The sequence below is a fragment of the Alteromonas stellipolaris genome (genome assembly GCF_001562115.1).
In the GTDB taxonomy this organism is placed as follows: Bacteria; Pseudomonadota; Gammaproteobacteria; order Enterobacterales; family Alteromonadaceae; genus Alteromonas; species Alteromonas stellipolaris.
On sequence record NZ_CP013926.1, the window covers coordinates 3806321 to 3863991 of the forward strand.

Sequence of the window (57671 nt, forward strand, 5' to 3'; positions counted from 1 at the left end):
AAACGCGTTACATCGTTATCAGTTTGTTCAATTAGGTCTGAGGTATTTTCAGATTCCGCGTAACGTGCTGCTACGTAAAGCTTCTCAGGAAGAATGTACTGTTGTGCTTCTAGCGCCCAATACTGCACCGATGAATCGCCTTCAATCACTTGATTTGAATCAAAGGTTGTACCCGCTGGGTCTAACACGCCATCTGTACCAAAGTAAGTAATACCCGCTACCGCGTTACCATCGGAATCGGCAAAGGTGTAATCGTCAGACGCTTTACCCAACATCACAATAACGCTGGTCTGGTCAGACGGTTGGTACGCTAAGTTCAATTGCATAATTGACTGGTTCAAGCCTGGCAGTGCGCCAACATGGGTATCACGCTCACTAGATGCAGAGGCTGAAAAGTTATAGTTCTCACCATCGCCGAAACGATAGTTGGTGGTGGTTACGCCATCAAGGCTTGCTACACCATCTGTGAATACCAGCTGGTCGCCTTGATTAGCTTGAAAAACGTTTAAGCCCGCTTTGAAACCACCTTTAAATTCAAGGGTACCTTGCAATCGATAGTTGTAGCCTCGGTCTTCTTGGAACGCTTCGCCGAAGCTAGACGTAGTCATGTGTCCCGCCACATTGTAGGAACGAAGAATGCCGCTATCGAAGGTTTCGGTGTAGCTTAGTTGAATACCGTTCTCAGCTGTAGCGTAGTCGTTGATACCATTACCAATTAACGCATTACCTTGGTTGTCAGCGCCATCTTGGAATCCTTTAAACTGGAAAGGAGATGCGCCAATATTACCTACTCGCAAGATAAGGCTTGAATTCTCTTTTTCATAACCAGTGAGGCCAAACATATCAAACTCTATGCCGGCGAAGTCTTGGTGGAACGAGAAGTCTCTGTCGCCATTATTACCAAAATCATTTGGCTCTTCAGCAATATCAATATCGGCTGTGATGTTGTCAGTAATTTTAAACTTGAACATCAAGTTTACGCGCAAACGACCAAAACCATCTGACTGAGTCTCATCCTCTGGGCGAAACGCACCGTCTTTCGCTTGAATAGCCTGATAGTTCTGCATGGCTAGAAAATTAACTTGAACACGGCCATCTAGAAACTCATTAGGTTCACTCGGCGGCACATACATTGGCTTAGATTCGCTTAATTCCTGAGCCCCTACAAGTGATGGCGCCATGGCAGCCAAAATTGCCGATGCCAGTACGCTTAACCCTGCAATTTTAGAATTAGGTCGAGAAGTCGCTTGTTGAAGCTGATTATTTTCTAACATGGTGAACCCTCAAGTTTCTATGTTCAGTTTTATAAAGTGATTGGAATTTTCGTCAGACTCTTGTCTGTGCATATTCTCTGTTCGCTATGAGCAAAAACCTTTGGGATGAACTCAAACGGTCACATGCTCAAGATTGGAGCATATGACCACTTTTAAAATTTAACGTCAACAACTTTTTTAACAAATAGTTTTCATTTATATTTCAAGATGAAATAAATACTTTAAATTCAATATAATAAGTAAGCAACATTAAGATTACATTTACAATCAATGTAAACGCTAACAATTAAGTCAAATTAGAAAACAGTCAAAAATTGTTGTTTCAAGTGAAACGCGGGGCGGCAAAACAAAGAGCAAAAGATAACAACGATAGCAATAAACCAAAAAGAATATTAATTTGCTGGTCGCAATATAAGGCAATTTTCGAAGGGGATTTTAGACGCATACAGTTATGCGTTGAACAGTGGGTGAGAGCGTCACCATGCTAGTTTGAGACTCAACTACGTTCTATTCCGGGTTTATGGCGAGTTTTGTGAAGGGTTTTAGACAAGGAAAAAAGGGATAGCAACGAATTGAAGCCTAGCGGGTAACTACTCAAATCAATCTGGAACTGCTGCAATGATCCTATTGCGTCCCGCATCTTTTGCTTTGTATAAGGCTTTATCTGCACGTCTAAATGCATAGACAATATCGGCAGCGTCTTTACATATTGTCCAACCTATACAAGCGCCGATTTTTAAGCCGTTGAGTTGCGCAAGGCTAAGTGCATTGATTTGCTTATGAATATCATTAAGCGTATCGCTAAAATCTTGTTCACTCACGTTTTGTTGAATAATGGCAAACTCTTCACCACCAAATCTACCCGCCATGCATGCCCTATTATTCAAAGGCTGCAGTATATTGGCTATTTCAATCAAAACAGTGTCACCTGCATCATGACCAAAGCTGTCGTTAATATTCTTAAAGTGATCTAGGTCTATCAACGCCACTGCAATGTGATGATGGCTATCCGCCTCAGATGAAAAGCTGGCGTCTACGAATAAGTCGATACTTCTTCGGTTTGGTAAGTTCGTTAACCCATCGTTGGCTGCCAGCTTTCTTAGCATCTCATTTGATGCACTTAATGCTTTTGTACGCTCTTGAATTAATGCTTCAAGCTTCGAGGCTTGCTCGCTTTTTAATAATGCATTGGCCTTTTCGGTATCACGCTCTTTTTGTACAATTTTCACGAAAAGCCGAGACGCTAATATCACCATGAACATACACGTAACCAATACGCCAACCATGAACATGGTGATAGGATCTAATTGAAGCTCGATCTCAAAAAGAGCGATAAGCACGAGTGATAACGTACTTAATACTACAGGGAAAACCGTTACCGCCAGCCACTTGGCCCTGTCTGAGCCATTCATGTGTTCTTTGTAAATCACAAAGCTTGCGAAAATTACGAAAGGAAACAACAAAATAACGGGTAAACGCAGCGCTTCATCTAACCCCATGTAGCGCCATACAAGTAAACCGATAATAGGCAAAATTAACCCGCAGGCGCTGGCAAACCTCAAGCCATAAACCGTCCTATTGGGGCGCTTCAAACTAGAAAAAACGGTCCATCCTGCCGTTAACAAGACGGCGTAAATACTTACGGCATAAGTGATGTCATTTAACTGAGGGGTATTTGGCCATAAAATTTCAAAGGCGTAGCCAAATACCCTAAAAAACCAAAATGATGTAGCGAAGATAAAACCGGCAAAACTCAAAAACGCCATCTTTCTTGTGATAGTAAAAACAACCAAACTAAGAATGGTGAGTATCGACATGGCGCCAAAAAATGTCATATCACGCTGCAGCGAATCGACATACATCTTGTTCACCTTTTCGGGGGTGGCAACAAAGAAGTTGTAGCGCAGTATTTTTCCTTCCATATAACCATAGATTTGTATTTTATCTTTGGCAGGAAGTATGAAGGGGAAATGGTAGTTAGGTACCAGCACTTCTCGGCTGGAAAATGGCAGCGCGTCGCCGGTTATCCATGAGTGGGTGCCATCTGACACGTACAAATGCTCAATCGAAGGGAAAGTAATAGAAAACCAAAGGGGAACAGGCTGATCAAGTGCATTTTCGATGGTAACCCGAAAATGCAAATACTGATGGGTTTCGCGGTTTATTTCACTATCATCGTCTACCCATAATTCGTTACCTACAAGGGTATCACCGTCAGCGACTGCAAATTCCATATGCCCAGTTAAATCGAGTTGTAACGCCTTATCATTAAATAAAGCATTGCTGTAGCAAGCTGTACTTTGCACCATAATCAGCAGTGCGAAAAGCACAAGCAAAAGCCTAACCATGTAGGTTCCTTATACAAACAACACACACTTCAAAATTAATAATATTGGTGCGTTTAATACCTTAGGCGCATCAATATTCATCACATTCGTCGTGAAATGCAACTATTTCTGCTGCATTAAAAGTATATCACTAAAGGTTTGTTTTCAAACGTTGATTTCACATATTAGAATACGTAATAGCAATAAAAAGTACAGAATATGGTAACGTTTCATCTTAAAATTAATGCTAAATTCACTTCCCTGGCTCGCGTCTTATTGTCACCCTTTTTTGTCGAATTAGCGTTTCTAACCAAGACTTATTGAAATCTTCAGCAAATGCTTCTTCATCATTAACTGACTCTAAGCCTACCCAAGTATTTTTGCCCGATGCTTTGGCGAGATATAAACACGCGTCTGACATCTCAAGGAGTTTTTCCAAATGACATGAGACAACGTTAGTTGGAATAAGTGGATAGCATACGTAACCTACCGAGCAAGTTATCGGTAAGGCCATGTTGTCGTGCATTTCAAATTTTGTGTCATTAATTGCTTTTACTAGGCGCTGCGCTAACACCATGGCACTTTTTCGATCAACAAACCTTGCTACCGCAACAAACTCTTCACCGCCCCACCGAACAATATAATCAGACTGCCTGAAAACATGTTCTAATCGCTTAGAAAACTCGATTAAGACTTCGTCACCTATTTGGTGACCAAATCTGTCATTTACTTGTTTAAAGTCATCAATATCAACGATGAAAACCAATAAATCTGAACCAATGGGTTTACGGCTTTTGCCTTGATGCCAGTCGGAAAACTCACGGTCGCACAATGCAATATCTGTTTTAATGAATTTTTGTAAATAACGGCGATTCTTCAATCCGGTTAGCGTATCAGTGATACTTTCGGACTCTATTAGTTTAAGTGACTGAATGAGCTGTTCATTCTTTTCGCTTAGCTCTCGGGTTTGAATTCTTACTTTCCACTCTAAGCGTTCGTTCGCTTTGCGCAATGTATAGCGCCGGTATAATACAAAAAGAAGAGAAAATAGGATGAGGATGAGCCCAATAAAAAAATTTTTCAAAAGCAACTTTTCGCTTAGCCCGGCTTGCTCAAGTGCCTGCTCTTTTAACTTCAAGTCTAACTCTAGTTCTTTACGTACAGTCTCAGTTTGCGCTTGCGCTCTAGCAATCGCTTCCACCTTATTTTCATTGTTGAGCTTTTCTTTGACTCGCATCAGTTCTTTAAGGGCGATAAAAGCCGCATCGAAGCGATTCATAGCTTCTAGCGAATTGACCTTAGCTTCATGAAACTGAACTTCAATTGGTAGCCGCTCTGCCTGCTTTGCTTTCTTTATTCCCTGATCAGCATAGTCGATGGAAATTTCATGTTCACTAGTGAGAAATGCATGCTGCGCAGCAACGACTAAAGCATTCAATGTCAGTGCTGGGAATCGCCCGTTGGCAGTATGCAATACATTTTGGATAACGTCGTTAGCTTGGTCGTAACTACCTCTAGCGATATGTATTTTAGCGAGCGTTAACTTATACATATCAGCGTATTCAGTCGATTTAACTTCATTAAAAAGACGAATTGCTTCATTAGCATGTGATTCAGCAGCTTCAAAATCTGACAACGCTAGCAATGATTCAGCAATTAAGGCGTTATTGAATGCAATATTCTGCACCATGCCACGCTTGGTATCTATCTCCAGAGAACTATAGAAATACGCTAATGCACTGCGGTGATCTCCCATCTTGGCATTAAGACCCCCTAAGCTATAAAATACCTGCGACTTTTCAGCATCACTGCCTTGTTCAATCGCATGATCAAGCGCGGTTTGGTATGCCAAAATAGCCCCATCATAATCGCCGATAGCGCCCAATGCTAGGCCCATATAACTGCCAACCATGCTTAGGCTTTTTTTATCATCTAAGGCATTGTAAATCCGCTCACCGCGATGGTAATAGTCGAGGGCCAACGGATAATCAGACATGCTGTAGTAGGCGTACCCAAGCATGGTGTACACATACGCTAATGCAAGATCGTTAGACGAACGAGAATATGCTAACTCTGCTGATTTCAATAATTCGATAGCATGTGGGTATCGAGTTCGGCTGATCTCATTTTCTGCCGTAATGGTGGCTAGGTCAGCCTGTAATTCGGGGTTCTGAGACTTAGCAACAATGCCTTGCAAATTTTGCGTTAACAACTCTGCTTTCTGAATATTTCCTAACTCTCGTTCAGTACGAATAGATACTTTTAACGCATCGATATCGCTTTTCTTACCGGTATCAACACGTTGGGCATCTACGTGCAAACTGGTGATGAGAAGTAAACAGAGAAGGAACCGCAGGATGTACATTTAAGGCCTAAAAATAAGTAGTTTCGTCCGATGAACTACCAAAATAATAGTCGCAAACGCTTAATACTGCACAGAATTATTTTGAATAACGTAAGTCATTTATTTTAATAATTGGGTGCGCTTTAGCTACTTCATTTTTTGGGAAGCCATTAGCCTATAAAAAAGCCGGGCGATTTCTCGACCCGGCCGACAAAACGGGAACATATTTAGTCTACTTCAATCTCGCCTTCTTCAATTGCTACTATTCTGCGTGCTTCTACATAGGTTTTAATGGCCCATAATGTCTCTTGATCTAAAATAGGCTCTGATTGTCCCTCTGGTATACCTCCTAGTGCAGGCATGCCTTTTGATGAACCAAAACGAAGGCGCTCCACGTACCATTCATCGTCTTCCATACTTTCTGGATCAAGCAGTCGTAAATCGGGATTTATGCCACCTGACTGCGCATGCAGACCATGACATACAGCGCAATTATTGGAATAGGCTGACTCACCAAACTCGTACACTTTTTTTTGTGTCTCTTGGTCTAAATTACGATAAGGGTTTTCAAAAACCCAGCCATCTTCAGACTCATCACCATTGGTAATTTTTTGCATTTCAGAGCTGTCAGCGCCTTGTGGCGTCACGTTGCCATGTGCAGCTAACTTGTGCGCCGTCAAGGCTAGAAAAAGCGTTGTAATTAATAGAGATACTTTTACTTTCATCATTCATACATCCTCAAAAGCCGATGAAAAAATTATACTTAATGTGATAATTGGGGTAACTCTACTTTGGTTTTGAAAGGCTCCTCCTTTGGGAGGATAAAGGGGAAATCAAACATAAAAAAAGCCGATACCTTCGACAGTACCGGCCTCAATTGTATTTATGAACTATTAGTTTTTGGCTACCTGCTCGTAGCGTTTGGGCAATTTAAATGTCCATACCGTGCCACCTTGGTTAAGGTGTTTAACCCGCTTAGCGACTTCACCGCCCCATAGAGGTACTGCGCCGCCCCAGCCAGATAACACAGACACGTATTGCTCGCCTTCCATCTCCCAAGTTACAGGCGAACCTACAATGCCTGAGCCTGTTTGGAACTTATAAACCATCTCGCCGGTTTTGTCGTCAAAGGCCATTAAGTAGCCTTCCGGGTTGCCGGTCCAGACTAACCCGCCGCCGGTGGTCATTACACCACCCCACAGTGGCGCAAAGTTATTATAGCGCCACACTTCTTTGCCCGTTTTAGGGTCAATGGCACGAAGCACACCAATAAAATCTTCATTAACTGATTTAATCGTAAAGCCAGCTCCTAGGTAAGCAGCGCCTTTTTTATACGAGGTGGTCTCGTTCCAAATATCCATTTCCCATTCATTGGAAGGTACATAAAACAAACCAGTATCAGGTGAATACGCCATTGGCATCCAGTTTTTCCCACCTAAGAATGCAGGGCGAGCAACAACCTGAGCACCTTTCTTACCATCATCAGATAATGATGGGTTACCTGGACGAACATCTTCAATATAAAGTGGTCGGCCGTTTTCATCTAACCCTTTAGCCCACGTTAATTTATCTACAAATGGAAAGCCACGGATGAAATCACCATCTTCACGGTTCAACACGTAAAAGAAGCCGTTTCTATCCGCGGTTGCAGCGGCTTTCACCGTTTTACCTGACTCTTCGTAATCAAACGCGATAAGCTCGTTTACGCCATCGAAGTCCCAACCATCGTGAGGCGTGGTTTGAAAGTGCCACACAATTTTGCCAGTCTTAGGGTCAATCGCTAAGCGAGAGGATGAGAAATAATTGTCTCCCGGACGAAGATGAGAATTCCAAGGAGACGGGTTACCTGTGCCAAAGAACAACAACCCGGTGTCAGCATCGTACGTGCCACCTAGCCAGGTTGCCGCTCCGCCTGTTTTCCATAAATCAGCTGGCCATGTTTCACCCGGCGCACCACCAGAAATACCATTCTCGGTTTTTTTACCGTCCTTCCACATATAGCCCATGTGGCCTTCGACGGTAGGTCTAACCCAAATTTGTTTGCCGGTCTTAGCGTCATAAGCGTATACCTTACCCACAACACCAAACTCGCCGCCCGAATTCCCTGTGATCACCATGCCATCAATAATAATAGGCGCAGCAGTAATAGAGTAACCGGCTTTATAGTCTTCTACTTTTTTCTTCCAAACGGTTTTGCCCGTGTCTTTATCAAGGGCTACCAGTTTGGCATCTAGTGTGCCGAATATAACCAAGTTATCATACAAGGCAACGCCACGATTAATAACATCACAACAAGGCATAATGCCATCGGGCAAACGGGCTTCGTACTGCCATAGTTCTTCGCCAGTCATAGCATCAATAGCCCAGACTCGAGAGTAAGAACCTGTGACATACATAACGCCATCTTTCACCATAGGCTGAGACTCTTGGCCTCGCTGCTTTTCGCCGCCGAGTGAAAATGCCCAGACTGGTCGAATTTCTTCGATGGTATCTTTATTAATCGCAGACAATGGGCTGTATCGCTGTGCGCGTAGCCCCATGCCATAGGATACGATATCGTCAGTAGTGGCTTGATCATTTTGTATATCTTTGTCGGTCACGTTAGCTTGAGCGGGGGAAATTGCCCCTGCACAAACCAATAAAGCTAAGGCAATTCTTTTTAATGGTAATGATTTATTCATAACGTTTCCTAATTGCGTATTGGCCATGAATGGATCTGACATGCAGACTATTCGATAGAATTAGAATAGCGGTGCACAATGGTCGTGCCTATGGAACGGCTGAGTGAATTGTCCCCTCCTTTAGTAGGAGGAATTAACAGGAAGCATGCCCAAAATATTTAAGCAATTGGAAAAGCTTGAGCAACTAGGGCTCTACTGCATAGTAAGCAGGCATTTCATAAGTGGCATGATACTGACTAAAAATGTGCGCCATTTTTCCGGTCTGTACCATCTCGGTGATCACATCACCAACTTCATACGCTAGGGTTCGGTAGTCGTTATGTACTGCAATACCTAAGTCCCACTTCTGCTTCCCTATCAAGGGGAACGCATTACTAGCAAGCTGAAATTTTGCGTTATCAACAAATTGGGACAAATAACTGATTTGTGTTCGAAGCCCCATTACCGCATCAACATCCCCTTTTTTCATGGCACCAATGGCGAGTTCGTTGCTGGTATATTGCGTTGTGTTCTCTCTTAACCTCCCGCCAAAGGCAGAGGTGAGGTAAAAATGAGGAATACTGTCAATTTCAGCGCCAATCTTGTGGTATTGAAACATCGCCATGGTCTCTACCTCTGGCAATTGCTCAGTATTGTGAATTATCTGCCAGCTTTCTTGGTGGTAGGGAGCAAACATATGAACTAATTCATTGGCCAACAAGCCTATATCGTCTCGTTTTTGGGAAAATGAACGGTCGTAAGGAGCACGCATCATCAAATCAGCTTTTACTTTGTGAATGATGTGGCCCTTCCACAAAAAGTTGCGGAAATCATCTTCAGTTGTCTCTCCTGGCGTCATCCAAGTTAAGATAAGTTCCACGTTTAGCTTAGCTGCAATTTCTTTAGCAATATCGACATCTATTCCCCTAGCGGTATCAGCGTCTAAATATGAATAAGGAGGGTAATCGTTGTAAACCGCTATATTGATGTACTTGCTTTCGATAATGTCATCAAAAGACCGAGCGGCGACGTTCGCACTCCACCAGCAAAGTAAAATTAAAGGAAAAAATAAGGTAATTCGAAAACCTGACACTTTGAAAACTCTGTTTACGCTAGGTGCTTTTTATACTAATGCGCAGTTGGGTATTCTCGAATGATACTTTAGCGCCATAGCATTCCTCCTTTAGGAGGATGTTATTCGGGAATAATGCCATATACCCTTTTTGTATCTCGACTGACAAAAGGCACACTTTCAAATAAGAAGTGTGAATAGAAGTGTGAATAAAGCCCTTCGCTGGTTTATGAAAAAAGCAAAAGTATGGATAGGAATATCAACCTTACTGCTAAGCGTATCAGCCTTGCATGCTCATGTTCATGCCCAAATCCAGTCTGGAAGCAAATATAAAGGGCAAGCTGAAGCTCAGCAAAACACTACGAACATGGTCTATCTTAAGCTGAAACGCCCTACGCCCGCGGGCACGCCTTCGTATTTAATTAGCCCTACTGACGAAGGAATTGCGGGTGCCGAAATTGGTATTGAAGATGCCAATATTACGGGAAAGTTTTTAGGCTACTCGTTGACGCTTGCCCACATAAATGCTTTAGATTCAGCCGCTACCGACGCTATTACCCATGCCCCCGTGGTGCTTATCGATAGCCCAGATGCTCAATATCAAGAAGCCGTTCGTTCAGTGGTGTCGATTAATCCCAGCGCATTGGTTGTGAATGTAGCCAGTGGTAAGGATACATTTCGCCGCATGCACTGCGAGCTTAACGTCTTACACACCTACCCTAGCTACCAAATGAAAACCGATGCGCTTGGTCAGTGGCTTAGAACTAAGCGTTTGAGCTCGGTGCTTACCTTGCGCGGCGCTCATGAAAGCGATGAGGCTTACTTAGACGCATTTTTACGTACCGCGAAGAAATTTAAATTAAATATTGTTGAAAAGAAAACATGGCAGGCAAGCTTCGACTTACGTCGCTCTGCTTTTTCTGAAATCCCCCTTTTCACTCGAACTAAGAAACCTTACGACGCTATTTTTGCTGCCGACACCCAAAGTCAGTATGCCTACAGCTTACCGTTTAATACCCACCTTATTGTGCCCATTATGGGTTCGGCAGGTTTGAAACCATTAGGGTGGCATTTTACTCATGAGCAATGGGGCGCAAGACAGCTTCAGAATCGCTTTAAAGACAAGTTTTCACGCACTATGAATGAAGTAGACTTTGCTGCTTATGCCGCCATTATTGCTATATCGACCGCTTTGCAGCGAAGTGATAGCAGTGATTTTAAAAATAATGACTCTCAAATGCATGAGTCTGTTACAGGTACACGATTATTTAACGCATTAGTAGAGGGTCAACTGAGTATTGCGGCGTATAAAGGTAGGCAATTAACTTTCAGAAAAGGCACTCGACAACTTCGCCAGCCTATGGCGCTAGCACACGAAGAAGCGCTTGTGACCCACGCTCCCCTGTCTGGTTTTTTACACCAACTCGATGAATTAGACACCCTAGGTGATGCCACCACTACTTGTAAGGACGCCCTATGAGAACGCGATTTTTAGTCACTGGTATTTCGTTACTAAGTTTGTGGGTCACCAGCCTGAGTGTCAGCGCTATGCCACGGGCGTATGTAACTAATGAAAAAGACAATACCCTATCAGTTATTGATATGAATACATTTGAAGTGACTGATACATTAGACATTGGCGAGCGTCCAAGGGGCTTTATATTAAGTGCCGATCAATCGCATGCTTATATTTGCGCCTCAGATTCAGATCGCATTCAAATTATCGATTTAGACACCCATACCATCGTAGGCGACTTACCGTCAGGTGAAGACCCTGAAACTATAGCCCTTCATCCCAATGGCACTACCATTTACACCGCCAATGAAGACGATGCCCTGCTCACCGTTATCGATATTCCCTCCAGTCAGGTAATTGCACAAATAGATGTAGGGGTTGAGCCCGAAGGGTTAGCGGTAAGCCATGACGGCCGTATGATGGTGGTTACTTCAGAAACAACAAACATGGTGCACTGGATAGACACCAACACCCACGAGAACATTGCCAATAGCTTAGTGGATGCTCGCCCACGTGACGCCCACTTCACCGCCGACGATAAACATCTTTGGGTAAGCTCTGAAATTGGCGGCACAGTCACCATATTTGATACTCAAACCAAGCAAAAAGCACATACCTTGTCTTTTGATGTAAAAGGCGTGTACCGCGACAAGATACAACCCGTGGGGATATTGTTGATGCGAGACTCCCCCTACGCGTTTGTTGCCCTTGGCCCTGCAAACCGTGTTGCCGTGGTAAACACCAATACGTTTGAAATAGAAAAATACATAGTGGTAGGTAGACGTGTGTGGCAATTAGCGTTTAACCAAGACCAATCATTATTACTCACTACAAACGGAGTAAGCGGTGACGTGTCGGTAATTAATACTGAAACGCTCAATGTTGAAAAGACGGTTAAGGTGGGGCGTTACCCATGGGGAATTGCCGTTAAATGGAAATAGATATTCAGGGGGTTAGCCACACTTACGGTAAAGTGATAGCCCTTGATGACATTTCACTTACCTTAAAACCGGGTTTTAATATTTTACTTGGTCCTAATGGCGCAGGTAAGAGCAGCCTATTTGGGTTGCTCACAGGGTTACAACGGATTGGCCGTGGCAATATCCTATTTAATGGCAGTACTATAACGCATAACCGTGCGCCAATAATGAAACAGCTTGGCGTGGTATTTCAACAAAGCACCTTAGATATCGACCTTACCGTAAAGCAGAACCTAGCCTACTTTGCATCCCTCCATGGGCTGGCTCCAGATAAGTCAATTCTACGCATTAGTGACTTATTAAACGAACTTGATCTTAGCGACCGTCTGAATACTAAAATCCGACATTTAAATGGTGGTCACCGCCGTCGTGTTGAGTTGGCAAGATGCCTTATTCACCAACCCAGCACCTTGTTACTCGATGAACCCACTGTAGGGTTAGATATTGTCTCTCGGCAGTTAATTCATTCGGTGGTTCATGACCTAGCAGTGAAACAAGGCGTAACTGTGTTATGGGCTACCCATCTATTTGAAGAGGTATCGCTAACTGATCCCCTTGCCATATTGTTAAATGGCCGACTAGTAGAACGAGATATTTGCTCGGCATTGCTTGCTAAGCATCAGGCCCTAGATATTCATCAGCTTTGGGAGGTACTCACTCGTGCAGCATAATATCAATACCTACTGTAAGTACGAAAAAGCTACGCAGGCTAAAGCCCAGGACCTGCCATGATGTACTGGCGCTGTTTTGTGGGTGTTTTAAATCGTGAAATGCTGAAGTTTTGGCAACAGCGCTCGCGATTATTAAGTGCCTTAGTTCGCCCCTTGTTATGGCTATTTGTATTTGCGGCTGGTTTCCGTTCGGCGCTAGGGCTTTCTATGATCCCGCCCTACGAGACTTACATTCTTTATGAGGAATACATTGTGCCGGGTTTAGGCGCCATGATTATCCTTTTCAATAGTATGCAGAGTTCATTATCTATGGTTTACGATAGAGAAATGGGCAGCATGAAGGTACTGCTAATGAGCCCAGTGCCCCGATCATTTTTGTTATGCAGTAAGTTAGTAGCCAATACACTGGTTTCAGCAATACAGGTTTATTTATTCTTTTGCTTTGCGTTACTTGTTGACGTGCAGTTACCCTTAATGGGTTATGTCTACGCGCTGCCCATCATTGCAATACTGTCGATTTTTCTTGGCGCGCTAGGCTTATTACTGGCCAACTCGATTAAGCAATTAGAGAACTTTGCTGGTGTCATGAACTTCGTTATCTTTCCTATGTTTTTCCTTTCGAGCGCACTTTACCCGTTGTGGAAAATGCAAGAAGCAAGTGAGTGGTTATATCAAGTATGCGCCTTCAATCCGTTTACCAGCGGCGTTGAACTGCTGCGCTTCGGGTTATATGAAAAGCTTGCAACAAAAGAGCTTATGATTGTCTCCATGCTTACCCTTATTACCTTTACCCTGGCAGTAAGAAGCTTTAGGCCAAAACCGGCTACTGCTGGCTTTGGAAAAAAGAGCCTCGGAAAGAACAGCGCATAAAAAAGTCCTGACCAACAAGGCCGCTTATGACAAACACGACACACATGACAAACGTGATATTAGTACCCGAGTGCAACTTGCACGACATAGACGCAGATTGCGTGATTTGGCTTTGCTCGTCGGCAGATATAAACCCCACCATTAGCAACCTCCCCAAGAGCACGCAAACTTTTATTCAGCAGGTATTTGTTGATGAAGCGTTTATAGGCGCTAAGGGGCAAAGCATTTTATTGCATCGACCTGTAGGGGCGGCTGCAAAACGATGGCTTATATGGGGAGTGGGTGCTCTAGAGGAAAACCTCAATATTAGTTTTGATCATCCCTCGGCTTCTCATGGCACTCGCAAACTATTTATTGATATGTTTAAGTACGCCCTTTCGTTAAAAGCGGCAACGATCACTTTGGTGCTACCTTGCCGTGCTGTTTCTCGCAGTTTGCAAGAAGCAAGTAAACAGAGTAAGCAAGAAATAACATTTGTTAGCCAGTTATTGCGAGCATTTCACTTTTGTTATTACCAGTTTGCAGGATATAAATCGGCCCCCTGCTTAGCGGCGAAGAAAGTGACACGCTTAAATATACAAGTATCATCAACAGACATGGCAGCTGGCTTAGTTTTAGATAGCACGTTAGATGAAGTGTCAGGCGAGGCTCTTAGTGCGGACTCAACGTTAGCATCGGGCGACATTTCAGATGAATTACTAGCCTGCATTAATTATGAAGCAGCACTGGCACAAGGTATGGAATTAGCGCGAGATTTATCTCACATGCCAGCGAATTTATGTACCCCCGTGTATTTGGCTGAACAAGCTAAAATACTCGCTAACACCTACTCTCAAGTTACCACTAAGATAATCAATCAAGATGCGTTAGAAGCACTGGGCATGAATGCGTATTTAGCGGTTAATCGCGCGTCGGCATTCCCTGCGTCTATGCCGGTAATTCATTATTCAGGTAATTACTCTGAAAATGCCGAGAGTAGTGACAGTGCCTATAGCGGTAATAATGCCCATAGCGGTAATAATGCCCATAGCGGTGAAAACGACGATAGCATTACCGACAAAGGCAACAGCAGAAACACCAAGCCAATAGTCTTAATAGGTAAAGGTGTAACGTTTGACTCTGGTGGCATCACCCTAAAACGCGGTGGTGACATGCATCACATGATTTACGACATGGCAGGTGCAGCTTGCGTACTTGGTGTAATAAAAGCAGCTGCCGAGTTAGGCTTGAATATTAATATCATTGGAATATTGGCTACCGCTGAAAACAGCATTGGCGGCAACGCCTACCGGCCCGGTGATATTATTACTACCCACTCCAAACAAACTGTTGAAGTTATAAGCACTGACGCTGAAGGGCGCATGCTAATGTGTGACGCACTAAGTTACAGCGAACGGTTTTCCCCTCACTCTGTCATAGATATCGCCACCCTAACCGGCGCTGCCATTACCGCGTTAGGGCACACGTGCAGCGGTGTAATGAGCAACTCTCGTTCGCTAGAACAAGCGCTAGTTAAAGCCGGAGAGCAAAGCCACGACCCAATATGGCCCTTTCCGCTGTGGCCTGAATATCAAGACGCTATAGCCTCTTCCCATGCGGATATGACTAACGCAGGGAAAAACTCTCCGGGTATGATTACCGCAGGTTGCTTTTTATCTCGCTTTGCTCAGAGTTTTCCTTGGGCTCATATGGACGTGGCTGGTACCGCATTTAAATATGGTACTGCTAATTCGGCCACCGGCCGACCCATCCCACTTCTATTGGCCTATTTGCAACGCTTAGCCACTACCCGAAAATCATCATGATTCATGGTAATTCTCCTCCTTTAGAAGGATATCTGTTAACAGATAATCAACATATACTCATATTGAACTCATCCAAAAGACAGAGGAAATGACAATGTGGACTAAACCTCAATACACTGAAATGCGCCTAGGTTTTGAAGTAACGCTATATATCAGCAACCGCTAAACCAAAGCCATTGTGATAAGTAATCAAAAGGCTGCTATTGCAGCCTTTTTCAATTACCCAAGGAGTAGTTATGCAGGTATTGATTCTTGGCGCAGGCGCAGGTGGCGGTTTTCCTCAGTGGAATTGTCATTGCGAGAATTGCAAAGGCGCACGTCAGCAAACTATTAAGACAATCCCACGTACTCAATCGAGCATTGCGGTTAGTGTAGATGGTAACAAATGGGTACTCATTAACGCCTCGCCCGATTTACGGGAGCAAATAAATAGCCACCCGCAACTTTGGCCTGAAGAGCACGTTGCCCGAGGCACACGTATTTCATCTATAGTGCTAACCGACAGCCAAATAGACCATACCACCGGCTTGCTTACCTTAAGAGAAGGCCTGCCACTCCCTGTTTATTGCACCGATGTGGTAAAAGAAGACTTAACCACCAGCTTTCCTTTGTTTACTGTACTGAAACATTGGCACGGTGGCCTTCATCAACGCTCAATTAGTACTGACTTTAACCATACCTTTGTGCCTGAAGGCGCGGATGGACTTTTATTCCAACCTGTAGTGCTAGAGTCGAACGCGCCGCCCTATTCTACTTACCGCGATAACATTGTCCCGGGCAACAACATTGGCCTTAAAATTACCGACACCCAAACAGGACATGTGTTGTTTTACGCACCAGGATGCATGCAAGCCAATGACACGGTAAAGCAGGTTATGGCCAACGCTGAGTGCGTTCTTTTCGATGGCACCTTATGGGTGAACGAGGAAATGATTGAGTATGGCTTTAGCCAAAAACTCGGTACCCAAATGGGGCACATGCCAGTAAATGGTGAAAATGGCGCCATTGCGCTGCTTAATCGCTTCAACGTTAAGCGCAAAGTGCTGATTCATATTAACAACACTAATCCCGTGCTGAATGAAGATTCATCAGCCTTCCATGCCTTACAAGAGCAGAATATAGAGTTGGCCTACGATGGCATGCAAATAGAGGTGTAACATGTTGAAACCTGCATGGACTAAAGAAGAATTCGAACAACAACTACGCGCTAAAGGCGCTTACTACCATATTCATCACCCCTTCCATAAACGAATGAATGCAGGACATTGCAGCAAAGAAGAAATACAAGGATGGGTGGCAAACAGGCTGTATTATCAAATGGCTATTCCGGTTAAAGACGCCGCCATATTAGCAAACTGTGAAGACCAAGAAGTAAGACGCACGTGGATCCAACGGCTTATCGACCATGACGGCCGTGAAGGTGATACCAGTTTAGGTGGTATTGAAGCTTGGCTTCGCTTAGGAGAAGCCGTAGGGCTTAACCGCGATGAATTACTTGATGAATCTCACATATTGCCCGGTGTTAAATTTGCGGTAAACGCCTATGTGAATTTTGCACGCCGCGCATCGTGGCAAGAAGCCGCGTGTTCGTCTCTAACCGAAATGTTCGCCCCTGAAATACACCAAAGCCGACTTGATACCTGGCCTACCCATTACACGTGGATAAACCAAGAAGGATTTACCTATTTTCAAATGCGTTTAGGGCAAGCAAGACGCGATGTAGAACACGGGCTTCAAATAACCCTCGAGCACTTTGTTACCCGCGAGCAGCAAGAGCGTGCTTTGAACATTCTTCAATTTAAAATAGATATTCTGTGGAGCATTGCCGACGCCATCTGTTTTGCCTACGAATATGGCAGAAAACCTTTCGATGGCATTGCAGATCAACAAATTTGCCATACAGGGAGATTCTAATGACAAGCATAATAAAAACCCCATCGATGAACCCCTTGTTTCGCTTACAATACGAAAAAGTGCAAGATGGTTATGTGCTTCTCTTTCCCGAAGGCATGATTAAATTAAACCCATCGGCGTCGGAAATTTTAACCCTTGTTGATGGTGTGCGCACCACTGATGATATTGCAGTAGCACTTAGAAAAGCATTCCCCAATGCACCTGAAGATTTAGAAGATGACGTAGCCACTTTTCTACAACACGCTGAAGAGAAAAAGTGGGTGGTTTATGACTAACCAGGCATCGCAAGCTACTAAGTCTTCACAAGCTACCAAGGCTTCACAACCTGCCAAAGCTACGACACCACCTTTATGGCTACTCGCTGAGTTAACCTATCAATGTCCGCTACATTGCCCCTATTGTTCTAACCCCGTGAATATGGAAGAAACCTTTAACGAACTCAGCACTTCTCAATGGAAAAAGGTGTTTAGAGAAGCGAGGGAAATGGGTGCGGTTCAGTTAGGTTTTTCTGGCGGAGAACCCTTATTAAGAAAGGACTTAGAAGAGTTGGTAGCCTATGCCCGCGAACTTGGCTTTTACACCAACTTGATCACCTCTGGCATAGGCATGACAGAAAAGCGCATCGCCAAATTAAAAGACGCGGGGCTTGATCATATTCAGCTTAGTTTTCAGTCAGCGAATGCCGAAGTTAACGACCTTATTGGCAATAAACGCCACTCGTTCAAACAAAAACTGAATATTGCCAAGTTAGTTAAAGCCTATAACTACCCTATGGTGTTGAACTTCTGTATTACTGCGCAAAACATTCATGAAATTGAAGAAGTGATGGCTCTTAGTACTGAGCTTAAGGCCGATTTTGTAGAGCTTGCCACAGTACAATATTATGGTTGGGCGTACGAAAATCGTGAGCACTTACTACCAACAAAAAACCAGCTAGAGGAAGCTGAGCAGGCCGTTAACCGTTATAGAGACCAGCAAGATGGTGTGGGCCCTAAGTTTATGTTTGTCACCCCCGATTATTATGAAAATCGCCCCAAGGCGTGTATGAATGGATGGGGAACTACTTTTTTAACGGTAACGCCAGATGGCAGTGCCCTGCCCTGTCATAGCGCCAAAATTCTTCCCCTTACCTTTCCTAATGTAAAAGACTCCTCGGTGCAGAATATTTGGGAACACGATTTTAGCTTTAATCATTTTAGAGGCGATGACTGGATGCCCTCGCTCTGTAAAACCTGTGATGAAAAAGACAAAGATTTTGGCGGATGCCGCTGCCAAGCCTTTTTACTCACCGGTGATATGCACAAAACTGACCCCGTGTGCGATAAGTCACCAGATCATCATTTAATGAAAACAATTACCGACAAAGCTGGGCAACAGACAAGCTCAACTTTAAAATTTCGCACAGTGAAAAACAATATTCCTGTGAAGACGATACAAGACCTTACCGTTTAAATACTTAAACGCTTAGTCATGATTGATATTCGATATGTACCACACCATGCTCAAAGCCCTAAAGGAAGCGTATCACCATTCACGGGAGTATTCGTTGTAAATACCCCAGCACATGATCATTCTGGCATCTCTCACCTGGCAGAACACATGTGCTTTCGTGGGTCGCCGTACTACCCTGCCGATCATGAACTTTTTGTAGCAAATGCATTGTTACCCTTAGCTATCAACGCAACGACCTACGCTGGTTGTACGTATTTTTATGTCCAATCCGAAGATAAAGCGCTGTTCATCAGTGCGATCCAATACTTATATAGTGGCCTTACAAATACCCATTTCTCCCAATGCGCTTTTGAAGCAGAGCGAAATGGCGTACTCGTTAACGAGCTCACGCTGCTTGAAGGCAATATCGATTATGCCAATAACATTGCAATACGCCGAAATGATACCAGCCCCATGGCCTATCAACATGCCGGCGGCTTTTCAGATTCAGTATTAGAGATTAGTTTTGACGACTTAATTGATTATAAGAAAACATGGTACAAGGGGAGTCATAGCACCCTTTTAGTCCGTGGCGCAGATACTGACGGTAATGAAATAATATCATTATGTAGCCAGGCTATCGCAAAGGTTGGCGCTAGAGGTTTTCATGCTAAGTCAGGCGATGCTATGCCTCATGATAAGGTTGCTGAAGCGCCCTTAAACACTTTGAAGCGCGAGACCTCAGACTCTGTTTTACCTATGAGCAGCTACCCTATAAGTACTCATCATATGAGCACTCCCCAAATAAGTAATCCCCATTTGAGACCAACAGAAAATTACGTGTCTACGTGGTGGGTGCCACAGGAATTCACTCACGACTTGCTTAAGGTCGAAAGCCTGATTAAAAGTAAGATTGAAAGCCTGGTTCAAAAAAAGGTTGAATGCAGCTCTGACGCTTTAGGCCATTTTTTTATTGATGATGAAGTAAACCATGCGGGCATGATTGCTCTTCGGTTTGTACATAATTCAAAGGCCAATGCTCAAGCGCGTACAGTTGCACATAAAAATGTGGTGTCCCTATTAACTGACCTCAATGTTGAAGCCAAACCTCGATTATTTACCGACACTAAATTACCCAACACAGTGCAGCGACTTATTAGAGATTTTCAACAACAAACGCATTCTCGGTATAGCAAGCCGCACTCGCCTTTAAAATTATCACCGTTTGTCGACTACCTGTGCAGTGTGCATGTTTGCCAAGCTGCTATCCATGAAGTTGGCGTTAAAAATAAGAACGAAGACGCGCCGATAAACGATAACTGGGCTCCTACAGTTGAGGTTGAGAATAAGAATGAGGACAAGGTAAAAGACAGCGAAACTGCGCTGCTCGCTGCAAACTTTGCCTCGTTGTTGTCATTAGATAACCTACCTGTATTACCTAGATTACTGCATAAGCTTGCCGTACGTTCTACACAATCCGCACAGTCGGCACAAAACCCGGAGAACAGGTTCCAGTGTATTGGCAATCACTGGGTGTATCGAGTAGATACCCAATTCCATCATTATTTGATAGATACCGTGACTGGCGCTTCGTTTTGGCAACCTCGTACAAACGGGGAGTGTTACGCACTAGGGGTAGCACAGTTTAATGGTGAGATTTTCATTTATGGAGCGCAAGATAATCAAGCGTCGACCCGTGACCTGTGGTGTAAAAACACGCTCGCCAAAATTGACACCAATGCTAGCGTAAGTTATAGCCCTGCATAATAAAAATCCGCTACTTAGGACTTTTATATACTACCAATTTACGACTCTTCCTCCCCCTTTAGGAGGATATTTTTCGGGAACCACCTACACGATACTGATTGCATACTCGTTCATTGAAGAATCAGAATCATGATAATAAAAAACACAACACCTTTATCTTACGCACTCATCGCTTCAAGCGTGTCATTGGCACTTTGCAGTCCAGCCTATGCCAATACTAAAACAGACAGCCAACAGCCAAACAGTGAAGTAGAGGTAATAGAAGTTCATGGAGCAACCGCACTGCAAACCGGCAGTGATGCAGTGCCAATTTTTGGTAGTGTTCAATCCATATCTCAAGAAGAGATAGAAACAAGCGTAAGTCGCTCTCTGCCAGAACTCTTAAAGTCCCAATTTGCCAGCGTGAATTTGAATGATGCGCAAAACAATCCGTTTCAACCCGATTTACAATACCGAGGTTTTACCGCGTCACCACTGCTCGGCTTACCTCAAGGTATCTCGGTGTACATGAATGGTGGCAGAATTAACGAGGCGTTTGGCGATACCGTAAATTGGGATCTTATGCCTCTTGATGCTATCGATACGGTGGCGCTGTATTCGGGCTCTAATCCCCTGTTCGGCCAAAATACATTAGGTGGCGCACTGGCACTAAATACCAAAACTGGCTTTTCCTTCGATGCCAACGAAGTAGATGCCACTGTAGGGCAATACGGTCAGTCAGCGCTATCGATAGAATCTGGTGGAAATAATGGTAATTGGGGCTATTACATTAATGCCAATCATTATAAAGAAGATGGGTGGCGGGATTACTCGCCTTCAGAGGTAAATCAAGTATTCAGCGCCGTGTCTTACCAGGACAGTAAGCGACGAATCGATTTTAACTACTTATATGCCGATAGCGAGCTATTAGGCAATGGTGCCTCACCAATTGAACTACTAGAAATAGAAGGCCGCGAAGCGGTGTATACTCATCCCGATCAAACGAACAATGAGCTACATCACTTCAGCCTTTCTGGAGACCTACAGCTAAGCGACAATCACCTTCTCTCGTTCAACGCCTTTTACCGCGACAATGAAACCACCAGCATAAATGGTGATGACAGCGACTTTGGCGCATGCCAATTTAGCGATGGCCGTATCACCTTGTGTGAGCTGGAAGATGACGACGATGATGATGATTTTGATGGCGATGACGATGATTTTGATGGCGATGACGATGACGACGACGACGATGATGACGAACTAGCCACGGTTGGCGATGATGTAGAAGCCGTTGCTTTCATTGGCTACGATGAAGAAACTGCCCTATCAGATATTTCAAATGTATCACCCGATGAGATAGACGGCACATACAACACGGGGTTATCAAGTTCAGAAGCTTTCGGGGTTTCTTCTCAGCTTGCCAGTAATTATGAATTATTAGGCAAACCATCTGTGCTGGTGATAGGGGCTACTTACAATAAAGGTGATATCAATTATTCAGCAGATACCACCTTTGGGATATTAGAGAATGATACCGCTAGCGATTCCCGTACGGTTATTCCACTTCAAGGGATCCAATCTGCTGAAGAAAGAGTAAGGCTTGATGTAGACACCACTGCGTGGTCGTTACTCTTTGTTAATACCACCCAACTTACAGATAAAGTATCGCTAAACATTGGTGGCCGCTTCAATCGCGACCATGTGCTAATGGAAGATTTAAGTGAAGACGGTGATGATTCTCTTGATGGTGACCATAGATTTACGCAGTTTAATCCCGCCATAGGGTTAGATATTGCGCTTAGTGATACGTCGCAGCTAAACCTAGCTTTTAGCCAGTCATCTAGAGCACCAAGCCCAGCAGAATTAAGCTGTGCGGACGAAGAAGATCCGTGCCGATTACCCAATGGTTTCGTTGCCGATCCGCCATTAGCTCAGGTAGTTACACAAACTATTGAAGCTAACTATGTCGCAACTTTTAATAACATCGACATGATGCTAAATGTTTATCGTAGTGAGAGTGAAGATGACATCATTTTTCAGCAAGCTGGCTCAGTCGCATCGAGAGGCTACTTTATTAATATCGACGCTACCCGCAGACAGGGCGTTGAATTCAGTATCAGCTCATTTTGGAAAAAGCTTGATTATCGATTTAATTACAACTATCTAGACGCGACGTTCGAGTCTCCCTTCACCTCTTTTAGTCCTTTTAATCCGTTAGGGGCAAATAGACAAGTTGAAGCGGGTGACACTATTCCTGGACAACCAAAGCACAATATCAAATTTTATCTAGACTACCCGTTAAGCCAAGAAACCAGATTAGGCGCAGAAGTTATCTTAGCATCTAGCCAATACTTCCGAGGTGATGAAGCCAACGAAAATGACACCTTAGATAGCTATGTGGTGACTAATCTTTACTTGAACCATCAGTTTAATCACACCTTTAGTGCCCAACTACGAGTGAACAATGTGTTCGATAAAGAATATGAAACCTTCGGCACTTATGGCGAGGCTGATGAAGTATTAGAAGACATTTACCCTGATGTAGAAAGCCCCTTATTTGTAGGGCCAGCCCAACCTCGCATGGTGAGTTTAAATGTGAAAGCTAAATTTTAATTTAGCGAGCTTTTAAATTAAAGGTATAGATTAGGCGTTATGCGCCTAATTTTTCTTAGTCCTAAAGGACGAGGCTAACAAGCCTTACGTCCAATGGTTCAAAAACTATATAAATCTATTATCAATTTTACTGACACCCGAAATTTAAATTAGGGCATATGAGAAAAGATTAAATTCTCATTATTAAAAAATACCACTCACACTGGGACAGTAAAATGAAAAATAAATTACTTGTTAAATCATATTTATCTATCGCTATTTTAAGTACCTTAAGTTTGAAAAGCTATGCTGAGGACGAAAAATACTCTTGGAATATTTCAGGTTGGATTAACGAAGGGTTAACCTATTACGATGATGGTGTTGGCAGTGATGTTGCCCAGCTTTCAGATAATGGCACCACACTTGGTAGTCGCATTACCCTATCGGGAGATTACAAACTTGAAGAGCATGGTTTAGACGTAGGGTTTGAAGTTATTATTGAACCGCTTTCCGGTACACCGAACTATGGTGGCGGCGGCCATCAAACACCACTGTTATTTGCCAATCAAGATAACTTAGACACCTTCAATGGTGGCGATATTGGGCTTCTAGGCAGTAGCCTTCATATTGGCGGCGATTGGGGAAAAGTCACTATCGGCTTACAAAGCTTACCCACTGATAACATTGCTGTACTTGCCGACCCATCCGGCACTATTTGGTCAGGTATTTCCCCATTGTTCAGAGCAAACGGTTTTTTCATTCGGGGAATAGACGAAGGCTCAACCAATGTGGCGTGGGGGCAATTTGCACAGTGCTTGGCCACCCCAGGACTGGGCATAGGCCTTGACTGTAACGGGATTTACCGCAATGGCGTACGTTATGATTTACCTAAAATGGGTAATTTTAGTGTAGCGGTAGGCTATGCAAACGATGAAATATACGATATCGCGGTTAAATACTCAGCTGAACATGGCGGGTTTAAAACAAACCTACATGGCGGGTATTCGGTGAATAAAGATGGCGGCACCAACGTGGGTGGCGATGGCTCTACGACCCTTCAATTTCAAGCCGGGGCAATGCACTTAGAATCTGGCATGTTTGGGGTGGCCACCTATCAAATGGAAGAAACTGATGACGCGGTTGTCGGTTCTGGTGATGACACGGATGCTTACTACTTTAAAGCGGGTATTCGCAAGCAATATAACGGGTTTGGTGATTCAGCATTTTACGCAGAATACGCAAGCTATAACGACCAATACGGTATGGCGCACTTAGATGGCGTAGTGGGCTCTGAACTGAGCCAATGGGGCATAGCAGCGGAACAGTATTTTGGTTCTCGTTTTCTTATTTACGCTAAGTATGAAAATTTGAGTTTGGACGTCACTGGCTCTGAAACTGCTCAATCAATATATAACAGCGCAGAAGATCTCACGCTTATTCAATTAGGCGGAACCATTTTCTTCTAATTGTTAGCTTAAATAGGGAGCAATTTTGTTCCCTATTTAAGTAGTTTTTTAGTGATAAGTGGCATTTCCAGTAAGCGGTTTTAAATAATGCTCAGCTTTAATTGGTACTCGATTATGATGAAATTAACGTTAAAAATTCAATTGGCTATTATTTCAATATTTTTCGCCACACCATCATTTTCATCAAATACTATTTTATGGAGTGAGGATGAAAATACGGTTATCAAAATACAAGACAATAATTTTGAAGGAAAAAAATCAAGAAAATTCGACATCACAGAAAGTGAATTAATAGCACAAAAAAATTCTCAACCAGTCGTGCTCAATGAACGAGATGTATTAAAATTCTTATCCAGTATAAAAATAGTAAAAAATAAAAATACTACTGAGCCACTATTTACAGAAGAACAACAAAGCAACCTCGCGAAATATTTAGCCATAGGCCTAAAAAAAGCGAGCCCCCAGCAAGATATTTTATTTTCGTTAGCGAGAGAAAAAAGAGCCCTAGGAGGGTTAAAGAAACAAACTTACTTTATTGCAGGTAGGGCGTTTTTCAACGATGGCTTGCTTAATCTCATCATTGGCGAATACAACCGACTAGCTAACAGCGCGTATGAAATGGCCTACGATCCCACCAACCAAGGCCTTGTTGAATACGACTTTAATTACGGTGACCGAGCTGCGTCGAAATTTCAATTTAGCGAAAAACTACAATTCACTTTTTCAGGTATGTCCATGAAGCCTGATAGAACTGATTGGGTAACCGTAAACCTAGAAGAGTTGCAGAAAACGATATCATCAACAGAGAACCTTAAGGAAGCGTTAAAACCGAATGAAGATACGCTAATAAAGAGATTCAAAACCCTTGAAAAACTTAAAAAAGAAGGGTTAATTACACAAGAAGAGTATGAACAAAAGCGCAAAGTACTTTTGGAAAATTTATGATGAATTTTAAGGCTTTTTTGTTATAAGACTTCGGTCGTATTTGCTTGCTCACGATGTAACTATTTTGTTAAAATAAATTTAACAAACATAGCGGTAGATTACGTATTGTGTGAGTGCATTTGGGTACTTACTGAGCTGAGGGTAGTAATAGTATGCAAAGAATTCTTATCATTGACGACCACCCTATTTTTCGTCACGCCATGGTGACGATACTAGGTAAAAAATTTCCTGATTCTCAAACCCTTGAAGCTAATTCGCTCTCTGAAGCGCTTGAGTTACTCGAAGCTGATGCTGCTTTCGATCTTGTGATGCTAGATTTAAATATGCCTGAAACCTGTGGGCTTAAAGGCTTACTTGAAATTAGGAATCAACACCCTAACCTGCCTGTTGTTATCATCTCAGCGGAAACCGAAAAACAAAACATTCTTCAAACCATTTCTTATGGGGCAGTAGGCTTCATATCAAAGAGCAGTAAAATAGAAGAAATTGCCACGTCGGTGGAATCTATTTTTGAGGGTAATGTATGCCTTCCTTCTGAAATTTTGCGGACATCGTCGGTAAGAAATCGCGTGAAAAAAGAAGATGCTATTTCGCTTGATCAAATTCGTTCATTAACCAGAAAAGAATTAGCTGTTTTGAAATATTTAACCCAGGGATTAGCGAATAAAGTCATCGCTTATGAGCTCAATATTTCAGAAACAACTGTGAAATCGCACGTTTCATCTATTTTGAAGAAATTAGGGGCAAGCAACCGAGTTAAAGTAGTGGCTAGCGCCGCCAATATCGACTTTAATCAGTACGTATTTAACTAGTAGGTGCTCGACAATAGATACTATAGCTAACGCCTGTTACCTTTCTGTTCGAATAAAAAGCACTTAAGAGACCGCCGCTTTAAGTGCTTGTTTCAAGCGCAGTGAATTAATTGGCTTGTGCAACAACTGAATATTCGTCCCTTCCAACTCATTTTCTAGCGCTTTAGAGTGATTGGCTGTACACAGCATAATTGGCATATTGGGCAGTGTTTGCTTAATATGTTTCGCAATTTCCAGTCCGTTCTCACCGTCATCTAAATGATAATCGACGATAAGCAGATCACAGTCGTCAAAGCTGTTACCCATCACTGCCATGCACTGGGCAAAACCAGAAAATGTAACCACTTCCATCCCCCAATTTTCAAATAGCGTTTGCATGGCTATTCGCATATTGGTGTCGTTGTCGATATGCCAAATTTGTTTATCAATGAGGTTATCAGGCAAGCTGTCTTGAGGCATGGCATCAACCGTTGCCTCGTGCTCAACTTCTTGAACAGAGGCTAAAGGCACCAATAAAGTAAAACAAGATCCTACCCCTTGCGTAGATAAAACGCTGATATCATGCTCTAGTAGACGACTCATTTTATCAACAATATAAAGCCCTAGTCCCAAACTGTAAGAATAATTAAAGTCATTTTCCAATCGACTAAATTCTTTGAAGATTACTTTTTGATCGTCGTTACTTATCCCCACTCCTTGGTCAAAAATACTGATTCGAAGGTGTTTGCCCATTGTTCTTGCCGTAAAAAGCACTTTCCCTTTTGCACCGTACTTCATTGCATTACTCAGTAAGTTACGCAAAATTCGTGACAGTAAACTTAAATCCGTATGGACTATAGCGTCTTGAAATTTGTAGCGAAAGTTCACCTGATAGTCATGGCTGATGTGGCAGAACTCCTCGGCTAACTGTGTTAGCAACGGGAGTGCATCCTCTCGCTGTTTATCAGGCTGCACTACACCGGCATCTAACTTTGAGGTTTCTATCAGTGTGCGAATTAGACTGTTCAAATCAGACAATGAGTTATCTAACGCACTAACGATTGGGCCTGCTGAGGCTTGCACTTGATCTCGTAAAGATTCATTAAACAAAATAGCCGCACTCAAGGGCTGCATTAAATCATGACTGATAGCCGCTAAAAACTTACTCTTAGAATTCATCGCTTCTTGCAGCGCAATATTCGCGTGATTAAGCTCTCGAGTACGTTTTTCAACATTTGACTCAAGCTGGTCTTTCGCAGCTTGTAGTTGCTGCTTACTTCTTACTTGTTCTGACACATCTGTAGCTAGAACAAAGTGCCCTTCTATTTCGTGCTTATCGTTAAAATGCGGTAAATAGACTTTTTGTAAGAAACCTGTTTCGCCCTGAGCATTGATTTCTTCACTTTGAAAGCTGACAATCTCCCCCCGATTAACCCGTTCTACATAATGGATAAGCCGAGGATATACCTGCTTTAAGTGGCTTTGTTCCATTGCGACGCCATACAAAGGCTCCTCCCCTAAGCCATACCAATCTCGATAACCTTTATTGGTGTATAAAAAGTTTTTATTTGTGCCAATATAGGCGATAAGCGCAGGCACATTATCGGTGATCATGCGGATCCAGCTTTCGTTCTGCTTTAAGGTTTCCGCATACTTATGCTGGGACGTTACATTAGTAAAGGTGCACAGGGTGTTACCATCGGGCAGCATGGTAATACGTCTATCTACTACCAAGTTTTCGTTGATGATTTGGGTGGTATCACCCGTTTTTTCAAGGTTTAACCCGCTCCAGTCAGTATGCATTTGCAGGGAATAGATGTTCTTGCAATCGAACATTGTTTGCTTCGACAGATTAGATTGGGTTAAAAACGTATCGTTCCAAAAGGCAACGCCCCCCTCTTGGTTAATTAGTAATATGCCAACATCAACACTATCAATGAGGCTTTGCAGCAGTTTATTTTTCTCTTTGATGACCTGCTCATACCGGTTCGACTCATTCAGTTTCACTTCGGTAATATCGTTGAACAAGATAACTTTACCGCCTTCTTGGGTGCGACGAATAGTGAGCTGATACCACCTGCTATTAGACAACTGGTAGATAATGCGACCTTCTGAATCAGGAGGAAGCACCCGTCGGATAACTCCTAAATGCTTTGCATGTTGGGTAATATCATAATAGTTATCGCCAATTTGGGGCGTAATGGTCAGATTGTCCCACACTGTGGTGAAGTGACGATTAAAATAGATTACTGCACCCTTGCTGTCGAGTAACACCATGGCTTGGTTTATACTTTCAATAGCATCATTCAAGCGCTGCTTTAACTGGTTAGTTTCTTGATGGGCTATTGCTATTTCGGCATTCGATTTTTCTAACTTTTGTAGTACAACTTGCAGGGCTTCGGTCTTTTCGTTTACTTTTTCTGATAGCTGCACTGCATGCTCAAAGGCACGGTAACTATGGTGATTGAACCCACCTTCTTCGATGCGATACATGAGTGCAGCGTTAATTTTTTCAAGCTTTTCGTTTTCATCAACTTGGCGTGTGAGTTCGCGACGAAGCCTCTCTAGTTCAGTTTCCTCGTGCGCCTTGTTCACTTCAGTCTCGATGTGCGACTCACTTTTTAGCAAAATACACCCCCGTGAAGGTCTGGTTTAAATGTACCGAATGTATATGTTCACCATAAGCATTAAACCCAGCTACTTGATATTTATTTTGTAGCCGCTGAATTTCAGCCGTTTTTTTATTTTGCTCTATTTCTAAGCGCCGCAAAAAGCAATCACACGTATACACAAACTCGGCTTCTCCCAGTTCCTTGCTCAGGGTGTCTAACTTTTGCTCCATAGCATCAATACAGTCACCAAGCTGCACAAAGGTGAGAATGATGCCGATATCTACCGCACAATAAAAAGTAATAGCGTTGGTGGCCAAATCGACTTTTTGTATCGAGCGGATAAAATACCTATCCCCTACCAGCACCGCCAATGGAAATACTGAAAACACATCAGGGGTTAAATCAGCAGCCTTTAGCCCAAGTAAACTCGCATAGTATTGTGCAGCTGGTTCGCCGTTAATCTCATAGACTGTGCGAGATTCAGGATCTGCCTTGGTGACCACCAGCTTAGATACTGGCGAGTCTATGTGGTCGACTGAAAAAACAGAGAAAGGTTTACCGGTTCCCACCAACATTAATACTGCGGCGTTCTGGTGAAACTCACCTTGATAAAAAACATAGGTCGCTTCAAGTTTTAAATCGTCTCCGGCACTTCCTCCTAAATGAGGAATATTGCCGAACGCGGTAGCAAACGTTTCAAGGAAATGCTCCTCGTGGCGGGTAAGCCCGTCTAATACAGAAATCACAAAATGTTGATTGGTATCGTATCGCCTATCTCTTGCCTGCAAGGTGTTACGCAATCCACTTGCTGTGTCGTGGGCTTCGTCGAAATTAATTTCGTCTAAGTTTGAAACTAGCGCGGTAGCTATGGAAAACTCGCATTTTAAAAAAGCCACAACAACTAAGCTTTCAGTACAATACCCGTTTTTATTAAACTCTCCTGCGCTAGTGCAACCTACTGTGGGCACATTGGCAAACAGCGATGTCATTTGCTGCGCAACTTCATCTAAATCAAAGGATGTGGATGTATGGAAAAGTACTAACTCTATTTCATCTAGTCTGGCTTTAGATAATATTTCATTGGCAACATCGTGACACGCATCTGCCGCTACATATGTTGCAAACGGTGACTGACTGGCAGGTTTACTCAGCGCGGACAGGATGGAAGTTTTTGACACGTGTTGGCACCTTATTTTTCTTATATTTATCAATTTTGCATAGATTGGGATTATCTAGCGTTACGACACATTCAAAGCACTGTACGCATTCTGCGTAATCAATACTGCCGTCTTGCTCGATGGCATCTACGCCGCACTTCTTCTGCTTACACAGTTGGCAAGGGTTACCACATTCTTTACGACGCTCTAAAAGCTTCACTAAAGGAAAGCGGCCTAAAATCGCTAAACCGGCTCCTAACGGACAAAGGTAACGACAATAGACTTTGTGAATTTTTAAGCTTAATCCTAAAAGTAAAAGTGCATAGAGTACGAACGGCCAGTAGCGCACAAAGTAGAGTGTGATAGAGGTTTTAAATGGCTCTATCTCGGCCAGTTTCTCGGCCAATGTCAGTGAGTAAAACGACGTTGCAACCAAGACAACAAGCACGACATACTTAAGTTTTTGCGCATATTTATGATGTTTTGGCTTTATTCGAATCTGCCTTATTTTTAACTTTTGTGCAACAACTGCCATAACCTCCTGAAGCGCCCCAAAGGGGCATAACCAGCCACAATAAAGCCCGCGCCCCACAATAAACAACGACACAAATACAAAGCACCACAACACAAAGATGACAGGGTCTAGCAAATAGACTTCAATAGAAAAGCCATCGGCCAAATCGAGTAACAATGTATAGATATTGACGACCGACAATTGCCCTTGTGCATAGATACCAATAAAGAACAAAACAAAAAGCAGTGATGCCCCTCTGACTGCATGCACCATGCGCGTGTATTTCATAAGCTTTCGTTGGAAACCAAAGAACAATGACAGCACAATTAAGTAAGTAATTGTAATACTGAGTTCTAGCCACCTGCTTTTCCATAATTGCTGCCAAAGCGGCATAGCAGTGCTTTGTTGTGCCTCGGAATTCTCCATAAATAGCACGTCAGGTAATAAGAAAGTGTGGTTAAACAGGTGCTCATCTTGCTCCATAAATCGAGGACTAAAGGGCAAGCTAATGGAGGCCGTCATTTCTTGGTCAAGTGACAGCCCACCTTGTGATTTAATCCTAAGTATCTTTATGGTTTTAAACTCTGGTATCGGTTGCTTGAAGCTAGGATCGTAAAAACTATAAAAATCTAGGTCCCTAGCATCAATAGTAAATGCCGATTGGGATAGGCGAAAAAACTCAGGTGCGGTTTGGGGGATAAATTCATCACTGACAAAACTAAAGCCGTGAGTATTTATTATGAACAAGGCCACTTCGCCTGGTTTCAAGCTTTCTTGTAACCTGGCGTATTCATCGTTGCTTAAAAGATTTTTCCCCACAACGGGTATACTAAGAAAGCCGTAATAATGCTCAGAAAATAAAGGTACTTGAGGGTCGGAAAAGGTATTTGCAGCGTCAACGATTTCGGTGGCAAGGCCATCTAATTCATTACGATAAATGGTTTGTTTTTGGATATAACCGGCTTTTACAAGTTGCTCAAAGGTTAGCGCTTCAAAATAGTCAGGGTTAATAATGCGTGAGCTCGGTACCACAAAACCATCTAGCTTAGCCCGGGCTACTGCCAATGCCGATGTTACGATGGTATCGTTAATGACCAATACTGATACCGTCGCTTTAGTCACACCATCAAAGTAGGTCGCATTCTTGCCTACATGACTCTTGCCCCCAACGACAAAGCGCTCTTTCACGTTGTGGTTCTTATACTGTGCAATAAAGTCTCTGAGTGACTGCTCTCCCAATCCATGCAAAAAAATAGGTTCACTGTGTTTTTTAATGGTCAGATCGACAAAATTACCTTGGGTATCTAGCCCAATTAACACATTAACAGGCTTACCCGAGAAACCAATAAAATCGACAAAATTTTTCGATTCAAATACATACCCTAGCAATTGCTGCAATTGATAAACCGGTGTTACGTTGATGTCAGCGTGCTCAGCGCCTACACGGGTAGCGGTAGGAAAAATGCGGTGTACTTCTTCGGGGATCTCAGTGGCGTCTGACTGCGCGAAGACTAACGATATTGAGGTTATCGCAACAAAAAGGAATAAAAGCGCTTTCAACATAACAAAATAAGGCAGCACATAAGTGCTGCCTTCCCGCTTAATTAAAAGAAGCCAAGTGGGTTGATGTCGTAACTCACCAACAAGTTTTTAGTTTGCTGATAGTGATCCATCATCATTTTGTGAGTTTCACGGCCTATTCCCGACTTTTTATAACCACCAAATGCGGCATGCGCTGGATAAAGGTGATAACAATTGGTCCACACGCGCCCAGCTTCAATAGCGCGTCCTACTCTAAAGGCAATGTTCGCGTCTCGGCTCCAAAGGCCGGCACCTAAACCAAAGCTAGTGTTGTTTGCAATTTCAATCGCTTCTTCTTCAGTTTTAAAAGTTTGTACCGCGATAACGGGGCCAAAAATTTCTTCTTGGAACACACGCATTTGGTTGTGCCCTTTTAGAATAGTGGGCTGAATGTAGTACCCTTTATCTAAACCTGGTAATTGTTCTTTTTCACCGCCAGTAACAACTTCAGCGCCCTCAGATTTACCTATATCAATGTACTTAAGGATTTTATCGAACTGTTCACTAGACGCTTGCGCACCTACCATAGTCTCGGTATCAAGCGGGTTACCACGTTTAATTTTGTGGATTTTTTCAATCACTTTATCCATGAAGGCATCGTAGATATCTTCATGGATAATTGCCCGTGAAGGACAAGTACACACTTCCCCCTGGTTGAAGTAACCCAATACTAAACCTTCGGCACATTTATCAATGAATTCAGGTTCGTGATCCATAATGTCTGGGAAGAATAGATTCGGCGATTTACCGCCTAGTTCAACCGTAGATGGAATAAGGTTTTCAGCTGCGCAGCGAAGAATATGTTCGCCTACTGGTGTTGAACCAGTAAAAGCAATTTTGGCAATTCGCGTACTTGTAGCAAGCGCTTGGCCCGCCTCTGCACCAAAGCCATTTACAATATTCAGCACGCCCGGCGGTAGTAAGTCTTGAATAAGTTCAGCAAAGACCAAAATAGACACTGGCGTTTGTTCTGCAGGTTTTAACACCACGACGTTACCCGTTACGATAGCCGGTGCGAGTTTCCACGCCGCCATAAGGAGTGGGAAGTTCCACGGAATGATTTGGCCGACGACACCGTATGGTTCGTGGAAGTGATAAGCCACTGTGTTCTTATCAATTTCGCCGATAGTACCTTCTTGGCTACGTATACAACCAGCATAATAGCGGAAGTGGTCAGCGGCTAATGGGACGTCTGCGTTAAGCGTTTCGCGCACGGCCTTACCGTTATCCCATGTTTCCGCTACCGCAAGCATTTCAAGATTAGCTTCAATACGATCGGCTATTTTTAAAAGAATATTTGAACGTTCAGCGACTGACGTATCCGCCCACCCTTTTTTGGCAGCATGAGCAGCATCAATGGCTAGCTCGATATCTTCAGCAGTAGAACGTGGGATTTGTGCTATATCGCTGCCATCTACAGGCGACGTAGTGATAAAGTATTCACCTTTAACTGGCGCAACCCATTCACCACCGATAAAATTACCATAACTTTCTTTGAAACTGACTACTGAACCTTCACTTCCTGGATTTGCGTAAATCATAATGACACCTTTTTTGAATGCTTAGCGCGTTAACACGCTGCTAGTTATCGTTTACTGTGTCATTTGATAATCGTACTTTTGCAGCCAATCTACCATAATGCGATAGACCGATTTGGCTCCTACTTTAGGAGGGGAAAAGAAGTCTATGCCTTGCCAATATAGCCATGCTTGGTGGCAAGCTCGGTAAATTCTGAAGGGGTTGTATTTAACTTTCGCTTTATCACTGTTAGCGCGTTTGACACTGTTTTCACAGACAAGGCTAATTCATTGGCAATATCAAAACGGGTTTTCCCCATCGCGGTTGCTATGAAGATTTCGAACTCACGCTTCGTTAATTTTGCCGCAATATCAACATCAGCATTTAACAACTGATTAGCCAAATTTACCGCCAATGAACGTTCTATATATTTTTGCCCTTTGGCTACCACTTTTATGGCTGATATAAGCGTATCTGGCGGGCTACTTTTGCTGATATAACCCATAGCACCTGTTTGCATGGCGCGCTGCAATATAGCGCAATCTTCAAACATACTAAAAAATATGATTTTTAAACTAGGCTGCGAGGCTAAAAAGTCAGGCGCGAGTAATAAGCCGCTCTCTTTCGCAAGATTAATATCCAGAACCAAGGTGTCGATAGTATGTATTCTAAGTAAATGATGAGTTTGCTGGCCATCAACGGCTTCTAAAACCGTATATTCAGGCAACATGGCATTTAGCAAAGCTTTATAGCCTTCTCTTACTACTGCGTGGTCATCTACTAGTAAGATATTCATGCCACGTTAACCTGGCGCAAGTCTTCAGTTTCCAATAAACATAAAGATAACTGAACCCTTACACCGCCCTCTTTGTGTAATTCTACCGCGCAGGTAGCACCAATACACCTGGCCCTACTGTGCATAGATGACATGCCAATACTTTCAACGGCATTCCCGTCAAATCCTTTGCCGTCATCTCGAATATTGATAGTAAGCCCTTGCTCGTCACCGGCTATGTGTACCCATACTTTTGACGCATCAGCATGTTTTACCACATTGTTAATAGCTTCCTGAACAAAGCGATAAATATGAATGTCTCGCTCATGCTCTTGGGCAAATTTGTTCAAATTGATAGAAACTTGCCATTCAATTTGAGGGTGGGCTAACTCCTGTTCAAATACCAATTTTTCAAGGGATTGCTGTAACGATACCCTGTCTAATACTAACGGGTGAAGATGAGCAGTTAAGTGACGAATGGCGTCACTAATTTGCTGGCTCATGGTCTGCACTTTATGGGCCGACAACTCAAGAACACTGGGCTCATTTGAATTCACTAAAATATAGGCGTGGGCTTTAATAGTGGTAAGTAGCTGCCCTACATTGTCGTGTAACTCCCTCGCTAGGTAGCTTCTTTCTTGTTCTTGTAACAGCGCAAGTTTTTTGTCTATTTTAACTAACTGCCTTTCTTTGTTTTGTAGCGAACCTTGAAGGCGTTGGAATTGCCCAATAACACGCTTTACTTCTTTAATATCACTGTCTTCAAAATCATTCGTCGCTTTGCCATCTACTAGTTGTTGCAAAGCGTCACCTAATTGATTTAAGGGCTTCAAACGCTGCGTTACGGCAACCTTAAGCGTAAATAGCAACACGCTTAGCGTTGTAAAAAACAACGCGGCCACTAGCCAAAATAGGTTCATATTTTGCACCAACTCGGCAGTATCGTGGGCTCTTACCACCAAATATTGATTTTCATGGATGGGGATATAGATAGGTTGATTGTCAGAATGATAATTAGTAGGCATGGATAACCGACCAGTAAAGCCTGTTACCGATAAATGCGGGCTTTGCTCTGCCACTGCTTTAATATCCTTAGCATTCATATTCGCTTTGAGCATCTCTTGCACTTGGTTTAGCGCACTTGATGTTTCATCGCTTATATTTTGGCGAATTTGGAAATAGACCGAACAGGAAAAGACAATAAAACACACGATAAAGACGGCCACGATGGCACTGGATATTTTCTTAAATCCCGACATGGCAACACCATAAACACAAAATAGACGTGTCTATGCTAACCATTCATCGTTAACAAACACATCCTGCAATAGCGCTGTTTTATTCATTCAAAAGGAGGAGAAGATAGCGGCGGCCAGCTAGATAATCACCCATTTTACCGGTGCTAAGCCGCCAGAAGTACTTTAGTGAAGTTATAAAAATGCTACGAGAGACTCTGACACAGCTTCCGGTTGCTCATCAGTAACCCAATGTGCCGCGCCTTCTATCCATTTGATAGACGAATCAGAGATGGTATCCGCTAACATTGGTGCATATTTCGGTTTCTGAAACTCGTCCTTATCACCCCACAGAATCAGTGTTTCATGGGGAAGGTTATGCAATGCACCCGCTATCGCTTGAGTGTACTCTTTGTTAAGCCTACGCATATTTCGGAAGAAGGCAGACTTCCCTTTTTCATTACTCCACGGCGTAATGTATAAATCTATCATCTCTTTAACCGGCACTTTGTCTCCATAAACGCCGTTTGGAATGAAATCTTCAAGAATACCGCTAAACTTTTCCACACTAGTGCTTTCTTCGAAGCCAGGCTCTAGCATGGGTTCAAATTCGGGAATGGGCCAAGAGTCGAAACAAACGCTGTCAATTAATACTAGCTTGCTCACCTTTTCAGGAGCGTTCACAGCCATCAATTGTGCCACACCACCACCGATGTCATGCGCCACTACATGTGCGCTAGCTATACCCAAGGCGTCCATCAACTTTAAAATGATTCGACATTGCGCGTTAATGGATACATCCACATCAGTTGGCATGTCTGACTCACCATAATTGAGAAGATCGGGGGCAATCACTCTGTGTGTTTGACTAAGAGATGGAATTATATTGCGCCAAAGAAATTTGTTAGTCGGTATGCCATGCAAAAGAAACACTGGCACGCCTTCACCAACATCCTGATAGGCAATATTATGACCTTCAATTTTAGCGTATTGCGTTTCAACAACCGTATTAGTACTCATTAAACCCTCCTAGTTTGTCTGCCATCGCTAATCTGCAAAAAAAGACAAGTTTGCGTCTCTCATCTTGTTCTTGCTCACATAATTAGTACCAATGCCGATGAGCGAGAGATCAAAAGTGATTGGTTCGTCGAACTGCAACTACGTTTACAAACTTTTAGTGTCTAGGGGAAATTGATAAGTGAATATTTATGTCGTCTTTGGAAACCGGGTTCGAAATTTTTTATGAATAATCAGATATGTTAATTCCGAACAGATGAAACCAGTAAAAAATGAACATTAAATGTTAACCAATTGATAATTTTAAGCGCAAAAAACCATCTCAAATTGTTGACCAATACACCCTATATGCTATAACTAATAGAAGATAAAATCCTTCAAACCCTTAGTTTTTGAGCGCCTTCGGCTGCAAATAGCATAAATTTAATCTCGTTGGTGCACATAAATATATGATTTGATAAGCCTCTTTTAACAAATACTTCTGTATTTGTAGAATAAGACGTAGAATATCCTGAATTGATTGTTTTAAATGGTAGGTTTTGTTAGCGGATTTAGCAGAACAAACGTAGCTAGGCACCGGTATGCTTGAACCTTTTAAAGCAATTGAATTGTGTTGAACAATAAGTACAATTTAACCGATTAAGTTGTATCTGTTTGTACCTAATTATTGCAGTTATAAGGTTTAGTTGATGAAAAATCGTCGCATGTTCTGGCATATCGTTGAAAAAATAGAAGCGCAAATCGACGCTGGCCGATATCCCCCTGGAAGTCGCTTGCCGCCAGAAAGAGAACTTGCTGAAAATTTTGATGTCAGCAGACCAACCATTAGAGAAGCCATTATTGCACTTGAGGTGCGAGGCCGCGTGGAAGTTAAAGTAAGTTCTGGTGTGTATGTGCTAGACAATCAGCCTCAACAAAGTGAAGTACAACGTATTAGTGCTTTTGAGCTTACTCAAGCGCGCGCGCTGGTTGAGGGCGAAGCGGCAGCACTGGCCGCGCTTTCAATAACCGATGAAGAGCTTAATAGTCTTAACGACACCCTTATTGCAATGGAAAATGACGACGAGCCGGAAAAAGCCGATAGAGAATTCCACTCTATTATCGCCAAGGCTACTCGTAATAACGCGCTGTTGTTATCTATTCAACATTATTGGAAGTTAAGAGAATCTCAACCTCAAATCATATCGTCGTACAAAAGCGTTTGCGGTACCAGTAGTCAAGACCGGCTAGAAGAGCACAAGCGTATATTTATGGCGTTAAAATCACGTGATTCACAAAGCGCGCGAACCGCCATGCATGGACATTTTAATCGATTGATTAATGCTTTATTTGAAGCCTCAGAGGCCAAAGCCTTGGAAGAAATTAAAAAGAAATCAAGCGAAACCCGAGACCGATACTCTATTACTCATTTAGTCGGTTAAGCCGACAGCTCGAACCTATCACTTAATATTAAGCCGTTTAATTCACCTTAAGCGGTTTTTTTACGTCTGTACAACCCTCCTTCTAGAAAATATTCAGTAACCAAAACCTTCACACCAGCAGACTTACCAAAGTGTAAGAATAATAAAAAATTTTGGTATGACATAAGTGTTGGATAAAACTATCCACGCGCTTATACTTGAAACTTATTAATTACATTGCGTTTACATTAAGGAGTGCGCTGTGTTGTCTCAAAAAGCACTGACCAATCAATCTTACCTTTCCGTTTTTACGAGTTCATTACTCGTTCCACTACTGCTAACCGGCTGTGGTGGCGGTGGAAGCTCCGGCAGTACATCTCCTGTCACAACACCCACTCCACCCGCTGTTGAAACACCTGTAACTGAAGTTTGCGCTAACAAAATACATACCATAGTCAGTGCAACCGATGATGGCAGTTCGGCAACAGAGTTTTCGCCTGCGAATGCTATCGATGGAAACACCGCTTCAATATCAAGATGGTCTAGCGATGGGGTAGATAAAGCCCTCACTCTTGACTTAGGAACAACTGAAACCGTTGGCGCGCTTACCATAAAGTGGTTTGAAGGCGCTGAACGGGTTGCCAGCTTTTCGGTTGAAACCTCTATTGATCAGAACACATGGGTTACTGTTCTCACTCAAGCTGAATCAAAAGGTAACCAAAGTGGCTTCGAACTCGTCAATGTCGACTCATCGCAAGCACGCTATGTCAGAATTATTGGGTTAGGTAACAGTGAAAACACCAACAACGGTATTGTTGAAGTACAAGTTCACCATTGTGAAGACGCCACAGGGCTATTTACCGATGTGTTGCCGAACGAGGTAGGTATTGAACTTGTGGATTGGTATTTAAGTGTTCCAACCGACGAGGACGATAGTGGCACGTCTGACTCTATCTCGGAAACTGAGCTTGCTGGCGGTTACAGTAACTCAGAGTACTTTTATGCGTCAGGTGATAACGGCATCGTTATGCGCTCACCAAGCTATGGCTTTAAAACCTCAACAAACACTAACTATGTACGGGTCGAGTTGCGTGAAATGTTACGAAGAGGCGACCGTGCTATTAGTACCCAAGGAGTAAACAAGAATAATTGGGTATTTGGCAGTGCATCCGCAGTAGGGCAAGCGGATGCTGGCGGCATAGATGGTGATTTACGTGTAACCCTTGCAGTAAACGATGTGACTACCACCGGTGAAAACTATCAAATTGGCCGACTAGTGATAGGTCAAATACATGCCAATGATGATGAGCCAATTCGCTTGTATTATCGCAAGCTACCGGGTAATGAACTTGGTTCAGTGTACTTTGCCCACGAGAGCCGCGTTGAAGACAGTGAAGGTGATAATATTGAAACCTATGTCGAACTCATTGGCTCAAGAAGCAATTCAGCCAGCAATCCTGTTGATGGCATTGCTCTGAATGAGAAGTTTAGTTACCACATAAATGTGAACGTAAACTTACTGACCGTGACCATTAGCCGTGAAGGTAAAGCTGATGTTTCTGCACACTATGATATGAGTGAAAGTAAGTACGATGAAGACGGTCAATATCATTATTTTAAAGTGGGTGTATACCACTTAAATAACTCGAGCGATCCTGACGAATTTGCGCAAGCTACATTTTACGAGATTAAAAATAGCCATACAGGTTATGTGCAAAGTGAGTGAATATAACCAGTAAATCAAACTATCAACTACTCTTCTAAGCTGAACATTCTATTTGCTGCTTCCCTAATGAAAAAGACCGCCTTTGTGGTCTTTTTTGCATTCGTACAGATTTGTAATTGTTTAGGGAAGTGTTCTACTCTGTCGCCTTTTTTAAGGAGACATTTATGCGAATCACTCAGCTCCTGCTGTCAATTTCTATTCTTTTTATGCCCAGTGCCCTTGCTGAAGTAAAAATAAAAGGGTCAGTGATAATTTATACTGGCGAAATAACATCAGAACAAACACAAAAAGCCATTGCACTATTTGAACAGTACCAACATAAGATCACCGAGATATCGATGACCAGTGGTGGCGGTAACATAAACGCAGGTATGGAATTAGCAGAATTCATTTTGGCACATAGACTCGACGTACGCATTCCCAGTTTCTGCTTCTCTTCATGCGCGAACTATGTGTTCGTTGCGGGAAAACACAAATATATTGGCGACAATGCCATTATTGGCTGGCATGGAGATGCAGCATCAGCGCGCTGGCGAAATTCAGACATAGATGCCATGGTTACGCATTTAAAAAGCGGTGCAAAAGAAAAACAGTGGCAAGAATATCGAGCTTACTACGACAATGTTATTGAAGAGGCCGTTAAGCGGGAAACTGCCTTGTATGAAAAGTTACACCTTGATAAAAACATCATGCAAATAGGGCTTAGTGGAGATTTAATGAAGGCCATTATTTCTAACCGAGCACGTGGCTGGAGTTTCAATATAGAGGCTATGCGGGAATTAGGCGTATCTGGACTACCTATCGATTCTACTTGGTCACCTAAGTACCACAAAAACTTCCCATTAATAGGAGTAGAAAGCCCCCTCAACACAAATGATAATGGTTAGCATTTACATTGGCATTTCAAAAAGATAATATACGCGCCTTTGGGAATTCTTGAGGCGTATACAGTGTCAAAAAAAATTATTAGAAATTCATTGTCTTTGCTTATTGCATCGTCATTAGCCGCGTGCGGAGGTGGAAGTGATGGTGGCAACTCTGCACCAACAGTAGAAAGTTCAACACTTGCATTTCAGCTTAACGAAGATTCACAGCTCACCGGGCAAATTATTGCTTCTGATACTAATGGTGATGTTCTGGCATTTGGCTTAGGCCAATCTCCTGCAAATGGAAGCCTTTCAATTGATCAAAATGGCGCTTTCATATTTACACCTAACAGCAACTTTTTCGGCGAAGATAGCGCACAAATAGTGGTCTCTGATAGCATTGACGAAGTGCGGGTTGACCTCTCTTTTACCATACAGAATATCAATGACTTACCTGAAATTGTGACGTCAAGCGTAGCTATATCGAGTACTGGCGAAACTGAAGGGAAAATAGAAGCCATTGATGTCGACGACGACGTTTTGGTATTTGAAGTTGTAACCCAACCGAGTTTAGGTACTGTAGTTATCGACAGCGCAACTGGCGCTTTCACTTACCAACACCCTGGCATCGAAAATGTCTCTGATAGTGTGATTATCAGCGTCAGCGATTCCATTGGTGATCCTGTGGTTGCCACTGTATCTTTGTCTCCATCCTATGTCAGCAATGACGACAAACTCGCTTATTACTATGCATCTTCACACTCTCACTTAGCAAAAGCCGAAAGTTACATTAATAGCGACAGTGCCGACGACACTACTGAAATTACTGATGCAGAGATCACCGCAGATGTTTATAGTGAACTTGCCGTTGGCTATACAGAAGCAGGGTTCCCCGAGCTTGCTGAATCAAATGCCATTAGCAACATCATAGACCGCCCTACTCGTGCCAGAGCTTATTTGGATAGCGCAGTAGAACTAGATGCACTAGGTGATACAGACCAAGCGAACGCATTTAGAACCAAAGCGATAGCACAGTACAATGCATATATTGCCGAAATTGGTATTACTAATATTCGCTCCACTGATGCTTTGTTTTACTTAGAAGCGGTACGTTCATATGTAAAGGCAGAGCAGAGCGAAGAGGCCACCGACCTATTTTCTGTCATTCGAATTTACGCAGATGCCAACCTTGATGAAGAGTCTCCTCACACCAGCGCCTACGGCTATTTCTTACAAGCTGCAAAAGATTATGCCGAAGAGCGCGTGGCCATTTACCTTGAGGCCTCAACTCAAAATAACTTTGATTTTGCATACGAAGCAATAAACTTTCAACGTTCACTAGCTGAACAAGGAAGCTATCAGGAGCGCCCGGATTATCGCTACTATCAAGTTAAAACCTTCCACTTAGTCGATGCTACACGATCAGCTCACTACCTCTCCCTAGTGGGTGACGACATCAATAAGGCGTCAGCAGAAACGCTTGCAAAATCACTTTTAGCTCTTAGTTTAAGCTTATATAGCGATATTGATTACGACGAAAACTATGCAATGCCAGCAGACGAATACGCGCAATACACCCTGCTGCGTTACCCAACGGGGGTTGGTTTGCTATCAGGCATTTTTAATGCGCTTTACCCTGATTATGTCAATGCGAATAAAGATGATGGTTACCTAGGTAATTTACCCATTAAACTCGTAACTGAAGAAGAGGGAGTCAACGACGCAGATACACTTAGAGCTTACCGAGATCATTACGCCTACCAACTGCTGAACGATGCAAAAAATGGTATCGCTCTGGATGAAACTATCAATAAAATTGAGACTTTGTTTACAACCACTTACACCGACACCGAATATGCGGCAGAAGCGTTAGTCGAACAGGACCACTTGGGTATTCTTGATCAGCGAGCTGCATGGCTGTTGTCTTATGCGGGCTATAACGAGCAAGCAAAATACGTTATATCCGAAGCTATTCGCATTGTAAGCACGACGCCTTACCTAGAAGATGTTAACTATAGCCTAGATAAAATGGTCGATGATCAGGGATGTCTTCGTTATGTCAATTTATATCAAAAGTTCGGGGGAGAAAGTACCGATATCACAGCGCCTCTGGCAGCCTGTGAGAACATACTAACCACGTATTTTAGTGATGACACTTATATTAGTGATGCAAATCGTGTAACGGGTTTACTGACGGGTGCATCCATTTACGAACTTGGCGGTAAGACCGAAAATGCCATTCAAATATTAGATGATGCAAGCGAACTGGCAACTACGTTAGAAGATTTCGAAACCCAGCTAGAGCATCGTATTGAAGTCACGAACACTTACGCCTCTTTGGGTTATCTAGAACAAGCGCTTTCACAGTTTGTCGCGCTGACGGATGACGCGATTGCATTACTAGACAATACCCCTGATATTACCGAGCGCGTTGAAGCGGTAGACGATATTCTTGGTGAACTAGAGTATGCCTACGAACCCGATGATGAGAACTCTTTTACCGGAACGTATCAACTGTTTGAAGCGGTTAAACGCCATGCAGGTAACAACACCCAATATGCGCAAGCCATTGCAGCTTTAAATGAGAAGGCGCAACAGGTACAAGCAGCCATTCTTACCCATACTAGCGACTTTGCAGATAACGAAAAACTATCCGTATATGAACAGCTCATTGAACAATATAGTTGGCTTACGTTATTCGATGAGGCAACTGCACTGGCACAAAATGCGATTTATACCGATGCAGATCGAAACTCACTGTTTGCTAACATTGCTATCCAGGCTGCAACAAAAGACGACTTCCCTGCTTCAACAGTGGCCAACGTAGATACGGATGCTGATGGACTACCTAACTTTTTCTTATCCAATGCTACCGAGCAAGACATTATTTTGTCGGGCTTAATTGCAGATACAGATGCCGATGGAGACGGCCTTGTAGATCAAGAAGACCTTAGCCCACTAGATCCAAACTAACGGTAGGTGCAAATTACAATGTTAAATAAAGCAGCTCAAAATGGGCTGCTTTTGTCGTTGGTTGCACTGAACAGTGCAGCTTTCGCTCAAGAGCAGTCGGTCGGTACCCGCAGTGCCATTAGCGCAACTAGCGATGCAAATACCTCCATAAAAACGACTTCATCGTGTGTAAGTAAAGATGCAGTTTCGCGCGAGGCAAGAGATGATCTGAACGCATGTGTTCTTCAATCAAAAGAAGAGATGGTTACAAAAATAGAAAAAATTGAAGTGTTTGGTCAGTACATTGGTCTACAAGTTCCCGAGGTCGAAGGGCGTTTTTACCTCGATCGACAACTCATAGACGCTGCCCCTCGAACAGGGGGAGATTTTACGGAACTATTAGAGTTACTACCAGGCATTGAGTTAGGTAGTGAGCGCTACGACGCAGATGAACAGGGCGAAATTGGGGCACAGCGGGTGTCAATAATGGGAGCGCAGCCTTGGCAAACAGGTTTCTTCATTAACGGAGTTAACTTTAATAGCCGACAAGATCCTGAAACCTATCGCGATAATGATGTGCTAGTTAACGATATAGAAGGCACGACACAAGCTTTCAATATTAACCAACACATTCTTGAATCGATCACGGTTTATACTAACAATATTCCCGCTCGTTACGGTAGCTTCAGTGGCGGTGTCGTTGATGTTGAAACACGCGAAGCACGCTCTGATAAAGCGAGTTTCAGTACTTCTTTTCGTACGTCGCAAAGCGAATGGAACAACTATCATGTGTTTCTTGAAGAGGACGTCATTGAAGGTGACACAGACGAACCTGTAGAGCCTCAATTCAAAAAAGAAGCACTCAATATTAACGCAGAAATACCACTGGGTGAGCATTATGGGCTATTAATATCAGGCAACTATACAACCAGTGAAATCACTAAGCTTTCTCTCAATCAGCCAGTACTCACCGAACGAGAGAATACCAACTTATTGGTAAGCTTAACGCAAAGAAACCTAGGTGTGGATAAGGTAAAACTGACTTTTAATTATTCCCCCTATGAAAGTCACGATATTGTAACCAATGCGCTAGACAGCGAGTTTACGATTAAAGGTGGTGGCACCAATGCTACGCTATCTCTCCAACACGCGTTTCAGCATTTCTCTGTCGATTCGCGAGCGAGCTACACAACTAGTGACAACTCTAGGCGCGCTAATCCACATTTCTATAAATGGGCGAAAGCCACAGGGCGTGCGTGGGGAATTGGCGACCCGACTGAAGAAACCAGTATTTCACAACAAGGTGGCTATGGTGATCTTGATAAAAAACAACAAAACATCAACCTAGAAACTACGCTTCGCTTTGACACTTTTTCTGCACTGGGAACCAGTCATAATATCGAATGGGGCGTACAATTTCAGGATGAAAACCTTACCAGAGAGCGCTTTTACGACACCTATATCTATGAATCTGCGGTCACTGGTGTATCTAACTTGGACTGTAACGGCGCATTATTCGATTGTGTAGAGCTTGAAACCTCTATCTCAATCGAAGAATTAGAAGCACAACTGGGTGCACCATTAGATTTCTCTAATCCAAACCATATTCTTGCCTATTCCGACATTGTTACCGCTTCACCCCAGTACTTTTCTATTCGAGCAGTCTACCCAGAAGAATACTTAGATGTGGGCGTACAAGTGCTTTCAACCTACCTTACCGACACTATTGAAGTGGGTAACTTCAATTTGAATTTAGGCGTTCGAGTAGACTATGACGACTTTCTTAAAAACGTCAATATTGCACCACGACTAAGCGGTGGCTATCAATTATTCGGTGAAACCGACACGCTTCTTACATTTGGTATTAACCGCTACTACGACGCAAACTTGCTTACCTATAAAGTAAAAGAGCAACAAACCCCATTTATCTATCAGCGACGTGCCATTTCAACCAACGGTGCACTACAAGAATGGCAAAACTTGTCGGCAGCATCTGACACTAGGTATATTTATAATGATCTCGATACCCCATTCAACGACGAAATTGCACTTGGTTGGAAGCAAGCAACAGCCTTAGGTAACTTTTCAGTAGAATACACAAAGCGCTGGCAGCGCGATCAGCTTCTTCGGACAGGCTCCCCTGATTACAATCCCGAAGATGGGTTCTATTACCAAAGCCAATCTAATAACGGTAAAGGGCAAAACAGTCGAGTGTCATTGTCATGGGCGGCACTGTTTGATATTCATAGTCTGTCGTTTAATACCAGCTATATTCTTTCAGAAAGCTATTCTGGGTCTGAGGAAGAAGACATAGAAGATGCTTTATTGAGCGACCTTATCTTCTTAAAAGATGGGGACGGCGCACTGAAAGAAACTACGCTGTCGAACTTAAACATCATTGAATCAGAGTTTTCTCGGCCGCTTTCGATAAACTTCATATGGGCAACGAACTGGTCTGAGCAACTGGCCACGAGCGTAACAGGTACCTTTAGAACAAGTTATGAAGACTACACATTAACCGAGGATGTATCACCTACCTCCCAGTTAGGCAGGTTATCGTCACAAATTAGTGCAGAAGAGACCTTTAATATTCCTATTTACGCACGCGTAGATTATCCAAGCCGTTTACTTTTTAATGCATCCTTCAAATACTCACCAATGGTATTCGAAGACAACGCGTTGCAGTTCAGGCTTGACCTACAGAATATATTTGACCAGCGCACCTACGCCGTAGCTCCCGGCAATTCGGGTATCGAAATAGGCCGCTCAGTTTGGTTAGAAGTAGGTTACGAATGGCGATAATGCGCAACCTCATTACGGTATTATTAGTGGTTGCGACCTCTTATGATTTACGCGCAAGCGAACCGGGAGATACGCTACGCCAATGGTATGCATCAAAGCAAGTGGATTGGCCCAAAGCCATTACTGCCGATGGTAGAAAGCCTATTAGATTGGGCCCCCTTTTACCCAAGGGGCCCCAAGCCAATGAAGAGATTATCGCCTTAGGTAAATCATTATTTCATGATCCTATTTTATCAAAAGACAATACCGTGAGCTGTGCATCATGTCACGATAGTTCGACATTCTTTCAAGATGGAAAAGGCCAATCGGTTGGGGTAAGAGCGCAAAAAGGGACGCGAAATGCACCTCCTATTTTCGGGGTAGATCACTGGAAATCCTTTTTTTGGGATGGCAGGGCGGCGTCTGCAGAAGAACAAGCATTGATGCCTATCGAAAACCCAATCGAAATGGACTTACCCGTAGCTAAGGCTGTCGAAAGGCTAAATTCTCACACTGCGTACCCAGTAAATTTCAAACAAGCTTTTGGAACCGACACCATTGACAAGACACTTCTTGCCAGTGCCCTCGTCGCTTTTGAAAGAACCATCCCCGCACCAGATACACCTTATCAAGAGTTTATTACTGCGGTAAGTAAAGGCGACACTAATGCTCATTTGATGCTGCCTGATAAAGCCCTCTTAGGGTTGCACCTTTTTCGCACCAAAGCTAAATGCATGAGTTGTCATGAGGGGCCGTTATTAAGTGATAACCAATTTCATGTAACCGGGTTTCATCTATACGGCCGCCCTTTTGAAGATGTAGGCAGAATAGATGCGACCGGCAAGATTGAAGATATTGGGAAATTTAGAACCCCTTCGTTATTGGGAGTCACACATACCGCGCCATGGATGCATAATGGGCTATTCATCGAATTTACTCCATTGATAATGCAATACAATAAAGGAGGGTTCAGGCCTAAACCCAAAGGCCGACTTAAAGATGACCCCCACTTCCCAATAACAACTTCTTTAATAGAACCCCTAGGGCTTGATAAAGACGAAATAGATGCACTGGTTGTTTTTCTAAAAACACTCTAGCTTTTCATCAAAAAAAATGGCTGCCCGTCATTACAACGGGCAGCCATTCATTTTGCAGTAAGGAGTAGAGTCGCTTAATCAACCCTATCCGTTCACCACGATTAGTACTTCAAGCTAACGCCTGCGAATAAGCGAGGACCGTAATCGTTCACTTCACCTAGGTTACCTTGTACATAGTAATCCTGTGATTTAGGCGCACTGAATAGGTTAATGGCTTCAAGTTTCACGCGCACATGCTCGTTAACTTTGTAAGACATACGCGCTTCCCATACACCTACTTCATCTACATAACGTAAACGGGTACCGTTACTAGTGTAAGGTTGGAAGTACTCACTACGATACTTGTAGATAATAGCCGTATCTAAATCGCCAATTTGGTAGTAAACCTGAGTACTGAATACGTGCTCAGAGAAACCTGGTACGGAAGCTGGGTCAACAATACCTGCCGTTAACTGCGTGGTGTTACCGTCTACGTCAGTGATAAAGGTGTCACCATACAAACTGTCTTCAAACTCGAAGTCTGTGTCTGCGTAGTTGTAGCCTATTTTAACACCGATGCCGTTGTCCCAACGGTAAGCAATTGACGCTTCTAAACCAAAAATATCACTCTCATCGTCGGTAGTTACAGAGTTGGTCACTGGAAGTGCGAACTCTTGACCATCAATAACGAAGTTTTCTAATACTGTACGCTGTTGGAATCCACCTTGGAATTGCTTGTAGTACAAGCCAAACGCAAAGATTGAATCTTCGTTAGGATACCATTCGAAAGCAACATCATAGTTCCACGACATAAGCGGCTGTGTATCAGGGTTACCTGAACCGTTTACACCTACTAATAAATCTGCAAGTGACGTTGGCGCTAAGTCATCATCGGTTTGGAACGTACGGCTGTAACCTAAATCAGATGGATCGGCACGTGACATACCACGGTATATACCACCACGAATAAGAATATCATCGCTATAGTCCACAACTAAGTTGAAGCTTGGAAGCACTTCAGTGTAGTCACCGCCACCTTCAATTCTTTCGAGTGAGTCGCCACTCACTAAGCTAATAACACCTAGCTCGTCAGTAACAACGTCGAATGAGTTTCTAAAGCCCACTGAAGTAACTTCGGTATCTACAATACGCACACCAAAGTTACCACGAATGTACTTGTTAAACATTTCTGTATCGTAACTGGCCATCACGTATGCAGAGTTAGTTTTTTCAGTTACGTCGATAGTACCACTGTTTTCATACTCTACATCTGGGTAGCCAAACTCACCGTTTTGAGATGCAACTACAGCTTGTGAGAAACAAACGTTATCGTAAGTAGCCCAAGAAGAACCGCCACCAATTACATTGCCGTCACTATCGACATTTGTAATGAGGTCGCCATCTGACACACCGTCTAAGAAGTCCGATTCAGGAAAGTCTTTCTGACAGCTCTGCAATAACTCAAGTGCATCTGCATTTGCAGTATCTAGCGTAAACTCGTTGCGTGAACCATTACCTTGGCTACCACCATATTGAATGAAGCTCAGTTCAGATGTTCTCAAGCCTGCTTGAACACTGGTGAACACATCGCCACTTAGTGCATATTCAAAATCTAAACGTGCAGACTTAATTTCGTTATCGCGTGTATTTTCTCTATCGATACGAGTACGAAGGCTATCTGTGTAGTTAGAAATATCAGTAACATCGAAGTCAGTCACGGTGAAATGAGGAATATATTCGCCCATGTCCCAGCTAAAAGATTGTCTGTCAGCAGTTCTCGCACGGTTAGAGATTTGTAACTCTTCACGTGACGTTTTTGAATAAGCCAAATCCAATTTAACCGTCAGTGCATCAGTCGCATAGTGCTCGATGTTCAAGCCGTAACCGCGGTAGTTCTCTTCACGAGAGAATTGCTCACCTGAAGATTCAATGCGATCTTGTCCTTCCCAATGCAGAATACCGCCTACATCGTTTGTCACTAACGTAGGACCAGTAAGCCCAGGAATAGCACGTTTTTGTAAGAAGATTAAATCGTGACGTGATTCTTGTTGCGTTCTATCCGACACCTGCGCATCAAAGTTAATATCCCAAGACTCAGAAGGTTGGAATTGAAGCGCTAAGAATAGTGCATCACGTTCATCAGACGTTTCATTTTGACGGTAACTACGGCTGCTTCCAGTCCATGCGTACGGCGTACCATCGCTAACCGCTTTGCCTGTTTCAGGGTCGATAGCTGTATTATAACCTTGGTTACTGCTGCCACTAACTTGGTCTTCACAGTCACCGGCACTACTACGATAGAAACCTTCGTTAGTGTTAGTTGGGTCGTTCAAACACGCCCACAGTGAAGAACCTGTTGGGCTTGAACTTCTGTATTCTGCTTCTGGCTGACTGATATCTTGACGTTGCAAACCAAAAGAAATACCTAACGCTTGGCCGTTATCAAATTCAAACTGGTCTACGTAACTAAAGGTTCCACGAAAACCTAAATCACCTTGAAGTGAGTTGTCTACGTTACCTTCGTCAGGGTTGTAGTTAGTTTTAACTTCACCTTGAATACGTTGCTTGCCGTAATCTAGCGGCTGTACTGTTTCTAGTGAAATAACACCGGCCACACCACCTTCAATCATGGAGGCGTCTTGGGTCTTATAAATAGCCACTTTCTTCACAAGCTCTGAAGGGAACTGTGAGAAGTTTACCGAACGGTCACCACTACCATTTGTCGCTTCACGACCATTGATATGTGTAGCACTCAAAAACGGGCCAAGACCACGAATGGTAATTTCAGTAGCACCACCATTTTCACGGTGGGAAGCTGCACCAGTAATAGACTCTAGTGCTTCACCAATTGAAAGTGCAGGCAATTCACCAATATCTTCTGATGATAAACCATCAACAACAGTTGTTGATTCACGCTTGATAGCAATTTGGTCTTGAATTGTCTTTCGCGTACCAACTACGTCGATAACTTCGACGTCAGCCTGGTCTTCTTCAGTTACATTGGCTTCTTGAGCGTGAAGTGAAAATGCGCTGGTAGTGGCTACGCTGGCAATAATTGCAGTGCGTACCCACTTGGCCACAGGGCGAAGAGTGAATTCAGCATTCTCCACGTTATCACCGCTCAAGGTTTTACTCTGTTGTGTTTTCAACGACATTACGAGATCTCCGTTGTGTCTTTTAATATGTATAGGGCTGTGTGTGTTGTGTTATTCATTTTCTGCTGTCCATGTTGAGCCTACGCCCACATCAGATGCTTGAATGTAGTAAAGGCCTTTCGCACCAGCAATTGCTTGCGCACCACTTGCGTCTGTTTCGATAAGTGTGCTTTCAGCAACTACAAATTCAGGCACTTCTTTTCCATTTCCAGCAGGGTCTTGGTCAATGGCGCCATCGGTATCAAACTCGCCATTTCCATCGATATTTCTAATATCTACCCACTCGTCAGAGGTATCACCCGACATATAGCTGTCGCTAAAACCAAAGTTATTAGTGAGGGTTGATTCTGTATGGTTGATTAGGTCGCAGTCGTATTCGAAGGAATGGTCACTGAAACCACCGTCGGCATTAAGGTATAAACCTTCAGTCGAAGCGTCATTGTTCAAGCCATTTGCAATTAAGTTCGCGTCAAAGTCGATAACGAAAAACTGGTTACTAAGGCCGTATAGCGTTGTGGTTTCTGCTAAATCATCACAATCATCAACACCGGCTTTTGAACCAATTTCAGTACTAAAGACGATAGGTTGTAGCGAGTTAAGTACCGTATTGTTTGTAACGGTAAGCGATAGGTCGCCAGAACCGTCTAATACTGCTTGGTTACCAGAGTTTGGAACGCCGCCATCAGCTTGTGAGAATGGGTTTACCGTGAATACGATACCGCCAGCTTCTTTATTGCCGGAGCGAATACCAGCAATATAATTGTTAGTGATGGTGTGGCCTAATGGTGTTACTAACACGCCACTTGGTCTGTCGTCAGAGCTTGCAATGTCTGTGGTGCGAATAATGACATTATCACTAATGGTATTGAATCCACCGTCTTCTAGCGAAATACCACCACTAGCATCTACAATGGTATTGCCTTTAATCGTGGCACCTGACGTTTGAACACGCATTAGGCGGCGACCAGTAGTCACATTGTCAATCAAGTTATACTGGACAGTAAAATTAGCCATGTCGGCTGAATCGTCACCGGTAGTACTACCTAAGTTGAGTAACAGAAGACTAGAGTTGCCGAAGTTTTCATTCGGGCTTTCGCTAAACAAGTTATATTGAATAACGTGGTCTGAACCCGATGATGCCAATTTGATAACAGAACCTTCCGCAGCTTCTGTCCGGCCAGAGAACGTATTACGTTCAATAAGTGCGCCGCTACCTTTCACTACCATCCAATGGAAAGCGTCATCTGGGTAGTTCAACGTAGCTTGCTCATTACCCATGGTATTTTGCGAGAAAACGAAATTATCGCCTTCCGAGTAAATCATGGCTTCTTCGCCGCTATCACACGTTGAGCCTGAAAGTGTATCAATATCGGTAAAAGTTAAACCTGTTACCGCAGCGCCGTCAGCTGAGCTTGCAACGTGAATACAGAAATCGCCGGTAAAGGTAGGGGTTTCACCTTCAACCGCACGAAGTTCAATGCCACTGGTTAATTCAAGGGCTGCCATACCTGTATAGGTATTCGTATTTAGGCCTAGTACATCGCCATCAACTAAGCTAACCAGTGCAGATTCTAGTGCTGCAGCATCGCCTACCACTTGGGTATAAACCACAGAGTCTAGTGAGTCTGACACCGTGTCGGTGAACGAATCGTTATCCGTATACGCAGCGCTAACTGAAATAATCGCGCCGGCATAGGCAGTAGGTGTGAAGGTTTTAGTGTTTGAATCGGCAATTTCAACACCGTCCGCCGACCACGTGTATACCACGTTTGCTTCATCAATACCGTTATTGTCAGTAATTTCAGCTGTCAGAGTGGCACTGGCTAGGTAAGGTGCAGTACCCATAATTTCGATACTACCCGCTTGGTCAACCGCAACACTGGTAACCGGAATTGTTGGCGCAGACGTAATGTCTTCTTCAAAACCGTTGTCATCTACATAAGTCACTTGTACGGTAACTACTGAGCCCACTAGTGAGGCATCCACCACGTAGCTACTGGTAGTTGCTCCATCAATGGCCGCATCATCTGCATACCACTGGTAAGAGATATCGCCTGTCGCACCATCTTCATCAGCAATTTCGGCCGTAAGCGTATTGCCTACTGTCGGCGTACCCGTAATAACAACTGCGCCTTCAGAGTTAACTCGTGCCACTACATCCGTTGCCGCTGAGGTGACAGACTCACTAAAACCACGATCATCTTCGAAACTGGCATTAGCAGTAATTACCGTACCGAACTGTGCATCGGTAAGTTCTAATTCTGCAGTAACTTCATCTGCTATTTGCGTATCGTCCGCGAACCATGCGTAAACGATAACGGCATTTTCAATTCCGTTTTCGTCAGCAACGGTGGCTGTTAACGTTGAACCTACAAGTGCGTCGCCACTAAGCGTAATTGTCGCATCTGACGCAATAGCCATTACATCGTCAGTAGGGTCACTGATATGGGACTCATTAATACCACCATCATCGGTATAAAGGCCTTGAACTGTAATTGGTGAACCAATCTGATCATCGGTGAGTGTGAATGATGAAGAGTTAGCGCCTTCAATAGCAACACCATCAGCATACCAATAGTAGGTTACGGAGTTAGAAATACCATCTGGGTCGCTTACGGTTGCATTTAGTGTTTGACCGCTAATTGCTGTTCCCGCAAGGGTTATAGATCCTAATGTATTAGGGTTGTTATCTGTACTAACATCTGTACTAACGTCACAGCCTGTAATAGCTGCTGCAACTGCACAAAGTGCGAATGTTTTAAACTTCATAATGGCTCTATTCTCCGAGTTCTTGGTTTTGGCTATTGAGTAGTGGACCGCACCATATTATTACCAAATTAAAGAGTTATAGGTTACCAATTGAAATAACAGTAAGACAACATTGTTAACCTGTTGGCACATATAAACACAATAAAATAACTTTTGCCACCATTATCATGCCATTGCGATAACATTTGATTCACATTATTAATTTCAGATAGTATCAGCGCGGCTGACACCCTTCCGACAATGGTGAACACATTGTTATTACCAATTTATTTTTACTGTGAATGTTGGGTATAAAGCGGCAAGATGCACTCGCAAAGTAGTACTAAAAGTAAAGCGTGGTGCCTTGTGAAGTAGAATCAAGAAAAGTTGAATTGAGCAGAGCGAAGTGAAAAAGAGACATTACTAGGGTTAATAATACAAGCTTGATTACCCCTTTTTAATGTTGGTTCTCTAGATGATAAAAGGTGGCTTGTACGTAATCTTTATCTGAGCCGCTGTTGTTTTGATTATAAACACCCGCTTTAAAATACATATACTGGTTGTTTTTGTTATAACCACTTTTGCTCATGTCGAAGCTTTTGGTTAAGTTTTGTTTACCTTCACGGATTAAGGTGACGAATAAAATATTGTTTTTCACTGTAATTTTATAACTAAACTTTTCGTTGAGGGCTATGCCCTCTTCAGGATTTTCTAACGTGTGAGAGCGACTTCCCACCATGTTGACCCATACATCATCGCCGCCATTAATTTCATGAGCGAAGTAAATAGAGCCGTTGTCATTGCCCGGTAATTTGCGGTAGTACAGCCTAATAGGCTCATCATCGGTAGCATGAATTTGCCCAATAATCACTCGCCCTACTTTTTTCTCGTCTCCGGTAGTAGAAACGCGATTTACCGCAAGAGTTGCTTCTAGACTGCCTTCCACTGCCCCTGCTTTACGCTTGACTGAACCGTGCGCCGAATTAAGCACCCAATTGTTCTCGGTGATCCCCTTCGTTTTAATGCGGGTGTTACCTCGTCTGAGCATTTCTCGTAATTCAGTTCGTGCGTACTTGGTATTTTTAGATGTTTTTGCCCCAGCATTAGGGCAGGCAAATACCATTCCTCCGTCTGTAGACGTGTAAAAAAGCGGCTTCAATGCAAAACTATCGCTTAACGCTTTTTCATAAATGATGTCGGCTTTTAAATCTTTATTTAAATCGGTAGGGAGGCTAAGAGTCCAACTTAATAAATCAAAATTCTCACTTGGAGATTTTGAAGGGTCAAGTGAATTAAAATCACCAAGCAACTCCCCTTGGGGAAGTGCTTGATGTGATTCAGGAAGTATATGGGTAGTAGCCAGCGTTTCAGCCAGTGAATGGTTTTCTACAAGCGCACTACCTAGTGCTAATACCGTAAAAACCACACTGCGTAATAACCCTTTTGTTGCTGTTATCATATTCACTATCTACCCATTCGACTCAACCCAATTAACGCTGAGTGACGATTATCGCTTAGCTTCAACCGGTTCAATTTTCGGGCATAACACCCAAATACTCAGCGCAGCAATGATGGCAAGTGCCGCACCAATAACAAAGACCACTGTGTAACTGCCATCAGCAGTTAATGAAGGTACTGCGTATATCAAAAGCCCTGCCGCCAACTTGGCCGCCATACCCGCAAAACCAGCCAACGTACCCACCGACTTTCCGCCGAATAAATCGCTAGGTAAGGTTTGCACGTTTCCAATTGCCGTTTGAAAGCCAAATAGAATGGTGGCCATAATTAACACAGCAGCAACTTCACTGTTCGGGTTAGATAACATCAACAGTGCTGGCAACATAATTAAGCAACCCAGCGTAATCACTAACTTACGCGCTTTGTTTACCGACCAACCTGCTCCCAGTCTGTTTTGTGCAAGCAGTCCACCGAACCAAGCACCTAACATGGCACCTACATAAGGTACCCAACCATAAATAGCCAAGCCCTTCACATCCATGGCGTAAACTTCAACCAAATAGGTGGGGATCCAAACAATAAATAGCCACCAAATAGGGTCGATTGCCGCAGTGGCAATAATTACGCCCCAGCTTTGTTTATGTGATAACAACTGTCCAGTGGTAGGGGTGTATTCAGCAATAGCACTGCCATCTGCGTTGGTCGCTTCGTTTCTTTGACCTGTAAGAATGTACTCTCTTTCTTCATCTGTGATCCAAGGGTGTGAACCTGGCGGCGATTTAACCACGATGATCCAAGGAATAAGCCAAAGTAGCCCCGTGCAACCCACTATCACAAAGATTGCTTTCCAACTAAAAAACAAAGCAAGATAGGCAATGAGAGGAATGGAAATAATGCCGCCAATAGCTGCACCAGAGTTGAATATACCTTGAGCTAAAGCACGCTCTTTGGTGGGAAACCACTCAGCGTTAGCTTTTGCTGCACCTGGCCAGTTTCCTGCCTCTGAAACACCTAAAATGGCGCGGAACACACTGAATGTGAGTATTCCTTGTGCAAAAGCATGCAGCACGGTAGCCACAGACCAAATACCAATAGAAAGAACAAAACCTATGCGCGTTCCAACCCAATCAAACACTTTACCAAAAATAGCTTGACCGAAAGCATAGGAAAAAAGAAATACAATACTAATGATGCCGTACACTTCTTTTAATTCGGCATCTGTTTTATTGGGGTAAATTTCCTTTCCCATAAACGGCCACAATACACTAAGCGATTGTCTATCTATGTAGTTAATCACTGTTGCAAGTGCAACCAGTGCAATTACCCACCATCTCAAATTCTTCATGTTACTACCTTACCTAATATTACTTTGTCGTCATTTTTATAAACCGTACTGTCTAAAGCGTAAGCCCGCAGGGTGTCACTTCGACTGGTTCCCTTTTACCGTTGCCGTTGATGCCCCTTTAGTAAAGGTTTCGGTCACTTCAGGAAGTGGCGTAGAATCAAAGGTGTTATTAAGAATTTGTGTTTGTGGCTCACCTACCGTGTGATCGATAGTTACTAGCTTGCTATCCACAAACGTATTGCCACTAATTAGGCTTTGTTGCACACCCAATAGAAAAATAGAAGACTTGGATTTATTGCGTTTCCCCTTTCCAACATTCGATACATTACTGTCGGTTAGGGTGAAGTGCGGACCAAAGGTACTTTCATCTGTGCCGCCGCGATAAATTTTTGCAATGGCACCTTCAATGTTTGAAAAAGTAGAGTTTTTGATGGTGACGTATTCGGCATTGTAAATGCCTAAATCATCTTGCTCTTTGTCTAAACGCAGTACGTCACCCGTAATGTTTTGAAATACACTGTCAGTTATGTCGATGTTGTCGGCTAAGCTTCTGTAACCCGCATCGAATACATGAGAGGAGTGGTTCACGTTTAAATCGGTAATGTGCGTATTATGAATGGCAAGCTTGTGATTAAACAAGGTAGGCAACTTGGTGTTGCGGATAAGCACATTGCCTGCACTGTCAGGCGATTTTTTACCTGATATATTCAGCCCATCCAGTTTCAAGCTTCCCCCATCTTCAATTTCAATCATTAAAGAACGCATGGGGTACAGGGTAACTGAGCGAGGTGACTCTGCTTTTAGTGTTACTACACTTTTAACCTGCATCTGTTTGTTTAGTGAGTAACTTCCCGCTTTAAGCAGTATCGTGCTTCCGCTTTCTGCTTCGGCCACGGCACGGTAAAGCTCATCAGCAGAACTCACGCTAACGGTTTTACCGGAGTCAAAGTCAATGGGTAAGCCTGCTTTGTCATACCAGTTTACACCTGTGTTTTCTTTTAGCGTTGGGTTTAAAGATGCGGGTGCGCCAACCTCTAATTGCTGCGCTTGTTTACTTTGCAACAACCCATTTTCGCCTCGTACTAATTCGATATCTTTAACATCGAAACCTTCTGCTAATTCATCTTGCGGTAATTGGCTGGCAAGGTTATTTTTGAAGCTAATTCCTGACACATCGTCAAAAATTTTAAATGGATTTTCGCCGCTATTATTTACCACTAAGTTGTTCGCGAAACTACTATTGATAGGCGTCGCCGAGCGTTCTGCATCACTACCAGCGGCTAGGTTGATATTGTCCAAGTTCACTAAGGTATTGTTATCAATTTTGGCATTGTTAACTTGATGGTAG

General features: G+C 43.2%; 39 protein-coding genes (2 of these 39 running past the window's edge). 21 read left to right on the plus strand and 18 right to left on the minus strand.

Features of this window, described 5'->3' with window-relative positions:
- The 6 genes from AVL57_RS16200 to AVL57_RS16225 form a co-directional block, all read right to left on the minus strand.
- Nucleotides 1-1274, minus strand: the 5' portion of a protein-coding gene (locus tag AVL57_RS16200; RefSeq protein ID WP_057789585.1) for a hypothetical protein. It extends 142 nt beyond the left edge of the window; only the first 1274 of its 1416 coding nucleotides appear in the window; its start codon is at nucleotides 1272-1274; its stop codon lies beyond the left edge, outside the window.
- 599 nt (nucleotides 1275-1873) lie between these two features.
- Nucleotides 1874-3622, minus strand: a complete 1749-nt coding sequence (locus AVL57_RS16205; protein WP_057789583.1) for a diguanylate cyclase — start codon at nucleotides 3620-3622, stop codon at nucleotides 1874-1876.
- Between the two features lie 232 nt (nucleotides 3623-3854).
- Nucleotides 3855-5966 (minus strand): GGDEF domain-containing protein, encoded by a 2112-nt coding sequence (locus AVL57_RS16210; protein WP_082604820.1) that lies wholly within the window; start codon nucleotides 5964-5966, stop codon nucleotides 3855-3857.
- A gap of 206 nt (nucleotides 5967-6172) precedes the next feature.
- On the minus strand, nucleotides 6173-6673 hold the full coding sequence (gene pedF, locus AVL57_RS16215) for a cytochrome c-550 PedF (protein ID WP_063456788.1): 501 nt from the start codon (nucleotides 6671-6673) through the stop codon (nucleotides 6173-6175).
- Between the two features lie 165 nt (nucleotides 6674-6838).
- On the minus strand, nucleotides 6839-8626 hold the full coding sequence (locus AVL57_RS16220; RefSeq protein WP_057789580.1) for a PQQ-dependent methanol/ethanol family dehydrogenase: 1788 nt from the start codon (nucleotides 8624-8626) through the stop codon (nucleotides 6839-6841).
- A gap of 184 nt (nucleotides 8627-8810) precedes the next feature.
- On the minus strand, nucleotides 8811-9698 hold the full coding sequence (locus AVL57_RS16225) for a substrate-binding periplasmic protein (RefSeq protein WP_057789578.1): 888 nt from the start codon (nucleotides 9696-9698) through the stop codon (nucleotides 8811-8813).
- Between the two features lie 184 nt (nucleotides 9699-9882).
- Between AVL57_RS16225 and AVL57_RS16230 the strand changes: the two genes are divergently transcribed.
- From AVL57_RS16230 to AVL57_RS16295, 15 genes are all read left to right on the plus strand, one after another.
- Nucleotides 9883-11157 carry a type 1 periplasmic-binding domain-containing protein gene (locus AVL57_RS16230; protein ID WP_231885050.1) on the plus strand — a complete coding sequence of 425 codons (1275 nt, stop codon included), beginning with the start codon at nucleotides 9883-9885 and terminating at the stop codon, nucleotides 11155-11157.
- Nucleotides 11154-12134, plus strand: a complete 981-nt coding sequence (locus AVL57_RS16235) for a PQQ-dependent catabolism-associated beta-propeller protein (protein ID WP_057789576.1) — start codon at nucleotides 11154-11156, stop codon at nucleotides 12132-12134. The genes AVL57_RS16230 and AVL57_RS16235 overlap by 4 nt, the downstream gene beginning before the upstream one ends.
- On the plus strand, nucleotides 12125-12844 hold the full coding sequence (locus tag AVL57_RS16240) for an ATP-binding cassette domain-containing protein (RefSeq protein WP_057789574.1): 720 nt from the start codon (nucleotides 12125-12127) through the stop codon (nucleotides 12842-12844). The genes AVL57_RS16235 and AVL57_RS16240 overlap by 10 nt, the downstream gene beginning before the upstream one ends.
- A gap of 60 nt (nucleotides 12845-12904) precedes the next feature.
- A complete protein-coding gene (pedC, locus tag AVL57_RS16245) occupies nucleotides 12905-13714 on the plus strand; it encodes a lanthanide ABC transporter permease protein PedC (protein WP_057795914.1) in 810 nt (269 codons plus the stop codon).
- Nucleotides 13715-13740: 26 nt separating this feature from the next.
- Entirely contained in the window at nucleotides 13741-15519 is a 1779-nt protein-coding gene (locus AVL57_RS21440; RefSeq protein WP_082746067.1) for a leucyl aminopeptidase family protein, read from the plus strand.
- A gap of 94 nt (nucleotides 15520-15613) precedes the next feature.
- Complete coding sequence (pqqA, locus tag AVL57_RS21070) at nucleotides 15614-15685, plus strand: pyrroloquinoline quinone precursor peptide PqqA (protein WP_073324441.1); 72 nt, start codon at nucleotides 15614-15616, stop codon at nucleotides 15683-15685.
- A 70-nt stretch (nucleotides 15686-15755) separates the two neighbouring features.
- Nucleotides 15756-16676 carry a pyrroloquinoline quinone biosynthesis protein PqqB gene (gene pqqB / locus AVL57_RS16255; RefSeq protein ID WP_057789570.1) on the plus strand — a complete coding sequence of 307 codons (921 nt, stop codon included), beginning with the start codon at nucleotides 15756-15758 and terminating at the stop codon, nucleotides 16674-16676.
- A 1-nt stretch (nucleotide 16677) separates the two neighbouring features.
- Nucleotides 16678-17433 (plus strand): pyrroloquinoline-quinone synthase PqqC, encoded by a 756-nt coding sequence (pqqC, locus tag AVL57_RS16260; protein ID WP_057789569.1) that lies wholly within the window; start codon nucleotides 16678-16680, stop codon nucleotides 17431-17433.
- Nucleotides 17433-17708 carry a pyrroloquinoline quinone biosynthesis peptide chaperone PqqD gene (gene pqqD, locus AVL57_RS16265; protein WP_057789567.1) on the plus strand — a complete coding sequence of 92 codons (276 nt, stop codon included), beginning with the start codon at nucleotides 17433-17435 and terminating at the stop codon, nucleotides 17706-17708. Before pqqC ends, pqqD begins: the two co-directional genes overlap by 1 nt.
- Nucleotides 17701-18885 (plus strand): pyrroloquinoline quinone biosynthesis protein PqqE, encoded by a 1185-nt coding sequence (gene pqqE / locus AVL57_RS16270; RefSeq protein WP_057789565.1) that lies wholly within the window; start codon nucleotides 17701-17703, stop codon nucleotides 18883-18885. The genes pqqD and pqqE overlap by 8 nt, the downstream gene beginning before the upstream one ends.
- 18 nt (nucleotides 18886-18903) lie before the next feature.
- Nucleotides 18904-20631 (plus strand): insulinase family protein, encoded by a 1728-nt coding sequence (locus tag AVL57_RS16275; protein WP_057789563.1) that lies wholly within the window; start codon nucleotides 18904-18906, stop codon nucleotides 20629-20631.
- 129 nt (nucleotides 20632-20760) lie between these two features.
- Nucleotides 20761-23226 (plus strand): TonB-dependent receptor, encoded by a 2466-nt coding sequence (locus AVL57_RS16280; protein ID WP_082604818.1) that lies wholly within the window; start codon nucleotides 20761-20763, stop codon nucleotides 23224-23226.
- 215 nt (nucleotides 23227-23441) lie between these two features.
- Nucleotides 23442-24671, plus strand: a complete 1230-nt coding sequence (locus tag AVL57_RS16285) for a porin family protein (protein WP_057789561.1) — start codon at nucleotides 23442-23444, stop codon at nucleotides 24669-24671.
- A gap of 114 nt (nucleotides 24672-24785) precedes the next feature.
- The gene (locus AVL57_RS16290; RefSeq protein WP_057789559.1) at nucleotides 24786-25616 is read left to right on the plus strand and encodes an SHOCT domain-containing protein; all 831 of its coding nucleotides are present in this window, start codon (nucleotides 24786-24788) and stop codon (nucleotides 25614-25616) included.
- A gap of 152 nt (nucleotides 25617-25768) precedes the next feature.
- Entirely contained in the window at nucleotides 25769-26428 is a 660-nt protein-coding gene (locus AVL57_RS16295) for a response regulator (protein ID WP_057789552.1), read from the plus strand.
- A 63-nt stretch (nucleotides 26429-26491) separates the two neighbouring features.
- Here AVL57_RS16295 and AVL57_RS16300 read toward each other — a convergent pair whose 3' ends face one another.
- The 7 genes from AVL57_RS16300 to AVL57_RS16330 all read right to left on the minus strand — a co-directional run bounded on the left by AVL57_RS16300 (nucleotide 26492) and on the right by AVL57_RS16330 (nucleotide 36819).
- Nucleotides 26492-29035, minus strand: coding sequence for a hybrid sensor histidine kinase/response regulator (locus AVL57_RS16300; RefSeq protein WP_082604817.1), 2544 nt, complete (start codon nucleotides 29033-29035; stop codon nucleotides 26492-26494).
- Nucleotides 29022-30197 (minus strand): nitric oxide-sensing protein NosP, encoded by a 1176-nt coding sequence (nosP, locus tag AVL57_RS16305; protein ID WP_057789550.1) that lies wholly within the window; start codon nucleotides 30195-30197, stop codon nucleotides 29022-29024. Before nosP ends, AVL57_RS16300 begins: the two co-directional genes overlap by 14 nt.
- The gene (locus tag AVL57_RS16310; RefSeq protein ID WP_057795908.1) at nucleotides 30163-32253 is read right to left on the minus strand and encodes a 4Fe-4S binding protein; all 2091 of its coding nucleotides are present in this window, start codon (nucleotides 32251-32253) and stop codon (nucleotides 30163-30165) included. Before AVL57_RS16310 ends, nosP begins: the two co-directional genes overlap by 35 nt.
- Before the next feature lie 41 nt (nucleotides 32254-32294).
- The gene (exaC, locus tag AVL57_RS16315; protein ID WP_057789547.1) at nucleotides 32295-33812 is read right to left on the minus strand and encodes an acetaldehyde dehydrogenase ExaC; all 1518 of its coding nucleotides are present in this window, start codon (nucleotides 33810-33812) and stop codon (nucleotides 32295-32297) included.
- Between the two features lie 143 nt (nucleotides 33813-33955).
- Nucleotides 33956-34585, minus strand: coding sequence for a response regulator transcription factor (locus AVL57_RS16320; protein WP_057789544.1), 630 nt, complete (start codon nucleotides 34583-34585; stop codon nucleotides 33956-33958).
- Complete coding sequence (locus AVL57_RS16325) at nucleotides 34582-35823, minus strand: sensor histidine kinase (protein WP_057789542.1); 1242 nt, start codon at nucleotides 35821-35823, stop codon at nucleotides 34582-34584. Before AVL57_RS16325 ends, AVL57_RS16320 begins: the two co-directional genes overlap by 4 nt.
- A gap of 171 nt (nucleotides 35824-35994) precedes the next feature.
- Nucleotides 35995-36819: an alpha/beta fold hydrolase gene (locus AVL57_RS16330; protein WP_057789540.1), complete on the minus strand. Its 825-nt coding sequence runs from the start codon at nucleotides 36817-36819 to the stop codon at nucleotides 35995-35997.
- A 686-nt stretch (nucleotides 36820-37505) separates the two neighbouring features.
- Between AVL57_RS16330 and AVL57_RS16335 the strand changes: the two genes are divergently transcribed.
- The 6 genes from AVL57_RS16335 to AVL57_RS16360 all read left to right on the plus strand — a co-directional run bounded on the left by AVL57_RS16335 (nucleotide 37506) and on the right by AVL57_RS16360 (nucleotide 47638).
- A complete protein-coding gene (locus tag AVL57_RS16335) occupies nucleotides 37506-38237 on the plus strand; it encodes a FadR/GntR family transcriptional regulator (protein WP_057789538.1) in 732 nt (243 codons plus the stop codon).
- Between the two features lie 241 nt (nucleotides 38238-38478).
- On the plus strand, nucleotides 38479-39942 hold the full coding sequence (locus tag AVL57_RS16340; RefSeq protein ID WP_057789536.1) for a polysaccharide lyase family 7 protein: 1464 nt from the start codon (nucleotides 38479-38481) through the stop codon (nucleotides 39940-39942).
- A gap of 164 nt (nucleotides 39943-40106) precedes the next feature.
- Nucleotides 40107-40829 carry a hypothetical protein gene (locus AVL57_RS21350; protein WP_197427683.1) on the plus strand — a complete coding sequence of 241 codons (723 nt, stop codon included), beginning with the start codon at nucleotides 40107-40109 and terminating at the stop codon, nucleotides 40827-40829.
- Nucleotides 40830-40892: 63 nt separating this feature from the next.
- Nucleotides 40893-43781, plus strand: a complete 2889-nt coding sequence (locus tag AVL57_RS16350) for an Ig-like domain-containing protein (protein WP_057789534.1) — start codon at nucleotides 40893-40895, stop codon at nucleotides 43779-43781.
- Nucleotides 43782-43799: 18 nt separating this feature from the next.
- Nucleotides 43800-46562 (plus strand): TonB-dependent receptor plug domain-containing protein, encoded by a 2763-nt coding sequence (locus tag AVL57_RS16355; protein WP_057789532.1) that lies wholly within the window; start codon nucleotides 43800-43802, stop codon nucleotides 46560-46562.
- Entirely contained in the window at nucleotides 46553-47638 is a 1086-nt protein-coding gene (locus AVL57_RS16360) for a cytochrome-c peroxidase (RefSeq protein WP_063456787.1), read from the plus strand. Before AVL57_RS16355 ends, AVL57_RS16360 begins: the two co-directional genes overlap by 10 nt.
- A 101-nt stretch (nucleotides 47639-47739) precedes the next feature.
- On the opposite strand, the gene AVL57_RS16365 is transcribed toward AVL57_RS16360, so the two are convergent.
- The 5 genes from AVL57_RS16365 to AVL57_RS16385 all read right to left on the minus strand — a co-directional run.
- Nucleotides 47740-50772 carry a TonB-dependent receptor gene (locus AVL57_RS16365; RefSeq protein ID WP_057789530.1) on the minus strand — a complete coding sequence of 1011 codons (3033 nt, stop codon included), beginning with the start codon at nucleotides 50770-50772 and terminating at the stop codon, nucleotides 47740-47742.
- 51 nt (nucleotides 50773-50823) lie between these two features.
- On the minus strand, nucleotides 50824-53541 hold the full coding sequence (locus AVL57_RS16370) for a chondroitinase-B domain-containing protein (protein WP_057789528.1): 2718 nt from the start codon (nucleotides 53539-53541) through the stop codon (nucleotides 50824-50826).
- Nucleotides 53542-53977: 436 nt separating this feature from the next.
- The gene (locus tag AVL57_RS16375) at nucleotides 53978-54979 is read right to left on the minus strand and encodes a polysaccharide lyase family 7 protein (protein ID WP_057789526.1); all 1002 of its coding nucleotides are present in this window, start codon (nucleotides 54977-54979) and stop codon (nucleotides 53978-53980) included.
- 48 nt (nucleotides 54980-55027) lie between these two features.
- Nucleotides 55028-56323 carry an MFS transporter gene (locus AVL57_RS16380; RefSeq protein ID WP_057789524.1) on the minus strand — a complete coding sequence of 432 codons (1296 nt, stop codon included), beginning with the start codon at nucleotides 56321-56323 and terminating at the stop codon, nucleotides 55028-55030.
- Between the two features lie 75 nt (nucleotides 56324-56398).
- Nucleotides 56399-57671: the 3' portion of a polysaccharide lyase 6 family protein gene (locus AVL57_RS16385; protein ID WP_057789522.1), read on the minus strand. The gene runs 1049 nt beyond the window's last position; only the last 1273 of its 2322 coding nucleotides appear in the window; its start codon lies off the right edge, out of view; the stop codon is at nucleotides 56399-56401.

Coding starts and splice junctions, on each gene's coding strand:
- AVL57_RS16205 (WP_057789583.1), bottom strand. CDS start 3,622: ATGGTTAGGCTTTTGCTTGTGCTTTTCGCACTGCTGATTATGGTGCAA.
- AVL57_RS16210 (WP_082604820.1), bottom strand. CDS start 5,966: ATGTACATCCTGCGGTTCCTTCTCTGTTTACTTCTCATCACCAGTTTG.
- pedF (WP_063456788.1), bottom strand. CDS start 6,673: ATGATGAAAGTAAAAGTATCTCTATTAATTACAACGCTTTTTCTAGCC.
- AVL57_RS16220 (WP_057789580.1), bottom strand. CDS start 8,626: ATGAATAAATCATTACCATTAAAAAGAATTGCCTTAGCTTTATTGGTT.
- AVL57_RS16235 (WP_057789576.1), top strand. CDS start 11,154: ATGAGAACGCGATTTTTAGTCACTGGTATTTCGTTACTAAGTTTGTGG.
- AVL57_RS16240 (WP_057789574.1), top strand. CDS start 12,125: ATGGAAATAGATATTCAGGGGGTTAGCCACACTTACGGTAAAGTGATA.
- pedC (WP_057795914.1), top strand. CDS start 12,905: ATGTACTGGCGCTGTTTTGTGGGTGTTTTAAATCGTGAAATGCTGAAG.
- AVL57_RS21440 (WP_082746067.1), top strand. CDS start 13,741: ATGACAAACACGACACACATGACAAACGTGATATTAGTACCCGAGTGC.
- pqqB (WP_057789570.1), top strand. CDS start 15,756: ATGCAGGTATTGATTCTTGGCGCAGGCGCAGGTGGCGGTTTTCCTCAG.
- pqqC (WP_057789569.1), top strand. CDS start 16,678: ATGTTGAAACCTGCATGGACTAAAGAAGAATTCGAACAACAACTACGC.
- pqqD (WP_057789567.1), top strand. CDS start 17,433: ATGACAAGCATAATAAAAACCCCATCGATGAACCCCTTGTTTCGCTTA.
- pqqE (WP_057789565.1), top strand. CDS start 17,701: ATGACTAACCAGGCATCGCAAGCTACTAAGTCTTCACAAGCTACCAAG.
- AVL57_RS16275 (WP_057789563.1), top strand. CDS start 18,904: ATGATTGATATTCGATATGTACCACACCATGCTCAAAGCCCTAAAGGA.
- AVL57_RS16280 (WP_082604818.1), top strand. CDS start 20,761: ATGATAATAAAAAACACAACACCTTTATCTTACGCACTCATCGCTTCA.
- AVL57_RS16285 (WP_057789561.1), top strand. CDS start 23,442: ATGAAAAATAAATTACTTGTTAAATCATATTTATCTATCGCTATTTTA.
- AVL57_RS16290 (WP_057789559.1), top strand. CDS start 24,786: ATGATGAAATTAACGTTAAAAATTCAATTGGCTATTATTTCAATATTT.
- AVL57_RS16295 (WP_057789552.1), top strand. CDS start 25,769: ATGCAAAGAATTCTTATCATTGACGACCACCCTATTTTTCGTCACGCC.
- AVL57_RS16310 (WP_057795908.1), bottom strand. CDS start 32,253: ATGTTGAAAGCGCTTTTATTCCTTTTTGTTGCGATAACCTCAATATCG.
- exaC (WP_057789547.1), bottom strand. CDS start 33,812: ATGATTTACGCAAATCCAGGAAGTGAAGGTTCAGTAGTCAGTTTCAAA.
- AVL57_RS16320 (WP_057789544.1), bottom strand. CDS start 34,585: ATGAATATCTTACTAGTAGATGACCACGCAGTAGTAAGAGAAGGCTAT.
- AVL57_RS16325 (WP_057789542.1), bottom strand. CDS start 35,823: ATGTCGGGATTTAAGAAAATATCCAGTGCCATCGTGGCCGTCTTTATC.
- AVL57_RS16330 (WP_057789540.1), bottom strand. CDS start 36,819: ATGAGTACTAATACGGTTGTTGAAACGCAATACGCTAAAATTGAAGGT.
- AVL57_RS16335 (WP_057789538.1), top strand. CDS start 37,506: ATGAAAAATCGTCGCATGTTCTGGCATATCGTTGAAAAAATAGAAGCG.
- AVL57_RS21350 (WP_197427683.1), top strand. CDS start 40,107: ATGCGAATCACTCAGCTCCTGCTGTCAATTTCTATTCTTTTTATGCCC.
- AVL57_RS16355 (WP_057789532.1), top strand. CDS start 43,800: ATGTTAAATAAAGCAGCTCAAAATGGGCTGCTTTTGTCGTTGGTTGCA.
- AVL57_RS16360 (WP_063456787.1), top strand. CDS start 46,553: ATGGCGATAATGCGCAACCTCATTACGGTATTATTAGTGGTTGCGACC.
- AVL57_RS16365 (WP_057789530.1), bottom strand. CDS start 50,772: ATGTCGTTGAAAACACAACAGAGTAAAACCTTGAGCGGTGATAACGTG.
- AVL57_RS16370 (WP_057789528.1), bottom strand. CDS start 53,541: ATGAAGTTTAAAACATTCGCACTTTGTGCAGTTGCAGCAGCTATTACA.
- AVL57_RS16375 (WP_057789526.1), bottom strand. CDS start 54,979: ATGATAACAGCAACAAAAGGGTTATTACGCAGTGTGGTTTTTACGGTA.
- AVL57_RS16380 (WP_057789524.1), bottom strand. CDS start 56,323: ATGAAGAATTTGAGATGGTGGGTAATTGCACTGGTTGCACTTGCAACA.